Source organism: Klebsiella variicola (assembly GCF_000828055.2).
Taxonomy (GTDB): Bacteria; Pseudomonadota; Gammaproteobacteria; order Enterobacterales; family Enterobacteriaceae; genus Klebsiella; species Klebsiella variicola.
The window spans coordinates 5309398-5367068 of the sequence record NZ_CP010523.2; the positions used below are offsets into that span (position 1 = coordinate 5309398).

General features: G+C 56.6%; 50 protein-coding genes, 8 tRNA genes and 3 rRNA genes (2 of these 61 only partly in view). 15 read left to right on the forward strand and 46 right to left on the reverse strand.

Annotation, left to right across the window (positions count from 1 at the left end; all coding sequences use genetic code 11):
• From uvrD to lptM, 6 genes are all read right to left on the reverse strand, one after another.
• A protein-coding gene (uvrD, locus tag SP68_RS24780) for a DNA helicase II (RefSeq protein ID WP_012543235.1) crosses the window boundary here: on the reverse strand, positions 1-1010 show its 5' end (the start). It extends 1153 nt beyond the left edge of the window; only the first 1010 of its 2163 coding nucleotides appear in the window; it begins with the start codon at positions 1008-1010; its stop codon lies off the left edge, out of view.
• A 63-nt stretch (positions 1011-1073) separates the two neighbouring features.
• Entirely contained in the window at positions 1074-1790 is a 717-nt protein-coding gene (gene yigB / locus SP68_RS24785; RefSeq protein ID WP_012969191.1) for a 5-amino-6-(5-phospho-D-ribitylamino)uracil phosphatase YigB, read from the reverse strand.
• Positions 1790-2692, reverse strand: coding sequence for a tyrosine recombinase XerC (gene xerC / locus SP68_RS24790; RefSeq protein ID WP_040970796.1), 903 nt, complete (start codon positions 2690-2692; stop codon positions 1790-1792). Before xerC ends, yigB begins: the two co-directional genes overlap by 1 nt.
• Positions 2689-3396 (reverse strand): DUF484 domain-containing protein, encoded by a 708-nt coding sequence (locus SP68_RS24795; protein ID WP_008807952.1) that lies wholly within the window; start codon positions 3394-3396, stop codon positions 2689-2691. Before SP68_RS24795 ends, xerC begins: the two co-directional genes overlap by 4 nt.
• Positions 3393-4217: a diaminopimelate epimerase gene (gene dapF / locus SP68_RS24800; RefSeq protein ID WP_040970793.1), complete on the reverse strand. Its 825-nt coding sequence runs from the start codon at positions 4215-4217 to the stop codon at positions 3393-3395. The genes SP68_RS24795 and dapF overlap by 4 nt, the downstream gene beginning before the upstream one ends.
• Before the next feature lie 35 nt (positions 4218-4252).
• Positions 4253-4456 (reverse strand): LPS translocon maturation chaperone LptM, encoded by a 204-nt coding sequence (gene lptM / locus SP68_RS24805; protein ID WP_004886794.1) that lies wholly within the window; start codon positions 4454-4456, stop codon positions 4253-4255.
• 138 nt (positions 4457-4594) lie between these two features.
• Here lptM and cyaY point away from each other — a divergent pair, with 138 nt between their 5' ends.
• On the forward strand, positions 4595-4915 hold the full coding sequence (gene cyaY, locus SP68_RS24810; protein WP_002883389.1) for an iron donor protein CyaY: 321 nt from the start codon (positions 4595-4597) through the stop codon (positions 4913-4915).
• A 133-nt stretch (positions 4916-5048) separates the two neighbouring features.
• Here the strand turns inward: cyaY and cyaA are convergent, their stop codons facing one another.
• Positions 5049-7601, reverse strand: a complete 2553-nt coding sequence (gene cyaA / locus SP68_RS24815) for a class I adenylate cyclase (protein ID WP_002883383.1) — start codon at positions 7599-7601, stop codon at positions 5049-5051.
• A gap of 357 nt (positions 7602-7958) precedes the next feature.
• Between cyaA and hemC the strand changes: the two genes are divergently transcribed.
• Genes hemC through hemY form a run of 4 tightly spaced genes read left to right on the forward strand, consistent with a single transcriptional unit; the run spans position 7959 to position 12040 of the window.
• Positions 7959-8900 (forward strand): hydroxymethylbilane synthase, encoded by a 942-nt coding sequence (gene hemC / locus SP68_RS24820; RefSeq protein WP_008807953.1) that lies wholly within the window; start codon positions 7959-7961, stop codon positions 8898-8900.
• Entirely contained in the window at positions 8897-9637 is a 741-nt protein-coding gene (gene hemD / locus SP68_RS24825; protein WP_022065882.1) for a uroporphyrinogen-III synthase, read from the forward strand. The genes hemC and hemD overlap by 4 nt, the downstream gene beginning before the upstream one ends.
• Positions 9638-9658: 21 nt before the next feature.
• Entirely contained in the window at positions 9659-10840 is a 1182-nt protein-coding gene (hemX, locus tag SP68_RS24830) for a uroporphyrinogen-III C-methyltransferase (protein ID WP_022065883.1), read from the forward strand.
• 3 nt (positions 10841-10843) lie between these two features.
• Positions 10844-12040 (forward strand): protoheme IX biogenesis protein HemY, encoded by a 1197-nt coding sequence (gene hemY, locus SP68_RS24835; protein WP_008807956.1) that lies wholly within the window; start codon positions 10844-10846, stop codon positions 12038-12040.
• Between the two features lie 461 nt (positions 12041-12501).
• On the opposite strand, the gene SP68_RS24840 is transcribed toward hemY, so the two are convergent.
• From SP68_RS24840 to trxA, 20 genes are all read right to left on the reverse strand, one after another.
• A tRNA-Pro gene (locus tag SP68_RS24840) sits at positions 12502-12578 on the reverse strand.
• A gap of 42 nt (positions 12579-12620) precedes the next feature.
• Positions 12621-12707, reverse strand: a tRNA-Leu gene (locus SP68_RS24845).
• Between the two features lie 23 nt (positions 12708-12730).
• Positions 12731-12806, reverse strand: a tRNA-His gene (locus SP68_RS24850).
• A 55-nt stretch (positions 12807-12861) separates the two neighbouring features.
• Positions 12862-12938: transfer RNA gene (locus tag SP68_RS24855), tRNA-Arg, on the reverse strand.
• Between the two features lie 102 nt (positions 12939-13040).
• Positions 13041-14426 carry a bifunctional threonine/serine APC transporter ThrP gene (thrP, locus tag SP68_RS24860; RefSeq protein ID WP_012969196.1) on the reverse strand — a complete coding sequence of 462 codons (1386 nt, stop codon included), beginning with the start codon at positions 14424-14426 and terminating at the stop codon, positions 13041-13043.
• 205 nt (positions 14427-14631) lie between these two features.
• Positions 14632-15372 carry a lipopolysaccharide N-acetylmannosaminouronosyltransferase gene (gene wecG / locus SP68_RS24865; protein ID WP_012969197.1) on the reverse strand — a complete coding sequence of 247 codons (741 nt, stop codon included), beginning with the start codon at positions 15370-15372 and terminating at the stop codon, positions 14632-14634.
• Between the two features lie 11 nt (positions 15373-15383).
• Positions 15384-16730: an ECA oligosaccharide polymerase gene (gene wzyE / locus SP68_RS24870; protein ID WP_004886822.1), complete on the reverse strand. Its 1347-nt coding sequence runs from the start codon at positions 16728-16730 to the stop codon at positions 15384-15386.
• A complete protein-coding gene (locus tag SP68_RS24875; protein ID WP_040970784.1) occupies positions 16727-17803 on the reverse strand; it encodes a TDP-N-acetylfucosamine:lipid II N-acetylfucosaminyltransferase in 1077 nt (358 codons plus the stop codon). The genes wzyE and SP68_RS24875 overlap by 4 nt, the downstream gene beginning before the upstream one ends.
• Positions 17800-19050, reverse strand: coding sequence for a lipid III flippase WzxE (gene wzxE, locus SP68_RS24880; RefSeq protein WP_008807961.1), 1251 nt, complete (start codon positions 19048-19050; stop codon positions 17800-17802). Before wzxE ends, SP68_RS24875 begins: the two co-directional genes overlap by 4 nt.
• Before the next feature lies 1 nt (position 19051).
• Positions 19052-20182, reverse strand: a complete 1131-nt coding sequence (gene rffA, locus SP68_RS24885) for a dTDP-4-amino-4,6-dideoxygalactose transaminase (protein WP_012543244.1) — start codon at positions 20180-20182, stop codon at positions 19052-19054.
• Between the two features lie 4 nt (positions 20183-20186).
• On the reverse strand, positions 20187-20861 hold the full coding sequence (gene rffC / locus SP68_RS24890; RefSeq protein WP_032734011.1) for a dTDP-4-amino-4,6-dideoxy-D-galactose acyltransferase: 675 nt from the start codon (positions 20859-20861) through the stop codon (positions 20187-20189).
• The gene (gene rfbA, locus SP68_RS24895; protein WP_002883307.1) at positions 20839-21720 is read right to left on the reverse strand and encodes a glucose-1-phosphate thymidylyltransferase RfbA; all 882 of its coding nucleotides are present in this window, start codon (positions 21718-21720) and stop codon (positions 20839-20841) included. Before rfbA ends, rffC begins: the two co-directional genes overlap by 23 nt.
• Before the next feature lie 18 nt (positions 21721-21738).
• Entirely contained in the window at positions 21739-22806 is a 1068-nt protein-coding gene (gene rffG / locus SP68_RS24900; RefSeq protein WP_040970780.1) for a dTDP-glucose 4,6-dehydratase, read from the reverse strand.
• Positions 22803-24065, reverse strand: a complete 1263-nt coding sequence (wecC, locus tag SP68_RS24905) for a UDP-N-acetyl-D-mannosamine dehydrogenase (protein WP_008807965.1) — start codon at positions 24063-24065, stop codon at positions 22803-22805. Before wecC ends, rffG begins: the two co-directional genes overlap by 4 nt.
• Positions 24062-25192, reverse strand: a complete 1131-nt coding sequence (gene wecB / locus SP68_RS24910) for a non-hydrolyzing UDP-N-acetylglucosamine 2-epimerase (protein WP_008807966.1) — start codon at positions 25190-25192, stop codon at positions 24062-24064. Before wecB ends, wecC begins: the two co-directional genes overlap by 4 nt.
• A 56-nt stretch (positions 25193-25248) precedes the next feature.
• Complete coding sequence (gene wzzE / locus SP68_RS24915; RefSeq protein ID WP_002883296.1) at positions 25249-26295, reverse strand: ECA polysaccharide chain length modulation protein; 1047 nt, start codon at positions 26293-26295, stop codon at positions 25249-25251.
• Between the two features lie 13 nt (positions 26296-26308).
• Positions 26309-27412 carry a UDP-N-acetylglucosamine--undecaprenyl-phosphate N-acetylglucosaminephosphotransferase gene (gene wecA, locus SP68_RS24920; protein ID WP_004886849.1) on the reverse strand — a complete coding sequence of 368 codons (1104 nt, stop codon included), beginning with the start codon at positions 27410-27412 and terminating at the stop codon, positions 26309-26311.
• A 240-nt stretch (positions 27413-27652) separates the two neighbouring features.
• Positions 27653-28912 (reverse strand): transcription termination factor Rho, encoded by a 1260-nt coding sequence (gene rho / locus SP68_RS24925; RefSeq protein WP_002883293.1) that lies wholly within the window; start codon positions 28910-28912, stop codon positions 27653-27655.
• A gap of 86 nt (positions 28913-28998) precedes the next feature.
• Positions 28999-29100 (reverse strand): rho operon leader peptide, encoded by a 102-nt coding sequence (locus SP68_RS29165; RefSeq protein WP_049245627.1) that lies wholly within the window; start codon positions 29098-29100, stop codon positions 28999-29001.
• Positions 29101-29244: 144 nt separating this feature from the next.
• Complete coding sequence (trxA, locus tag SP68_RS24930) at positions 29245-29574, reverse strand: thioredoxin TrxA (protein ID WP_040970761.1); 330 nt, start codon at positions 29572-29574, stop codon at positions 29245-29247.
• A 341-nt stretch (positions 29575-29915) separates the two neighbouring features.
• Here trxA and rhlB point away from each other — a divergent pair, with 341 nt between their 5' ends.
• The 5 genes from rhlB (at position 29916) to SP68_RS24955 (ending at position 35668) form a co-directional block, all read left to right on the forward strand.
• Complete coding sequence (gene rhlB, locus SP68_RS24935; RefSeq protein ID WP_008807968.1) at positions 29916-31181, forward strand: ATP-dependent RNA helicase RhlB; 1266 nt, start codon at positions 29916-29918, stop codon at positions 31179-31181.
• A gap of 118 nt (positions 31182-31299) precedes the next feature.
• Positions 31300-32808 (forward strand): guanosine-5'-triphosphate,3'-diphosphate diphosphatase, encoded by a 1509-nt coding sequence (gene gppA / locus SP68_RS24940; protein ID WP_162500021.1) that lies wholly within the window; start codon positions 31300-31302, stop codon positions 32806-32808.
• Positions 32809-32827: 19 nt separating this feature from the next.
• Positions 32828-33754, forward strand: coding sequence for a LysR family transcriptional regulator (locus tag SP68_RS24945; protein ID WP_040970757.1), 927 nt, complete (start codon positions 32828-32830; stop codon positions 33752-33754).
• Positions 33755-33884: 130 nt separating this feature from the next.
• Entirely contained in the window at positions 33885-34883 is a 999-nt protein-coding gene (locus SP68_RS24950; protein ID WP_008807971.1) for an amidohydrolase family protein, read from the forward strand.
• A 62-nt stretch (positions 34884-34945) separates the two neighbouring features.
• Positions 34946-35668: a DUF554 domain-containing protein gene (locus SP68_RS24955; RefSeq protein WP_032732167.1), complete on the forward strand. Its 723-nt coding sequence runs from the start codon at positions 34946-34948 to the stop codon at positions 35666-35668.
• Positions 35669-35672: 4 nt separating this feature from the next.
• Here SP68_RS24955 and rep read toward each other — a convergent pair whose 3' ends face one another.
• Positions 35673-37694: a DNA helicase Rep gene (gene rep / locus SP68_RS24960; RefSeq protein ID WP_012543251.1), complete on the reverse strand. Its 2022-nt coding sequence runs from the start codon at positions 37692-37694 to the stop codon at positions 35673-35675.
• A gap of 112 nt (positions 37695-37806) precedes the next feature.
• Here rep and ppiC (SP68_RS24965) point away from each other — a divergent pair, with 112 nt between their 5' ends.
• A complete protein-coding gene (gene ppiC / locus SP68_RS24965; RefSeq protein ID WP_008807974.1) occupies positions 37807-38088 on the forward strand; it encodes a peptidylprolyl isomerase PpiC in 282 nt (93 codons plus the stop codon).
• Between the two features lie 51 nt (positions 38089-38139).
• Positions 38140-38421, forward strand: coding sequence for a peptidylprolyl isomerase PpiC (gene ppiC, locus SP68_RS24970; RefSeq protein ID WP_002883180.1), 282 nt, complete (start codon positions 38140-38142; stop codon positions 38419-38421).
• A 202-nt stretch (positions 38422-38623) separates the two neighbouring features.
• On the opposite strand, the gene ilvC is transcribed toward ppiC (SP68_RS24970), so the two are convergent.
• A complete protein-coding gene (ilvC, locus tag SP68_RS24975) occupies positions 38624-40099 on the reverse strand; it encodes a ketol-acid reductoisomerase (protein WP_008807976.1) in 1476 nt (491 codons plus the stop codon).
• 154 nt (positions 40100-40253) lie between these two features.
• Between ilvC and ilvY the strand changes: the two genes are divergently transcribed.
• Entirely contained in the window at positions 40254-41144 is an 891-nt protein-coding gene (gene ilvY / locus SP68_RS24980) for an HTH-type transcriptional activator IlvY (RefSeq protein ID WP_012543253.1), read from the forward strand.
• Here the strand turns inward: ilvY and ilvA are convergent.
• The 7 genes from ilvA to ilvL all read right to left on the reverse strand — a co-directional run bounded on the left by ilvA (position 41141) and on the right by ilvL (position 47687).
• Entirely contained in the window at positions 41141-42685 is a 1545-nt protein-coding gene (gene ilvA, locus SP68_RS24985) for a threonine ammonia-lyase, biosynthetic (RefSeq protein ID WP_008807978.1), read from the reverse strand. The genes ilvY and ilvA overlap by 4 nt on opposite strands.
• Positions 42686-42687: 2 nt before the next feature.
• Complete coding sequence (ilvD, locus tag SP68_RS24990) at positions 42688-44538, reverse strand: dihydroxy-acid dehydratase (protein WP_008807979.1); 1851 nt, start codon at positions 44536-44538, stop codon at positions 42688-42690.
• Positions 44539-44598: 60 nt separating this feature from the next.
• Positions 44599-45528: a branched-chain amino acid transaminase gene (locus SP68_RS24995; RefSeq protein ID WP_008807980.1), complete on the reverse strand. Its 930-nt coding sequence runs from the start codon at positions 45526-45528 to the stop codon at positions 44599-44601.
• 19 nt (positions 45529-45547) lie between these two features.
• Entirely contained in the window at positions 45548-45805 is a 258-nt protein-coding gene (gene ilvM, locus SP68_RS25000; protein WP_008807981.1) for an acetolactate synthase 2 small subunit, read from the reverse strand.
• Positions 45802-47448 carry an acetolactate synthase 2 catalytic subunit gene (gene ilvG, locus SP68_RS25005; RefSeq protein WP_008807982.1) on the reverse strand — a complete coding sequence of 549 codons (1647 nt, stop codon included), beginning with the start codon at positions 47446-47448 and terminating at the stop codon, positions 45802-45804. The genes ilvM and ilvG overlap by 4 nt, the downstream gene beginning before the upstream one ends.
• Before the next feature lie 2 nt (positions 47449-47450).
• A complete protein-coding gene (gene ilvX, locus SP68_RS29170) occupies positions 47451-47504 on the reverse strand; it encodes a peptide IlvX (protein WP_201281575.1) in 54 nt (17 codons plus the stop codon).
• Positions 47505-47588: 84 nt separating this feature from the next.
• Entirely contained in the window at positions 47589-47687 is a 99-nt protein-coding gene (ilvL, locus tag SP68_RS27140; protein ID WP_001311244.1) for an ilv operon leader peptide, read from the reverse strand.
• Positions 47688-48041: 354 nt separating this feature from the next.
• On the opposite strand from ilvL, the gene SP68_RS25010 reads away from it, so the two are divergent.
• Positions 48042-49562 carry a YifB family Mg chelatase-like AAA ATPase gene (locus tag SP68_RS25010; protein ID WP_040970727.1) on the forward strand — a complete coding sequence of 507 codons (1521 nt, stop codon included), beginning with the start codon at positions 48042-48044 and terminating at the stop codon, positions 49560-49562.
• A 24-nt stretch (positions 49563-49586) separates the two neighbouring features.
• Here the strand turns inward: SP68_RS25010 and SP68_RS25015 are convergent, their stop codons facing one another.
• Entirely contained in the window at positions 49587-49925 is a 339-nt protein-coding gene (locus SP68_RS25015; RefSeq protein ID WP_004886877.1) for a MaoP family protein, read from the reverse strand.
• 118 nt (positions 49926-50043) lie between these two features.
• Between SP68_RS25015 and hdfR the strand changes: the two genes are divergently transcribed.
• On the forward strand, positions 50044-50865 hold the full coding sequence (gene hdfR / locus SP68_RS25020; RefSeq protein WP_012543255.1) for an HTH-type transcriptional regulator HdfR: 822 nt from the start codon (positions 50044-50046) through the stop codon (positions 50863-50865).
• 101 nt (positions 50866-50966) lie between these two features.
• Here hdfR and SP68_RS25025 read toward each other — a convergent pair.
• The 9 genes from SP68_RS25025 to btuB form a co-directional block, all read right to left on the reverse strand.
• Positions 50967-51042, reverse strand: a tRNA-Trp gene (locus SP68_RS25025).
• A 52-nt stretch (positions 51043-51094) separates the two neighbouring features.
• Positions 51095-51171, reverse strand: a tRNA-Asp gene (locus SP68_RS25030).
• 57 nt (positions 51172-51228) lie between these two features.
• A 5S ribosomal RNA gene (gene rrf, locus SP68_RS25035) occupies positions 51229-51344 on the reverse strand.
• Between the two features lie 192 nt (positions 51345-51536).
• Positions 51537-54441: ribosomal RNA gene (locus SP68_RS25040) — 23S ribosomal RNA — on the reverse strand.
• A 169-nt stretch (positions 54442-54610) separates the two neighbouring features.
• A tRNA-Ala gene (locus SP68_RS25045) sits at positions 54611-54686 on the reverse strand.
• Positions 54687-54722: 36 nt separating this feature from the next.
• Positions 54723-54799: transfer RNA gene (locus SP68_RS25050), tRNA-Ile, on the reverse strand.
• A gap of 69 nt (positions 54800-54868) precedes the next feature.
• Positions 54869-56408, reverse strand: a 16S ribosomal RNA gene (locus SP68_RS25055).
• Together the 16S, 23S and 5S rRNA genes with 4 tRNA genes alongside form the textbook arrangement of a ribosomal RNA operon.
• A 396-nt stretch (positions 56409-56804) precedes the next feature.
• On the reverse strand, positions 56805-57656 hold the full coding sequence (murI, locus tag SP68_RS25060; RefSeq protein ID WP_022065003.1) for a glutamate racemase: 852 nt from the start codon (positions 57654-57656) through the stop codon (positions 56805-56807).
• Positions 57601-57671: the 3' end of a TonB-dependent vitamin B12 receptor BtuB gene (gene btuB, locus SP68_RS25065; RefSeq protein WP_040970718.1), read on the reverse strand. It continues 1786 nt past the right edge of the window; only the last 71 of its 1857 coding nucleotides appear in the window; its start codon lies beyond the right edge, outside the window; the stop codon is at positions 57601-57603. The genes murI and btuB overlap by 56 nt, the downstream gene beginning before the upstream one ends.

Genomic DNA, 57671 nt, shown 5'->3' on the forward strand with positions numbered 1-57671 from the left:
ATGCGGTTCACCACGAAGCGCGCTTCGTCGAGATCGTTGAAGGCGCAGTACAGCGAAATCGGCTCGCCGTCGGCACCGTCGGTCCACAGCTTTTTGCCCAGGCGCCCGTTGTTGTTTTCAATCAGGGCGTTGGCAGCGCTAAGAATATTGCTGGTTGAACGATAGTTCTGCTCCAGGCGAATAGTTTCCGCGCCGGGGAAGTCGTTGAGGAAGCGCTGAATGTTCTCAACCTGCGCACCGCGCCAGCCGTAAATCGACTGGTCATCATCGCCGACGATCATCACCTTGCCGGTATCGCCCGCCAGCAGGCGGATCCAGGCGTACTGGATGTTGTTGGTGTCCTGGAATTCATCGACAAGGATATTGGTGAAACGCTCACGATAGTGCTGCAGGATATGCGGCTTGTTCAGCCACAGCTCGTGCGCGCGCAGCAGCAGCTCGGCGAAATCCACCAGCCCGGCGCGGTCGCAGGCCTCCTGGTAGGCCTGATAGACCTTCTGCCAGGTCTGCTCGACCGGGTTGCCGTAGCTCTGAATGTGATGCGGGCGCAGCCCTTCATCTTTCTGGCTGTTGATGTACCACATCGCCTGACGCGGCGGCCATTGCTTCTCATCGAGGTTCATCGCCTTAATCAGACGCTTCAGCAGACGGAGCTGGTCTTCGCTGTCGAGGATTTGGAAATCCTGCGGCAGGTTGGCGTCCAGATGATGCGCACGCAGCAGACGGTGCGCGAGGCCGTGGAAGGTGCCTACCCACATGCCGCCCTGGGTAGTGCCCATCAGCTGGCCGATACGGTGGCGCATCTCCGCCGCCGCTTTGTTGGTAAAGGTCACCGCCATAATCGAGTACGGCGAGCAGTTCTCCACGCTCAGCAGCCAGGCGATACGGTGCACCAGAACGCGCGTCTTACCACTGCCCGCCCCTGCCAGAACCAGCATATTGGTGCGCGAGGCCGCTACGGCTTCACGCTGTTTGTCATTAAGGCTGTCGAGCAGGTAAGAAACGTCCATTGGCACCGCCGGAAGAGAAGGGGTTCCATGAACCCCTGTTAATATATACAGAGTGACTGGTGATTATATCAGCGAGGTCAGAGATGCCAACCGTGAAATTTCAATATGCGGCAGCAGGCGGCTGTCCGCGGTGTGCATCAGGTCCGCGCCTTGCGGTTTGATCCAGCAGGCCTGCATCCCGCAGCGTAGCGAACCGGCGACGTCGGTCGTCAGATCATCGCCGACGTGCAGAATGTGCCCGAGTGGTAAATTCAGACGCGCCGCCGCCAGGTGATACATATCGGCAAACGGCTTGGAACGACCATCCGGACCCGCGCGCAGCACGAAGCGGAAATAGTCGCTCAGGCCGAACAGCTCGGGGCGGGCGTTGCCATTGGTAATGGCCACCAGCGGCCACTTCTGTGCCAGCTTCGCCAGCGTATCGTGGGTCTCCTGCGGAACATCGACCCGGCTGCGCCAGTGGGCGAAGTTTTCCATCGCCGCATCGGCGCCGGCTTTTGCCGCTTCGGCGGAGAGCCCAGCGTTACGCATGCCGAGCTCCAGCGCACGATGGCGCCAGACGGTCACGTCGTGGTAGATCTCCGGCTCAGATGCCAGCAGCGTCTGACGCAGTTGGTTAAGCTCATGGGCATCGAACTGGCTGAGCGACGGATGGTAATTGCGCACAAAGGCCAGCGACTCGTGCATCGTCCGGTCAATCACCGGGCGGTTATCATATAGGGTGTCGTCCAGGTCAAACGTCAGTGCGGAAATCTGGCCCAGAGGTCGGTAAAAACGCATTATTTCCCCCGTTTAGCGCGCGGATGCGCGGCATCGTACACCGAGGCAAGGTGTTGAAAGTCAAGATGGGTATAGATTTGAGTGGTGGAGAGGTTAGCATGGCCCAACAGCTCCTGCACGCCGCGCAGATCGCCGCTCGACTCCAGCATATGGGTAGCAAAGGAGTGGCGCAGCTTGTGCGGGTGCACATGGCTGTTCAGCCCCTGCTTAATCCCCCACTCGGCAAATCGCTTCTGCACGTTGCGCGCCGAAATGCGTTTACCCAGCTTCGACAAAAACAGCGCGTCGTCGTCAGTACCGAACAGGCCGCGCAAATCCAGCCAGTGCTCAATCCACGCCGCCGCGTTACGACCGATCGGCAAACGGCGTTCTTTGCTGCCTTTGCCCATCACCCAAACCTCACCGCTTTCGAGGTCGAGGTGCTTAATATCAAGGTTGACCAGCTCAGACAGACGCAGACCTGCACCGTACATCACTTCCAGCATCGCCCGATCGCGCACCGCCAGCGGATCGTTGAGGTCGATATCCAGCAGCCGATTTACATCATCGACATCGATATTTTTCGGCAAGTGGCGGGGAATTTTCGGCGCCGCAATCCCCTTCGCCGGGTTAGCGGCCAGTTCGCCCTGACTGACCATCCAGTCAAAGAAGCTGCGTAGCGCGGAAAGCCGCAGCGCCAGGCTCGCCGGGCCTAAACCCGCACGGCGGCTGCGTACCGCAAAGCTACGCACCTGAGCGGCATCGCACTGCTGCCAGCTTTTCAGCCCAGCCTCATCCGCCAGGGCGATCAACGCGTCCAGCTGACGCTGGTAGTTAGTCAGCGTAATCGGGCTAAGCTGACGCTCAACGCCGAGATAGCGCAGGAAGCGGTCGACGCAGGCGAAAAGCGGAGAGTCGGTCATGCGCGTTCAATCCAGCGCTCCAGCAGGCCAGGGAGCATCTGCGCAATTTCCTGCAGCAACTGCGTCCCCTGCCCTGACTGATAATGCTGCGCATCGCGGCTGCTAAAGAGCATCACGCCCGGAGCGTTATCGCCGCCCAGCATCGACATCGCCACGGATCCAATGGCCTTCGCTTCCGGTAGCACCACCAGCAGCTCCGGACCGTTCAGCGGCCCAAGATAGTGGCGCGCCTGGCCCAGACGTTGAATACGGATCGGCTCAAACGCCTGCCGGCTTAACGCCAAATGGGTAAACTTCGAGGGCGCGCCGAGGCGCCAGCAGTCAGGGAACAGGCGCACCGTGGCGCCAGCTAACCCCAGCTCGCGAGCCCAGCGATGAAGGCGGTTGAGCATATCGTCGAGGCTCTCCGCGGCCGCCAGCCGCGTTTGCAGCTGTAGCAGGCGCTGGAACAGGCTTTCATTAGCGACCGCCTGCTCCATCAGCAGCGACATATTCTCTTCCAGCACATGAATATGGTTACGCGCCCGCATCATGTGCCACTCCACCAGCGAAATCGAACCGCGGACCGGATGCGGGACACGGATATGTTCAACCTGGGCGGCATTACGAATAAAAAATTCAGGATGTTGCAACAGATAGTCCACCACCGCCCGATCGTTCAACGCGCTGGTAACCTCCTGCTGTTCTTCCCCGATTGGTTTCATAAATGAATAAATCCATCATAGACATGGGCCGCCGGGCCGGTCATAAACAGCGGCTGGCCCGGGCCTTTCCAGGCGATATCAAGACGACCGCCGGGCAACTCCACGCGTACCGTTTCAGCGAGCAGCCCCTGTTGGATCCCTACCGCCACCGCGGCGCAGGCGCCGCTGCCGCAGGCCTGGGTTTCCCCCGCGCCGCGTTCGTAGACGCGCAGACGGATGTGGGACCGGCCGACCACCTGCATAAAGCCGATATTGGCGCGCTCCGGAAAACGCTCGTGGCTTTCCATCACCGGGCCGAGGGTTTCTACGGCCGCCGTATCCACGTCATCCACCTGGATGACGCAGTGCGGATTCCCCATGGACACCACGCCGCACAATACTGTCTGCTCGGCGGCACGCATGATATAGGTCTTTTCCGCTTTGTTGGCGCGGAACGGCACCTGGGACGGCTCAAAGTTAGGCTCGCCCATATTCACCCGCACCAGATCGTCTTCCGTTACGCTTAATACCATACGCCCGTTGGCCGTACTCACGCGAATATCACGTTTATTGGTCAGGCCTTTCAGCCGGACAAAGCGGGCAAAACAGCGCGCGCCGTTGCCGCACTGCGACACTTCGCTGCCGTCGGCGTTAAAGATCCGGTAATGAAAATCCAGATCGGGATCGTAGGGCGGCTCGATGACCAACAGCTGATCGAACCCGACGCCAAGATGGCGATCTGCCAGGCGGCGAATCAACTCCGGCGAGAAAAAAACATTCTGCGTTACCGCGTCAACGACCATAAAATCGTTGCCAAGGCCATGCATTTTAGAGAACTGCATCATCTACTCCAGTTGCGCGGAACAGAACGTTATCGTTAGTAATTGACCTGGCTCGGACCACCGGTATCGCCACGATCGTTACGATCCGGCGTTGAGCTCTGAATGCCAGGGTTAACCGGTTTGGTCGGCGGCGGCGCGGTTTTGTCCGCCGGCGGGAAATAGAGAGGCCCTTTCAGACCGCAGCCGGTCAGGCTGAAGATCGCAAACAAAACGGCAAGCGTAGGAAAAACGTTTTTCATTGATAGTTGCCCGTGATTCATTCTTTCTGCTTTCTATCATCGCAGGAGAAGACGTAAAAGCAAGCGTTTAGCATCCGACTGCGCGCGCTTTTGTTTCGCGCTATACTGCCGCCATCTTCAAAAAAGCAGGATAGAACCATGAACGACAGTGAATTCCATCGCCTGGCGGATAGCCTGTGGATGACCATCGAAGAACGCCTGGACGACTGGGACGGCGATAGCGACATCGACTGTGAAATCAACGGCGGCGTGCTGACCATCAGCTTTGAAAACGGCAGCAAAATCATTATCAACCGTCAGGAGCCGCTGCACCAGGTGTGGCTGGCCACCAAACAGGGCGGCTACCATTTTGATCTCAAAGGCGACGAGTGGATCTGCGATCGCAGCGGCGAGACCTTCTGGGATTTGCTGGAGCAGGCGGCGAGCCAGCAGGCCGGTGAGACGGTGAAATTCCGTTAATGACGTGTTTCCCGGATGGCGGCGCATCGCGCCTTATCCGGGCTACCCGACGACTTAGAACCGTAGCCCTGCTAAGCGCAGCGCCAGCAGGGAATATCTCCGGATAGCGGCTCACGCCTTATCCGGGCCAAATCTACGAGTAGCGCTGCTGCAGCACCGGCGAAGCGGTAACGTCCTGGCTGGTGGGTATCGCGGCGGCAATCGCCTGGGTACGGAAGGGGATCACCTGGGTGCGCCCGTCTACCTCGACAATCTGATAGAACTGCGGCAGGTTGAAGTTGATAAAGCTGGAGCCGTAGGTGAAACGATCGTGCGATGACGAATAGAAGCGGCTGACGTCGCGCACCAGTTCCTCTTTACTGCCCTCGCAGTGATGATAGACCTCGGCGCGGTTGCTCTCATCAAGAATATAGATGTTAAAGCCGCTGTCGTTGTTATCCGCGTCTTCAAAGAAGAACTGAATAATCCCTTCGCTGGCGAAGCCATCCACCACCGCCGGCAGCTTAACGTGATTGGTTTCCACCTGCACCGACAACCCGTGAAGCTTGTTGTGCGAGATAGCGCCGTAGAACTCAATGGCGTTTTCCAGCTTCTGCACCGAAACGTTAAGACGCTCGAAGAACAGCCCCCACGTCTGGCCGGAGACGCGCAGCGCTTTGAAGCGCCCGGTATCCTGGCGGGTACTGGAGAGACGCAGTTCGATGCATTCGGAGATCATCTGCTGCACGCGGGTGCGGATCAGGCCGCGCAGGTGCTGGCTATAGCAGAACACCTCCACGCTGTCCGGCGGCGCGGCGTCCTGATGCATTTTGCCGAGGATCGTCTTCAGCGCTTCGATCATCGCCTGCTCGCCGTTAAAGTGCAGCGTACGCACTTCGTTCCACGAGTTGCGATACAGCAGGTCGACGCTGCCGATCAGACATTTTTGCTCTTCACCGAAGCTGAAAACATCCAGTTTACGGAAGTCGAAGTGCACCACCTGATTGCGGAAGGCCGCGGTCGGGTCATATTCGAGGTTGACGATAATCGCCAGATGGCGGATTTCGCACGGGCTGTACAGTGCTTTTGGCGTCGGCGCCGGCAGGCGCAGCGGGAAGTGGTGCGACACGTCGGCCACCATCTCCTGCAGCTTCGCCAGATCGACGATGCCGTTGCCCTTAATAAACAGGCGGGTGCGTGAGGTCAGCAGGCCGTTAAACCAGGCCCAGGCCACCAGCTTATTAAGATAACGGTTATATTCCAGCGGCTGATGGCTGATGATCGATTCCATATCCGGCGCGCGGTTATACAGATACCAACCGGTACGGTTGGCACGGCCCGGCGGCACGTGGATAAAGGTCAGGTTCGGTTCCGACAGATCCGGCGAAATTTGCGGGTTCACCAGCGTCACTTTCCCCGGTAGCGCTTCAAAGGCCGCATACAGCTTACGGGTCAGCACGCCAATATCCTGAGGGCTGGCGGAGACGCTAAGGTTATTGCGCCGCGCGAAGCGGATCAGATTACGATAGCTCTGCATCATGGCGTCGAGCAGTTCGTTGTGCGCCTTGCGCACCTCATCAATTTTCCAGTTGGCGCGGTTGTCGAGCATCATCAGACGCTTTTCGTCCCAGCCCCAGGCATTCACCAACTGGCTGACGACTTCGCGACGCCAGCCGACGCAGGCGCGTTCGCGGCTGAGTTTTTCACAAACTTTCAGGTAGAAGCAGCGGCGCACCAGGTCGAGGCGGGTTTCATCTTCGATGGCCTGTAGATAGGTGGTCACGCGCTCCAGCATCATGCAGTACGGGTCGAGGCCGAAGGAGACAATCTCGCCGTCGTGTAGACGCTGTTTGATATCTTTCGCTAACAGGCGGTTATTGGGGTATTCCCAGGAGTAGGCTTCCAGCAACAGCGTTTTCAGCACCGCTTTATAGGGGGAGTCGATACTTTTATACAGCTGCCACAGGCTGGCGCCGAAGTACTCTTCCGCCGACAGCGAACTGAGGCCGCCGAGATCGAGCCATTCGTTAGGCGTCAGCACGCCCTGGGCATACAGCCCCATGACGTAATCATCGTAATGCTCTTCTTCATCGCACGGCACCATATTCCACAGAATACGCTTGCCGGCGAGGCGCACCGCGGTGCGATAGAACTCATCGAGCAACAGGATATGCTGAGTCGAACCGCAGTCTTCGCCGCCGAGACTGCCGCTTTCATTATGACGAAAGCGGTTTTCGTCGATCAGGAAGAAGCTGACTTCCACGCCGAGCGAGGCCGCCCAGCTCTCAAGCAGGCTGCATTTTCGCTGCAGCAGCTGGCGCTCTTCGCTATCCAGCCAGGCCTGGTGACATACCCAGATATCCAGATCGGAAGAACAGCTCTGACCAACAGAGGAAGTACTGCCCATCGAGTAGACGCCGGTGATCGGCAGCTCGCCTTTCGGCGGCTCCTGGGTCTGCATGCCGCGATGCAGCTCCAGTTCTTCAAGATAGTGGCGTTGGGTTTCATCAGGCGTGTAGAGGCAAATGCCACGGGGAACGTTACCGTCAAGGTAACCCGGCATCAGCGGGTGATGATAATGTAGTAACGTTGGCAGTAGACTGTAAACCTGCTGGAAAGCGGGTCCCATGGCAGCAAGCGCGCGATCCACGCGCAATTGGTTGATGGCATCCAGTCTCTGTTTCAGTGTCTCAATATAGAGGTACAAGACATATCGCCTGATGTTCAAAAACCCGAAGTACAATAGTACGGAGGATTTCAGTATTTCAACAAAAACCGTCACCATTCGTCGTCGGTGTGGTTGTGATGAGCAGCGGACGGACAAATGGTTTAAAACGTGATCAATTTAACACCTTGCTCATTGACCGTAAAGAAAGATGCGCTACATACAAGTGTAGCACCGTTTATTACCTGTAAATTCCTCACTACGCCTCCGGCAACCGCCACGCGCATGAAAGGTTAAAAAAGAGAAGGCCGGAGCCATCTCCCACATAAACCGTGAAAACTAACATCCGTAAGACAACAATGTTAGGATGGATAGTGGTCGACAATGACGGTAACAAGCATGTTAGACAAAGTTTTGAAAATTGCCACACGGCAAAGCCCGCTTGCGCTATGGCAGGCGCAGTATGTTAAAGCGCGCCTGGAACAAGCGCATCCAGGACTGAACGTCGAGCTGGTGCCGATGGTTACGCGCGGTGATGTCATCCTTGATACGCCCCTGGCAAAGGTGGGCGGCAAGGGCTTATTTGTGAAAGAGTTAGAGCTCGCCATGCTCGAAGGGCGGGCCGATATCGCCGTCCATTCGATGAAAGATGTCCCGGTGGAATTCCCGGAGGGCCTGGGGTTGGTCACCATCTGCGAGCGCGACGATCCGCGCGACGCGTTTGTTTCCAATCACTATGCCTCAATTGACGAACTGCCGGCCGGCAGCGTCGTTGGCACGTCAAGTTTACGCCGTCAGTGCCAGCTGGCCGCCACCCGTCCAGACCTGGTGATCCGCTCTCTGCGCGGTAACGTCGGTACCCGGCTGAGTAAACTGGATAACGGTGAGTATGACGCCATTATCCTTGCCGCCGCCGGGTTGAAGCGCCTGAAACTGGAAGCGCGTATTCGCCAGCCGCTGTCGCCGGAGCAATCCCTGCCGGCCGTCGGCCAGGGCGCGGTGGGTATCGAATGCCGTCTTGACGATGCATGGACCCAGGCGCTGTTAGCGCCCCTCAACCATGCGGAAACCGCGGTACGCGTGCGCGCCGAACGGGCGATGAACACCCGCCTCGAAGGCGGTTGTCAGGTGCCAATTGGCAGCTATGCGGAACTCGTCAACGGCGAACTGTGGCTGCGGGCGCTGGTTGGCGCCCCGGATGGTTCGCAGATGGTACGCGGCGAACGGCGCGGGCCAGCAGAGCAGGCCGAAGCGCTCGGCATCTCGCTGGCGGAAGAGCTCCTGGATAACGGCGCCCGCGACATTCTCGCGGCAGTTTATGATGGAGAAGCCCCACGATGAGCATCCTGGTCACTCGTCCACTCCCGCAAGGGGAAGCGCTGGTCAGCCGTCTGCGGGCCATGGGACGCGTGGCCTGGAGCTTTCCGCTGATAGAATTTACGCCTGGCCGGGAGCTTCCCGTGCTGGGCGACCATCTTGCCCATCTGGGGTCCGACGACCTGCTGTTTGCGCTATCCCAGCATGCGGTGGAATTCGCCCATGCCCGTCTGCAGCAGCAAGGCCTGCCCTGGCCCACTTCTCCGCACTATTTTGCCATTGGTCGAACGACGGCGCTGGCCCTGCATACGGTCAGCGGGCAGCACATCCGTTACCCGTTAGATCGGGAAATTAGCGAAGTCTTGCTACAATTACCTGAATTACAAAACATTGCCGGGAGAAATGCGCTGATCCTACGCGGCAATGGTGGGCGGGAACTCTTAGGCGCCACGCTGGCTGAACGCGGCGCCAGGGTCACATTTTGTGAATGTTATCAACGTAGTGCAAAACATTACGATGGCGCAGAAGAAGCGATGCGCTGGCAGTCTCGCGGGGTCACCACGCTGGTGGTCACCAGCGGTGAGATGCTGCAGCAGCTGTGGTCGCTCATACCGCAATGGTATCGCGAACAGTGGCTCCTGCACTGCCGCCTTGTCGTTGTCAGCGAACGTCTGGCCCTTCAGGCCCGGGAACTGGGCTGGCAGGAGATTCAGGTTGCCGATAACGCTGACAACGATGCGCTGCTACGCGCATTACAATAACTCTCAACATTGGAAGCCATAATGACGGAACAACAAAATCAATCCGCCGTGGTTGAAGAGACCAGGGAGGCCGTGGAAACCACACCACAGCCAGAGAACAACGATAAGAAGAAGGCGGGTAACAAAACCAGCCTGGCGCTCAGCGCGATCGCTATCGCCATTGCGATAGCCGCTGGCATCGGCCTGTATGGCCTGAACAAACAGCAGGCCACGCGGCAAAACGCAACCACCGCTGAATTATCAGGCCAGCTTGCGGCACTGCAAAAAGCGCAGGAGAGCCAAAAGAGCGAACTGGAAGGCATTATCAAACAGCAGGCCGACCAGCTGAGTCAGGCCAAACACGAGCAGGAAACCCTGACCAAACAGCTTGATGAGTTGCAGCAGAAAGTCGCCGTGATTTCGGGCAGCGATGCCAAAACCTGGCTGCTGGCCCAGGCCGATTTCCTCGTCAAGCTGGCGGGACGTAAGCTGTGGAGCGATCAGGATGTCACCACCGCCGCCGCGCTGCTAAAAAGCGCCGACGCCAGCCTCGCCGACATGAATGACCCCAGCCTGATCGGCGCCCGCCGGGCCATCACCGACGACATCGCCACCCTATCCGCGGTAAGCCAGGTGGACTACGACGGTATGATCCTCAAGGTGAATCAGTTGGCGAACCAAATCGACAACCTGCGGCTGGCCGATAATAACGATGACGATTCGCCGATGGACTCTGATAGCGACGAGCTTTCCAGCTCTATCAGCGAATGGCGCGTCAATCTGCAGAAAAGCTGGCAGAACTTTATGGACAGCTTTATCACCGTGCGCCGCCGCGATGAAACCGCGGTCCCGCTGCTGGCGCCGAATCAGGATATCTATCTGCGGGAAAATATTCGCTCTCGCCTGCTGGTCGCCGCGCAGGCAGTGCCGCGCCATCAGGAAGAGACCTGGAAACAGTCGCTGGATAACGTCTCGACCTGGGTACGCGCCTATTACGATACTGATGACGCCACCACCAAAGCCTTCCTCGACGAGGTGGATAAGCTCAGTCAGCAAAGCATTACCATGACGGTGCCGGAAACGCTGCAGAGCCAGGCGTTGCTGGAAAAACTGATGCAGACTCGGGTGCGCAACCTGATGGCGCAGCCTGCCGTTACCGCGGGCGGCGCGCCCTCACCAGCCCCTGCTGCACCGGCCGCCCCTGCTGCGCCGCAAGGAGAGTAACGCATGCTGAAAATTCTTCTACTCTTCGCGCTGTTGATCGCCGGGATCGTGCTTGGCCCGATGATCGCCGGGCATCAGGGCTACGTCCTGATCCAGACCGATAATTACAATATCGAGACCAGCGTCACCGGGCTGGTGATCATTCTGATCCTCGCCATGGTGGTGCTGTTCGCCATCGAATGGCTGCTGCGCCGCATTTTCCGCACCGGGGCGCATACGCGCGGCTGGTTTGTCGGCCGTAAACGCCGTCGCGCGCGTAAGCAAACCGAGCAGGCGCTTCTCAAGCTGGCGGAAGGTGATTACCAGCAGGTTGAGAAGCTGATGGCGAAAAATGCCGATCACGCCGAACAACCGGTGGTGAACTATCTGCTGGCGGCGGAAGCGGCCCAGCAGCGCGGCGATGAAGCGCGGGCCAACCAGCATCTGGAGCGCGCCACCGAGCTAGCGGGCGATGACCTGATCCCGGTGGAAATCACCCGCGTTCGCCTGCAGCTGGCGCGTAATGAAAATCACGCCGCGCGCCATGGCATCGATAAGCTGCTGGAAATTACTCCGCGTCATCCTGAAGTGCTGCGCCTCGCCGAACAGGCATACACCCGCACCGGCGCCTGGCAGTCGCTGCTGGACATCATTCCGTCGATGGCGAAAGCTAACGTCGGCGATGAAGAGCACCGCGCTGCGCTGGAACAGCTGGCCTGGGTTGGCCTGATGGATAAAGCGCTGGCCGACGGCGGCAGCGAAGGGTTGCGCGAATGGTGGCGCAACCAGAGCCGTAAAACACGGGCGCTGGTGCCGCTGCAGGTGGCAATGGCCGAGCGCCTCATCGAGAGCGACGATCACGATACCGCGCAGCAAATTATCATTGATGGTCTGAAGAAACAGTATGATGACCGTCTGGTGATGCCGATCCCGCGTCTGAAGACCAATAACCCGGAACAGCTGGAGAAAGTGCTGCGCCAGCAGATCAAAGCCGTTGGCGACCGTCCGCTGCTGTGGAGTACCCTGGGCCAGTCGCTGATGCGGCACGGCGAATGGCAGGAGGCCAGCATCGCCTTCCGCGCCGCGCTTAAGCAGCGTCCGGATGCCTTTGATTACGCCTGGCTGGCGGATGCCCTGGATCGCCTGCATCAGCCGGAAGAAGCCGCCGCTATGCGCCGCGATGGGCTGCTGCTGACGCTGCAGAATAATCCTCAGCCGTAACCTGCCATGGCTATCGCCTCCTGCGGGGCGATAGCCCTTCTCCCCCGCCTTCGCGTTGACGGATCCCTGAAAGAAAAAAACGCCTGCGCTGAAATCAGGGCAGGCGTTAAAACAGGTCTGTTTGACAACAAATTGGGTGCTTCACTCAACGTAATGTCCATGGTGTTTGATGAGGCATAAATGCGACATCTGTCAGTGGACGATAAGCACCGTAAGAACGGCTCTGCATCATTCCGGAGTTTATGAGGCACGAAGGCGAACATAAGAGATGGAATGAGCATCTACCCGGTTATTATCGCACAGGATCCGGGGAAATTGCATCTACCACAGTGATGAATTGAGAGTTTTCCTGACGCGTATTCTCAAGCAGAGAGGCGTTTTTTTATCAGCAAGATCAGGGGAATAAATAATGGCGGGCAGCGACAGAAAACAAAAAACCCCGCCGAAGCGGGGTTCAAAATTGGTCGGCGAGAGAGGATTCGAACCTCCGACCCACTGGTCCCAAACCAGTTGCGCTACCAAGCTGCGCTACTCGCCGAAATACTGCTTTTTGAATTTTTAGTTCAATTCGTTAAAGTCGTGGTGCGAGGGGGGGGACTTGAACCCCCACGTCCGTAAGAACACTAACACCTGAAGCTAGCGCGTCTACCAATTCCGCCACCTTCGCAAATTCACAACTCTATCAAATAATGGGGTGGCTAATGGGATTCGAACCCACGACAACTGGAATCACAATCCAGGGCTCTACCAACTGAGCTATAGCCACCACTGCAAACCTTTTACGCGGTATTAAAACCACCGCAGCTCCAGCACCGGGTTAATGGTGCGCCCGACAGGATTCGAACCTGAGACCTCTGCCTCCGGAGGGCAGCGCTCTATCCAGCTGAGCTACGGGCGCTTAGCGCCGTTGCGGGGTCGGATAATACGGACTTCCTACCCCGCTGTCTAGTGCCTTTTAAAAGAAAATTATCGTTTGCTCATGCTTTGTTCGTTTTGACGGTTATTCAGCCGTATTATTGACTTGCCCCTGTCTTCCGAGGCCAAACACCTTATAAATCAGGGTGACGGCGGCCAGGAAAATAATGCCGACAAACAGCGACATCCGGGTTTCATCATTCAGACCCATCCCTACCAGCACACAGATCAGGAAGGCCATGGTGAAATAGTTGGCCCACGGAAACAGCAGCGAACGGAACGGATGGCTGGCGATTGCCGCCCGATGCACGCGACGGAAACGCAGCTGGCTGATCAGGATCACAAACCATGGCACCATCCCTGGCAACACGCTGGCGCTGTAGACATAGACAAACACCCGCTGCGGATTAGGAATGATGTAATTCAGGCAGGAGCCCACCAGCAGGATCAGAATCGACAGCGCCACGCCGACGGCCGGAACGCCGTTGCGCGATACCTTACCGATCGCCGCCGGCAGTTGGCGGTTCTTCGCCAGGGCGTACAGCATACGTCCACAGCTGTACATTCCGCTGTTGCAGCCGGAAAGCGCCGCCGTCAGCACCACGAAGTTGATAATTCCCGCCGCCGCGGTAATCCCGATTTTGGCAAACGTCAGTACGAACGGGCTGCCGTTGGAGCCGATTTGATCCCACGGGAAGATGGTGACGATAACGAAAATCGCGCCCACGTAGAAAATCAGGATCCGCCACAGCACTTTGCCCACCGCGCTGCGCAGGGTCACCTGCGGATTTTTCGCTTCACCTGCGGTAATGCCGATGAGCTCCACCCCCTGATAGGACGCGACCACGATACACAGCGCCGTCAGGAAGCCCTTCCAGCCGCCGGCGAAGAAACCGCCATGTTCGGTGAGATTACCAAAACCAATGGAGTGGCCGCCGTTGCCAAAGCCGAAGAAAATGACGCCCAGCCCGACGACGATCATCACGATAATGGTGGTGACTTTAATCATGGCGAACCAGAACTCGATTTCACCGTACAGCCGGACCGCCGCGAGGTTCGCCAGCGCCACCAGCCCCACGGCAATTAACGCCGGGATCCACTGCGCCATCTCCGGGAACCAGAACTGCACATAGACCCCGATGGCGGTAATCTCCGAGATCCCCACCGCCATCCACATAAACCAGTAGGACCACGCGGTCAGGTAGCCGAAGAAGGGGCTCATATAGCGATGCGCATACACCGCGAAGGAGCCAGTGACAGGCTCAAGGAACAGCATTTCGCCCATTGAGCGCATAATGAAAAAGACGAACAGGCCAGCGATAATGTACGCCAGCAGCACGGAAGGCCCGGCCCATTTCAACGTACTGGCCGCCCCCATAAACAACCCCACGCCAATCGTCCCGCCAAGGGCGATCAGTTCAATATGCCGGGCCTCCAGTCCACGCTGGAGTTCCGCTTTTTTCTCAGTCATATATCCTCTTGTGTTTGCCGTATTCCGGGTACTCCCGGTTATTGTTATTAACTGAAACCATAGCCTTGCCGACGCGCAGGTCTCCCCCGCGCGTATGAAGCCTGCGAATGGTTAATTAATTTTGCGGAAATGGCAAATAAAGTATCAGGCGAGTGAAGAGATTACACAGAATATGTATGCAAACTCGCCTGGTTGCAGTGGAATATCAGAGCTTGCCGGTATAATGCCAACGTAAATAGCGCAGCAGACGGAACTGTCTCTTGATGCGGCTCGGCTGCAAAAGCAGGCGATAGAACCACTCCAGCCCCAGATCCTGCCAGAACTTCGGCGCCCGATGGACGTGCCCAGTGAAGACATCGTAAGTGCCGCCGACGCCCATATACAGCGCGTGCGGATACAGGCGCCGGCAGTCGCGCATGAAGATCTCCTGGCGCGGCGACCCCATCGCGACGGTGACGATTTTCGCCCCGCTGTCGCGAATGCGTTCGAACAATGCCTGGCGCTGCTCAGGGGTAAAATAACCGTCCTGGCTGCCGACGATGTTCACCTGCCAGCGCTGACGCAGCCTGGACTCCGTTTGCGTCAGGACCTCAGGTTTACCACCAACCAAAAACACCGGTGTCCCTTCAGCGCCAGCGCGCTGCATTAACGCTTCCCAGAGATCGGCCCCGGCGACGCGGGATACCTGGGCCTGCGGGTATTTTTTGCGCAGCGAACGCACCACGCTGATGCCATCCGCATATTTAAACTCCGCCGCCTCAATCAGCGCCCGTACCTCCGGGTTATCTTCTACGGCCAGCATTTTCTCAGCATTAATGGCCACCAGCGTCCCCTCCCGGAGCGCGCCGTCGGCATACAAATAATCCAGAGCGTGCTGCATATCGCGCCAGCCTATGAGCTGCAGCCCTCTTAACAGGTACAACGGCGCGGAAATGGTCCCAGTCATGTCTATCCTTCTCAGACTTGCGGTTGCGAAAGCGGTTTTACGCGCTTATGAATCAGTCCCACGCTATCCAGGAACCAGTACAGCAATTTCGCCGCCAGCAAGCAGATACCAAAGATCACGAGGAAAAACACCACGCGGGAGCCGAACGAGTCCAGACCCTCGCGCGCCAGCACTATCATGTTGAAGATAGCGCCGAAACAGAAACTGTGCAGGATAGCCGCTTTGTAACGATTGCTCTCCCGGTTGCCCAGCTCATACAGCCAGTCGAACCATTTAATAATCAACCCTACCGCCACTGCGCCCAGCGGCACAAACCAGACGCCGCCCATCACCACCAGCGAGCCAATCAGCGTCGGCGAAATCGCCAGCCCCGAATGGTTGTTTAACACCTCCCAGGTGAAGTAGTTGGCGGTATTGAGCACCATCGTCGGACGACCGTGCCACATCCAGCTGGGGATGAAGACGTAGAAATCGCGGATCATCGGCGCCAGCCCCTGGAAATCGATCTTGTCGTAGTTCTGCAGCAGCAGCGCCAGGTTTTCCCACGGTGAGAAGGTGTCGCGCGTGAGATACAGGAAGGTATAAAACGCTTCATCGCCGCTGACGTTCATCCCGTAGCGCTTCAGCGCCAGCCAGAACATGCCGACAATACCCAGCACGCCCGCCGCCGCCAGCATCCACAAGCTGATCCAGCCGCGAATAATACCGATGAACAGAAAGATGGCGAAGGCGATGATGATATTGGCGCGGGTCCCGCCGACAATGGCGTAGGTCAGCAAACCAAAGGCCACGGTGCTGACGAGGAAGAAGATCCACGCCTTATAATCCTGGCGCAGAAAATAAACCACCAGCATCGCCGGAATAAAGAAGTAAAAGAAGCGCTTCAACGCCACGCCGGACACTTCAGCAGAAAAAATCTGGCTGTAGGAGTTGAGCTTAAACAGCAGAAAGCCGTTGTGAGCGAAGAAGATGCCGACGCACAGCAGCGCCAGCCCCATCAGTATGCCCCACGCCAGATGGGTTTCCACCCGGTTCATGGTAAACAGCGGGCGATGCGCAACCTCGCGCGAGGCCGGGCGCAACCGCGTTTTATAGGTCACGTAGTAGATCGCGTAGAAGCATACCGCGATCAGCAGCGTCTGCAGCAAAATCTCCGGCGGCGCTACGCTGACGTCAAAGCGGAACACCAGAATACTGGTCAGCGGGAAGCCGAAGAAAAAGGTCAGCAGAAACAACAACGAGAAAAAGACGTTGAAGTTGAAGCGTACCCGGCGGAACTCAAACCAGGTGGCGGTGGCGATAAACAGGGTCGACAACAGCCAGACCACCAGCAGCCCGCTAAATTGCATTAACGTCATGCCTGCCCCTCCGCCGCTAACCGTAGCGCCCGCTGCCAGCCCGTCATATAGTTCGGCCGGAAGAAGGCGATAGTAGATTTATCCACGCTCGCCAGCTGACGCTGCGCTTCACGCACCACGCTGACGTCCAGCGCGTCGCTGGTGAACAGCACCGGCACATGCTGCTCGGTCATATCCTGCCAGAACGGGTTTTCCCGATTGAGCACGCAGGGGATGCCCGCCTGAATCAGCAGACACAGGGTGCCGATCCCCTGCTGGCGGGCAAACAGAAAATAGCCCAGATCGCAGCGGCGCAGCAGCGCCAGATAATCATTAAATTCAAGCTTCTCGCTGAGGATCTGCAGATGCGCACGGCTAAACAGCGCCGCCCCCGCCTCGCGCACCTCGTTGATATAGGCGTCGTTATTCGCCGGATAACCCATCGGCACGATGACATTCACCGTATCGCCAAACTGCTGATGGATAGCCTTCAGCGCGGCAATATGTTCATTGCTGCGATCCCCGGAGTTGCCGACCAGAATAGTCAGGGTATCACCGCGCGGGGCGTTATCGGCCAGGGTATTCAGCGCCGGATCCATACGGGTCGGGAAGTAGAGCAGCTCGCCCGGCACACGCGGATGGCGGTTAGCGAACCAGCTGAGATCGCCGCGGGTGGCGAAAACGCGCCCTACTCGCCCCTGCGCCATGCGGCGTAGCGGATAGAACAGGCGAAACTTCAGGCTGGCAGAGTTTTCATACAGATCTGCCCCCCAGATATGCCAGTTAAACTGTGACGGGCGGATGCCGCCACTCAACAGCGCCAGCCACAGCCCGGTATTAAACTGGCCGTGGAAGAAAAAGCGCTGCTGGCGGTTGGCTTTCGCGGTGGCAATCACTGCCTGCGCCAGCGCTTTTTTTCCTGGATAGCAGGTGATGTCCAGTGCCGGATATCCATCACGCACGCTGGCCTCATCACCGACGACCAAAAATCTCCGGGCCTGCGGGTCGGCGGCCAGTTCGTCGTTAAAGAACCGCAGTACGGTCTGGTTATGGTGCGGGATATCCGATCCCAGTACATGTATCAGTGCTGTCATGCCCGTTTACGCCAGAGTAAAAACACGCCACTACAGAGGGCGAAATAAACAATATACGTGGCCATATACGCCTGCGCCGCGCCAATTGCGCCGTGCGCCGGAATAAGCCAGTGTGAGAATGCGGTCAGCAGCGTGAACTGGCTGATTTCCGTCAGAATATAAAAACGTAGCGACGCTTTGGCGATCACCAGATAGCCGTAGACATAGGCGCCGACTTTTAAGACGTCGCCCACCAGCTGCCAGGCGAACAGGTCACGCATCGCGGTAAAGCGATCGGAAAACAGCAGCCAGATGGCAAAATCGCGCAGTAGCCAGACCGTCAGGCTTGCCGCCGCCACCGCCGGCAGAACGAATTTCAGCGATTTGGCAATCTCGCGGGTGATATCCGTTTTGGCGCTCAGCCGCGACAGCGTCGGCAGCAGATAGACGCTAAACGAGGCGGTAATAAACTGCAGGTAGGCATCGGAAATGCTGCTCACCCCCTGCCAAATCCCGACCGCCTCCCAGCCGTAATGCGCCGCCAGCAGATTACGCATCATCACATAGGCCACCGGCAGCGTCACCGAGGTTATGAGCGCCATCAGGGTAAATTTCGATAGCTGTCCCGCCAGACTGTTATCCCAGCGCGGGCGCAGGGCGCTCAGCGGTATATTACCCCGCCGCCAGAGCATGATGCCCGCCGGGATCACCACCAGCGCCGGCACTAACGCCAACCCCAACAGCGCCCCCTGGTAACCCCCGAAGTAGTAACAGGCATAATAGGCCGCGACGCCAATCAGGCTCCCGGCAATCAGCGAGAAGGCGTTACCCGCCGCATCGCGAAAGCCTTTCATCAGCGCCAGCAGGAAGTTCGCCCAGGCGATCCCCATCTGCACCAGCGCCACCAGGCGTACCAGCCCCTGATAGTGCGTATGGCCGAACAGCCCCTGGCTTATCGGCGCCGCCGCCAGTAAAAACACCAGCGCCAGCAGCGTGGAAAAACCAAGCACCATAGCCGACGAGGTACCCACCACCTGTTTCAGACGTGGGGGATCGTCGTGATGCTGAGCCACCAGCTTCGTGACGCCGTTAAATATCCCGGCACCCGCCAGCACGCCGAGCACGGTGACCAGCTGCCGGAAGTTACCGGCCTGGCCAACGCCCGCCGGCCCAAACGAGACGGCCAGCAGCTTGACGACCAGCAGACCGGCGCCGATTTTGACCAGCGTCGATGCCGCCGTCCACAGTGAGGCTTTTGCTAACGACATATCAGGAGAAATAGCTCAGCAGCGAGTTAATCACCGTCCGCTGGTTCACCAGAGAGAGATTGTAAAACAGCGGCAGGCGTACCAGGCGCTCGCTCTCCTGGGTGGTGTAGCGGTCTTCACCGTGGAACTCGCCGAAGTGTTCTCCGGCCGGGCAGCTGTGCAACGGAATATAATGGAATACCGCGAGGATCTCCGCCTCTTTCAGCCAGGCGATCAGCCTGCTGCGATCCTCGATATCACGCAGCTTAATGTAGAACATGTGCGCATTTTGCCCACAGTCGGCCGGAACCGTCGGCAGTTCGATACGCCCCGCGCGCGCCAGCGGCAGCAGCGCATCGTGATAGTTCTGCCACAGCGCCAGGCGCTGCTGGTTGATCCGCTCCGCCGCTTCCAGCTGCGCCCACAGATAGGCGGCCTGCAGGTCGGACATCAGATAGCTGGAGCCAATATCGCGCCAGGTATATTTATCCACCAGACCGCGAAAGAACTGGCTGCGGTTGGTACCTTTTTCACGAATGATCTCCGCGCGTTCCACCAGTGTGCGATCGTTGATAAGCGTCGCCCCGCCCTCACCGCCGGCGGTGTAGTTTTTGGTTTCATGGAAGCTGAAGCAGCCGATATGGCCGATGGTGCCCAGCGCACGCCCCTTATAGGTAGACATCACCCCCTGCGCGGCGTCTTCCACCACAAACAGGTTGTATTTGTCGGCAATGGCCATGATGGTGTCCATCTCGCAGGCTACGCCGGCATAGTGCACCGGGACAATCGCCCGGGTTTTATCGGTGATGGCGGCTTCGATAAGCGTTTCATCGATATTCATCGTATCGCGGCGGATATCAACGAAGACGATTTTCGCCCCACGCAGCACAAAGGCGTTGGCGGTAGAGACAAAGGTATAGCTGGGCATAATCACTTCGTCGCCCGGCTGGATATCCAGCAGCAGCGCGGCCATCTCCAGCGAAGCCGTGCAGGAAGGCGTCAGCAGCGCTTTTGCCGTGCCAAATCGCTGCTCCATCCACTGCTGGCAGCGGCGCGTAAAACCGCCGTCGCCGCACAGCTTGCCGCTGTTCATCGCAGACTGCATGTAATCAAGCTCGGTTCCAACCACCGGCGGCGCGTTAAATGGGATCATGGGGTCACCTGTATAGCCAGTAGGCGGTGCTTTCCACGTTAGCACCGCTGAGAATATAACGTTTAAGCGCGGCGGTGTTGCCCATCTGGGTCGCCACCCGCAGTGTAGAAAGTCCGCGCGAGGCAGCCCAGTGCTGCGCCGCCTGCATCAGTTGCGCCCCCGCGCCGCGCCCGGCCAGCAGGCCGATACGCGCTTCGGTCGCAGTGATCTGCCGCAGGGAGACAAAGGCGCGGATATCCCCCTCAGGATGGCGGTAAATCAGACATTGATGATCGAAGGTGCCACGCACCGCATTTTCAATCCACTGGGCATAGAAGCGGCCGCTGGCATCGGCGGCGTACCAGGGCGCGCGAAAGCGGCTCATGGCAAAGGCCTGCGCCGCCAGCTCGCGCAGCGGCGCAATATCCGCTTCCACGGCAACGTCGGCGCCCGCATCAGCAGGGTTGCCCACCGGTAGCGCCAGATCGACTTCGCCTTCCACCAGCTGAAAACCCAGCTGCTGTAGCGCGTCCAGCCGGACGGTGTCGCTGGCGGCCACCTTCGCCTGCACCCGCGACCACCCCGCCAGCGCCTCAGGCGTCAGCCGCGGCGCACGTTCATCAAAGTGAACGATGGCGCTGTTAACAGCAAAGAAGCGGTTCTCCCACTCCAGGGGATCAATACTGGCGCGGACGGGCACGGAGCAGATCCAGCAGGTATTGGCCGTAGCCGGTTTTTTCCAGCCGCTTCGCGGCGCGTTTGACGCCATCATCGTCCAGCCAGCCGTTACGCCAGCCGATCTCTTCCAGACAGGCGATTTTAAAGCCCTGGCGCTTCTCGACGGTCTGCACGAACATGCTGGCCTCGATCAGGCTATCGTGCGTGCCGGTGTCCAGCCAGGCAAAACCGCGCCCGAGGAGCTCGACGGTCAATGCGCCATCCTCAAGGTACATCTGGTTGATGGAGGTGATTTCCAGCTCGCCGCGCTCGGACGGCTTGACCCGTTTGGCATACTCCGTCACCTTGCCATCGTAGAAATAGAGACCGGTGACCGCCCAGTTCGACTTCGGCTGCTTCGGCTTCTCTTCCAGCGACAGCGCGCGGAAGTTGTCATCAAACTCCACCACGCCAAAGCGCTCAGGATCCATCACCTGATAGCCAAAAATCGTCGCCCCTTCCGTGCGGGCAGCCACGCTGCGCAGCTTCGGGCTAAAGCTCTGGCCGAAGAAAATATTGTCGCCTAGCACCAGACATGCCGGTTCGCCGTTAAGAAAGGCTTCGCCGATGATAAACGCCTGGGCTAAACCATCCGGCGTCGGCTGTACGGCATAGTGCAGCGCAATGCCAAACTCTGAGCCATCGCCGAGCAGGCGCTGGAAATCACGTAGGTCGTCCGGCGTGGTGATGATCAGGATCTCACGTATCCCGGCCAGCATTAATACCGACAGCGGGTAGTAGATCATCGGCTTGTCGTAGATCGGCAACAACTGCTTCGATACGCCGCGGGTGATGGGATGCAGTCGCGTTCCGGAACCGCCCGCCAGAATAATACCTTTCATCATTCCCCCCAGAGATGATTAGCCTTGCAGCCCAAGACGCTCGCCCTGATAGCTTCCATCCTGAACCTGGCGCCACCAGCTCTCGTTCGCCAGATACCACGCCACGGTCTTACGCATACCGGAAGTAAAGGTCTCTGCCGGCGTCCAGCCCAGCTCGCGGGCAATCTTCGAGGCATCAATGGCATAGCGCAGATCGTGGCCAGGACGATCGGCTACGAAGGTGATCAGATCGCGATAGTGCGCCACGCTTTGCGGTTTATGCGGCGCCAGCTCTTCCAGCAGCTGACAAATGGTTTCCACCACCTCGATATTTTTACGTTCGTTATGACCGCCGATATTGTAAGTTTCGCCCGGTTCGCCGCGGGTCGCCACCAGATACAGCGCTCTGGCGTGATCTTCCACGTACAGCCAGTCGCGGATCTGCTGCCCATTGCCATACACCGGCAGCGGCTTGCCCGCCAGCGCATTGAGGATCGTCAGCGGGATCAGCTTCTCGGGGAAGTGATACGGGCCGTAGTTATTGGAGCAATTGGTGATAAGCGTCGGCAGGCCATAGGTCCGCAGCCAGGCGCGCACCAGGTGGTCGCTGCTGGCTTTCGAGGCCGAATAGGGGCTGCTTGGCGCATAGGGCGTGGTCTCGGTAAAGAAATCCTCGCTGCCGTGCAGATCGCCATACACTTCGTCGGTCGAGATATGGTGAAAACGGAACGCCGATTTTTTCTCCGTGGCCAGGGTATTCCACCAGCTGCGGGCCGCCTCCAGTAGCGTATAGGTGCCTACGATATTGGTTTCGATAAACGCCGCCGGGCCGTCAATCGAACGATCGACGTGGCTTTCCGCCGCCAGGTGCATCACCGTATCGGGTTGATGCTGACGGAAAATACGGTCCAGCTCGCCGCGGTCGCAGATATCCACCTGTTCAAAGGCGAAACGCGCATCCTGCGCCACTGGCGCCAGCGACATTAAATTGCCGGCATAGGTCAGTTTATCCACCACCACTACGCGATCGGCGGTGTGCTGGATAATCTCCCGCACCACCGCCGAACCAATAAAGCCCGCGCCGCCGGTGACCAGAATGGTTCTCACCGCCACACTCCTTTGGTGTCGATGATATACGCCTGGGTGACGCTATCGCCGCTAACGGCTTTAAATTCATTATGATCGACCAGCATCACCAGCACATCGGCGCTGGCCAGCGCCGCATCGAGGGTCGCCAGCGTACACAGTCCATCGAGTTTCTTCGGCAGCGCGTGAATGTTGGGCTCAACCACCTGCGTCGTGCCGCTGTGCCAGCGGGCAATCTGCGCGGCAATTTCCATCGCCGGGCTTTCGCGCAGGTCGTCAATATTCGGTTTAAAAGCGAGGCCAAAACAGGCGATCGTCAGTTCGCTGGCCCGTTTGTTGGTGGCATTCAGGCAGTCCGCGACCTGCGCTTTCACCTGTTCGATAACCCATTCCGGCTTATGGTCGTTGACCTCGCGAGCGGTGCGGATCAGACGCGCCTGCTGCGGGTTTTGCGCCACGATAAACCACGGGTCGACGGCGATGCAGTGGCCGCCGACGCCCGGGCCCGGCTGCAGGATATTGACGCGCGGATGGCGGTTTGCCAGGCGGATCAGCTCCCAGACGTTAATGCCCTGGTCGGCGCAAATCAGCGACAGTTCGTTGGCAAAGGCGATGTTGACGTCGCGGAAGCTGTTTTCCGTCAGCTTACACATCTCGGCGGTGCGCGAGTTGGTCACCACGCATTCGCCTTCGAGGAAGATTTTATACAGCTCGCTGGCGCGCGCCGAGCAGACCGGCGACATGCCGCCGATAACGCGATCGTTTTTAATCAGCTCGACCATCACCTGACCGGGCAATACCCGCTCCGGGCAGTAGGCGATATTCACGTCAGCGGCGTCGCCCGCCTGCTGAGGGAAGCTGAGATCCGGGCGCATCTCCGCCAGCCAGCCGGCCATCTGCTCAGTCGAACCCACCGGCGAGGTGGACTCCAGGATCACCAGTGACCCTTTCTTTAACGTCGGCGCAATGGATTTAGCGGCCGACTCGACAAACACCATATCCGGCTCGTGGCGATCTTTAAACGGCGTCGGCACGGCAATCAGGTAGGCATCCGCCTCCACCGGGGTGGTGGTGGCGCTTAAATAACCCTGTTCGACCGCGGTCTTCACCACGCTCGCCAGATCCGGCTCCACGATATGAATCTCTCCACGGTTAATGGTCTCCACGGCATGTTGATTAACATCAACGCCGACCACCCGCTTCTGCCGGGAGGCGAACGCGGCAGCGGTTGGCAGCCCGATATAGCCAAGGCCAATCACTGAAATGGTAGAAAAACTCATAACGTTACCTGATTATTTTTAAGTGCAGACAAAATTCGACGACATGCTTCACCATCGCCATAGGGATTATGCGCGCGGCTCATCGCCTGGTATGCGGCATCATCCTGCAGCAGTCGCGTGACTTCCGCCACGATGCGCTGGCTGTCGGTGCCGACCAGGCACACGGTGCCAGCGGCCACCGCTTCCGGACGTTCGGTCATATCGCGCATGACCAGTACCGGTTTCCCGAGAGAAGGGGCCTCTTCCTGAATGCCGCCGGAATCGGTCAGGATCAGCCAGGCCCGATCCATCAGCCAGACGAACGGCAGGTAGTCCTGCGGTTCAATCAACATCACATTGTCAATATGACCTAGAATACGATTCACCGGCTCGCTGACGTTAGGATTCAGGTGAACCGGATAGACAATCTGCACCTCAGGGTGGGTATGGGCTATCTCCGCCAGCGCCTGGCAGATCTGTTCAAAGCCGAGCCCAAAGCTTTCCCGCCGGTGGCCGGTAACCAGAATCATCTTTTTACCGTGGCTAATGAAAGGATAGCGCTGCAGCAGGGTCTCCCGTAGCGCTTCATCACCCAGAACCCGATCCCGCACCCAGAACAGGGCGTCAATGACCGTATTCCCGGTGACCGTGATGCGACTGTCGGCAATATTTTCCCGTAGCAGGTTCTGCCGCGAGGTTTCCGTGGGGGCGAAATGGTATGTCGCCAGATGGCCGGTCAACGTACGGTTGCCTTCTTCCGGCCACGGCGAACTTAAATCGCCAGTGCGCAGGCCGGCCTCTACGTGGCCCACCGGTATCCGCTGATAAAACGCCGCCAGGCTCGCCGCCATGGTGGTCGTGGTATCGCCATGCACCAGCACCACGTCGGGTTTAAACGACTCCAGCACCGGCTTCAGCCCCTCAAGGATGCGACAGGTGATCTCGGTCAGCCCCTGCCCCGGCTTCATGATGTTGAGATCGTAGTCCGGGACAATAGAGAAAAGTTTCAACACCTGATCGAGCATCTCCCGATGCTGCGCGGTCACGCATACTTTCGCCTCAAAATGAGGATCCTTTGCCAGCGCATGGACCAGAGGCGCCATCTTGATGGCTTCCGGCCTCGTGCCAAATACAGTTAGTACTTTCACATCGATTCTCTTCGATTAGGCGATGAAGGTCATCTGCCCTTCACCACAGGCCGCAATCACAGGACACGACGACGTGATAACGCCACGCCTGCGCCGATGAGCGCACCCACAATCCCCCACATCACCATCAGAAATACACGGCGCGGGCTATCGCGTTTTACAGGTTCTTCCGGCGTCCGCAAATACCGGTAAGTCTGAAAACGCGGATCTAACGTTGGACCGACGTTCAACGTGCTCAGCATGGCGCGGTTCTGGTCGTAATCGAGGTCATATTCCGGCCCGACGGCCTGCAGGTTTTCCAGCCTGGCCTGCAGCATCGGCCTGCCCAATAAAAATAGCTCTGAATCCGGCAACTGATCGGCAGGAACATCCGTTTCGCTGCGTGAAATATTGTGCTGCTGGGCCACCTTCAGCGCCTGCTCCACACTATGCGTCCGACGGTTGAAGATGGCCTCGGCCACCTCTTCCTGGCGCTTCACCTGCGCTTTCATTTGCACGGTCCGCGCCGCCCAGGCGCCTTTGAGTTCGTCATTAAGATGGCCTGCCGCCCGCTGGCTGGCGAAAGCCACATACTGACGCAACAGATTATTGGCATCCTGCCCGGTCTCGGCGGTCAGTTTGACGCTGTCGTTAATGCTCTTGGCCGCATCGCCTGGCATAAACTGGATATTGTTAATCAGGTCATCCAGCATCGCCGCATCCGCGCGGGCATTACCCGACTGACGCTGCTTGTAGTAGTCCGTTTGTAGCCAGAAATCGCGCCGGGTATCCCAGGAGGCCAGCTGCATGATGAACTCTTTATACGCTTCATCCATGGCGGAAGGCTGATCGACCGAGGCAAGGTCGGCTTTAATGTCCAGATTGCGTAAGAACTGCTGCTGGGAATAGTACCCCCCCAACATATTGACAGTAGGCCGATCGGTGATCGCCGTGGCGCTCCACTCCTGGCGAGCAAAAAAGGTATATACCAGCACGATGGCGGCGAAGAGTACGGCGCCGCCGACTATCCAGCCTTTTCCTGCCCATAAAGCGCGAAACAGCCCGCGAATATCCAGCTCGTTCTCAACGTTCACTGCTTGTGCTCCCGGTAATGGTTGAGTCATCACATCCCCAGCTTTACTTGGTTAGTTTCGGATTATTGCCGCTGTGTCGCCGAATTCTGCGTCTGATGCGCTTAACCAGGCGCGCCACTTTCCAGGCGCGCTTAATACAGTAGCCATAAAGGAAGAAGGCTACCAAAAAGAGAATTAACATCACCCATTCCGGCACAATGCGGGTGTATTCCGCCGCGACGCCAACCAGCGCCAGCAGGGCGGCGGCCAGGGTAATCAGGACGAACGCCTGACGGGAAGTAAAGCCGGCGCGCATGATCAAATGATGAATATGCTGACGGTCCGGAGAGAAAGGACTCATGCCTTTGCGCAGGCGGCGATACATAATCGCCACCATGTCCATCAACGGGATAGCGATAATCCACAGCGCGGTCACCGGGCTAATGGGATGTGTTTTACCTTGCGTGGTTTCCAGCAGGATCCAGATAATGGTGAAGCCAATCATCGTGCTGCCGGCGTCACCCATAAAGACTTTATAGCGGCGGCCGAGGGCGCCAAGATTGAGAAGAATATAGGGCAGAATGGCGGCGATCATCGCGAAACACCACATCGCCAGGCTGTACTGACCATCAAACCAGAGGATGATCCCAGTCGCCGCAAAGGAGACCGATGACAGACCGCCGAGCAGGCCGTCGATCCCGTCGACCATGTTAAACGCATTGATGGCGGCCCACACGGCAAACAGCGTCAGGAAGAAGCCGAAAGGCCCCAGCACCAGCTCCCACGAGCCAAAAATAAAGCCGAGACTACTCAGATGCAGATTCCCTGCCATCATCATAATCACGGCGATCGCAGCCTGTATGACTGCGCGAATTTTCACGCTGATATCGAAGCGATCGTCAAGCGCGCCAACCAGCACCAATACCCCCGCGCAGGCCAGATACAGCGAGGCGTGAGGAATATAATAATCGGCGATGGCGAAAGTAAAACAGATGCCTGCATAAACTGAGATACCACCGACCAACGGAATCAACCCCTGATGCCGTTTGCGATAGTTTGGTTTATCCACCAACCCGATCTTTTTTGCCACTTTCCGCGCGACAAAAATAAAGAGGGTCGTGAATAAGAAAATACTGATTAATTCAGTAATAGCAGTGAGTAAATTCACAACGCATGTGCTCTCAGCATAGTTAATCCGGGAAGTATAGCGATGATGCCCCAACTCCAGAAGGGGAAAAGCAGAACATTACAAATTTATTGTATAGATTTTAGTCTGTTAAAGCTGTCTCCGCCTGCTATCCGGCGCCATTATACGACAACTTTCGTCCCGCTTTCTCTGTCTCTGGATCATACAAACCCAAAAATGAAAACGCCACGCAAAGGCGTGGCGTTTTTGGCTTTTTTTACCTTACGAGCGCTTCATCATATCGAAGAAGTCATCATTCGTCTTGGTCATCGCCAGCTTGTTAATGAGGAATTCCATTGCATCGATCTCACCCATCGGATGAATAATTTTGCGCAGGATCCACATTTTCTGCAGCTCTTCCTGAGTGGTGAGCAGTTCTTCTTTACGGGTACCGGAACGGTTGTAATCGATAGCCGGGAAGACGCGTTTTTCGGCAATCTTACGAGAGAGGTGCAGCTCCATGTTACCGGTGCCTTTAAACTCTTCGTAGATCACTTCGTCCATTTTGGAGCCGGTGTCAATCAGCGCCGTGGCGATGATGGTCAGGCTGCCGCCCTCTTCGACGTTACGTGCCGCACCGAAGAAACGCTTCGGACGGTGCAGGGCGTTGGCGTCCACACCACCTGTCAGGACTTTACCAGAAGCCGGTACCACGGTGTTGTAGGCTCGCGCCAGACGAGTAATGGAGTCGAGCAGGATGATAACGTCTTTCTTGTGTTCAACCAGACGTTTTGCTTTCTCGATAACCATCTCGGCAACCTGCACGTGGCGGGATGCCGGCTCGTCAAAGGTGGAAGCAACCACTTCACCTTTCACCAGACGCTGCATCTCGGTCACTTCTTCTGGACGTTCGTCGATCAGCAGCACCATCAGCACGCAGTCCGGGTGGTTGTAAGCGATGCTCTGCGCGATGTTCTGCAGCAGCATCGTTTTACCGGCTTTCGGCGGCGCGACAATCAGACCACGCTGGCCGCGGCCAATCGGGGAGGCCAGATCCAGTACGCGAGCGGTTAAGTCTTCGGTAGAACCGTTACCACGTTCCATACGCAGGCGAGAATTCGCGTGCAGCGGCGTTAAGTTCTCGAACAGGATCTTGTTACGCGCGTTTTCCGGCTTGTCGTAGTTAACTTCGTTAACTTTCAACAGTGCAAAGTAACGCTCACCCTCTTTCGGAGGACGAATCTTACCGGAAATGGTGTCACCAGTGCGAAGGTTGAAACGGCGGATTTGGCTGGGGGATACGTAGATGTCGTCAGGGCCGGCGAGGTAGGAGCTGTCTGCGGAGCGGAGGAATCCAAATCCATCCTGCAGTATCTCCAGTACGCCGTCGCCAAAGATATCTTCGCCACTCTTCGAATGCTGCTTGAGGATGGCAAAAATAATATCCTGCTTACGCATACGAGCCAGGTTTTCCAGCCCCATATTTTCGCCGAGAGTAATCAGCTCAGAAACCGGCGTATTCTTTAATTCGGTAAGATTCATAGTGGTGTGGGTTCTTAAACTCGGGGTAAATCTCGAACTTAATGTTGTGAATGGTATGGCAGGAACATCCATGCCTGTTAGCGGCTTCATCTCGTGTCTGTACGTTGCCTGGTCACAGGAAAGAACGCAGAACTGAAACGACAAGACGGAATGAGTGATAAGCCCGGAATTATTAGCCTCACGCGCATCGTCTGCGGGACGCTTTGGGTAAAACAAGATTCAAACAATAGGTATGTTTAAAACGAAGTCTGTGGATTAACTTAGCACGACTCCTGCCGGGCGTCCAGAGTTCCGCAAAAAATAGGAATCTGGACGCCGGACCAGCAATTCGCTTACGCCAGGTTGGCGTCGAGGAACTCTTTCAGCTGACCCTTGGACAGTGCGCCAACTTTAGTGGCCGCCACTTCGCCGTTTTTGAACAGCAGCAGGGTTGGGATACCGCGAATGCCGTATTTCGGCGCGGTGCCCGGGTTCTGGTCGATGTTCAGCTTAGCTACGGTCAGTTTGCCCTGATACTCTTCAGCGATCTCATCCAGAATCGGGGCGATCATTTTGCACGGACCACACCACTCTGCCCAGAAATCGACGAGGGTCAGCCCGTCAGCCTTGAGTACGTCCGAGTCAAAACTGTCGTCAGTCAGGTGAATAATTTTATCGCTCATATTTAACTCCACAGGAATAAGCCTGGTGTGTTGGTGTCGTAGCCATCAACGACGTGCTGCGGCTACGTTATGCACGCTATTCTTCAGGATACCTCAATTCTCTGGGCTGCCAACTGGCGCAATCCATCATGGACTCGCCTGTTGACGCCAGGGTGCCCGAACGCGAACTGCATGCTGCAGATTTATCGCTCCCGACTCGCTTAGTAGTCTAAGCTATCCTGGATTCGTTCAGTTACCGTAGACGTACCTTGAATAATTTCGTACACCGCCAACGAAAGGTTGACGTTATTTCACCGGATACGCTTTCTTAATGCAATAGTTAGCTGATATTCTACCACACTATGAGCAAAACACATTTAACAGAACAGAAGTTTTCCGACTTCGCCCTGCACCCGGCAGTCATTGAAGCCCTTGAAAAGAAAGGGTTTCATAATTGCACACCCATTCAGGCCCTCGCCCTTCCGCTGACGCTGGAAGGCCGCGATGTCGCCGGGCAGGCGCAAACCGGTACCGGTAAAACGATGGCGTTCCTGACGTCAACGTTTCATTATCTTCTCTCTCACCCGGCTATCGCCGATCGCCAGGTTAACCAACCGCGCGCGCTAATTATGGCACCAACGCGTGAACTGGCGGTACAGATCCACGCGGATGCTGAACCGCTGGCGCAGGCCACCGGTCTGAAGCTGGGTCTGGCTTACGGCGGCGACGGCTACGACAAGCAGCTGAAAGTGCTGGAAAGCGGTGTCGATATTCTTATCGGTACCACTGGTCGTCTGATCGATTACGCGAAACAGAACCACATTAACCTCGGCGCCATTCAGGTCGTCGTACTGGACGAAGCCGATCGCATGTACGATCTCGGCTTTATTAAAGATATCCGTTGGCTGTTCCGCCGCATGCCGCCGGCGACGCAGCGCCTGAACATGCTGTTCTCCGCGACTCTTTCTTATCGCGTTCGCGAACTGGCGTTCGAGCAGATGAACAACGCCGAATATGTCGAAGTGGAACCGGAACAGAAAACGGGCCACCGTATTAAAGAAGAGCTGTTCTACCCTTCCAACGAAGAAAAAATGCGCCTGCTGCAGACGCTGCTGGAAGAAGAGTGGCCCGATCGCGCCATCATCTTCGCCAACACCAAGCACCGTTGTGAAGATATCTGGGGTCATCTCGCCGCTGACGGCCATCGTGTAGGTCTGCTGACCGGCGACGTGGCGCAGAAAAAGCGTCTGCGTATTCTCGACGAATTTACTCGTGGCGATCTCGATATTCTGGTCGCAACTGACGTTGCTGCGCGCGGCTTACATATTCCGGCCGTGACCCACGTCTTTAACTACGATCTGCCGGACGACTGCGAAGATTACGTTCACCGCATCGGCCGCACCGGCCGCGCTGGCGCCAGCGGCAACTCTATCAGCCTCGCCTGCGAAGAGTACGCGCTGAACCTGCCGGCAATCGAAACCTATATTGGTCACTCGATCCCGGTCAGTAAGTACAACCCGGACGCGCTGATGACCGACCTGCCTAAGCCGCTGCGTCTGACCCGTGCGCGCCCAGGCAACGGCCCGCGCCGCAACGGTCCACCGCGCAATCGTCGTCGTTCAGGTTAAGAAATCTATGCCATACGCTCAATCATTCAGAATCAGCCAGGGCGACCTTCCTCTGGCAACCCGCTCAGTGATGTGGACCGGGCCTAAACGCTCCGCCAACCAGGGAGCCTTCTGAACGATGAAGAGTATGAGCTCCACCTCGCTGTATGCCGCCATTGATTTGGGTTCCAACAGTTTCCATATGTTGGTGGTGCGCGAGGTGGCGGGCAGCATCCAGACGCTGAGCCGTATTAAGCGTAAGGTTCGTCTGGCCGCCGGTCTGAATAGCGACAACACGCTCTCCGCGGAAGCGATGGAGCGCGGCTGGCAGTGCTTACGCCTGTTTGCCGAACGCCTGCAGGATATTCCACCGACGCAAATCCGCGTCGTGGCCACCGCCACGCTACGTCTTGCCGTCAATGCAGAGGAGTTTCTGGCGAAAGCGCAAGAGATCCTCGGCACACCAGTGCAGGTGATCAGCGGCGAAGAAGAAGCGCGCCTGATTTACCAGGGTGTCGCCCACACCACCGGCGGCGCCGATCAGCGTCTGGTGGTCGATATCGGCGGCGCCAGCACCGAGCTGGTGACCGGCACCGGTGCGCAAACGACCTCGCTGTTCAGTCTGTCGATGGGCTGTGTGACCTGGCTTGAACGCTATTTTGCCGACCGTAGCCTGACGAAAGAGAATTTCGATCTCGCCGAAGCGGCCGCGCGCGAGGTGTTATTACCCATCGCCGATGTGCTGCGCTATCACGGATGGAAAGTGTGCGTCGGCGCTTCCGGCACCGTTCAGGCGCTGCAGGAAATTATGATGGCGCAGGGGATGGATGAACGCATCACCCTCGCCAAACTCCAGCAGCTTAAACAGCGCGCCATCCAGTGCGGACGTCTGGAAGAGCTGGAGATCGAAGGCTTAACCCTTGAGCGGGCGCTGGTGTTCCCGAGCGGGCTGGCGATCCTGATCGCTATCTTCAGCGAACTGAATATTCAGTGTATGACCCTGGCAGGCGGCGCGTTACGCGAAGGTCTGGTATACGGCATGCTGCATCTCTCTGTCGAACAGGACATCCGCAGCCGCACCCTGCGCAATATTCAGCGCCGTTTTATGATCGACACCGAGCAGGCCCAGCGCGTCGCCAGTCTGGCCAGCCATCTGCTCAGTCAGCTGGATGGCAGCTGGGAGCTGGACCCGCTGAGCCGCGATTTACTCCTCAGCGCCTGCTCGCTGCATGAAATTGGGCTGAGTGTGGATTTCAAGCGCGCGCCGCAGCACGCGGCTTATCTGGTCAATAACCTCGACCTGCCCGGCTTTACCCCGGCGCAGAAGAAGTTGATTGCCACGCTGCTCCTGAATCAGACCAACGCCATCGACCTGTCTTCGCTTCATCAGCAGAATGCGGTCCCGCCGCGAGTGGCCGAACATCTGTGTCGCCTGCTGCGACTGGCGATCCTGTTTGCCAGCCGGCGGCGCGACGATTTGTTGCCGGCCATTCAGTTGGCCGCTCACGACGACCAGTTAACGCTGACGCTGCCGGAGAACTGGCTGGCTGAACATCCGCTTGGCCGGGAAATGGTCGATCAGGAGTGTCAATGGCAAAGCTACGTCCACTGGACGCTACGGGTCATCAGCGGCGATACGCCAAGATAATATCCAGCCAGGAGGGCGGATGCGGGAAGAACTGGATTTCAAATCGCTACGCTTTTTCTCCGCGCTCTACCGGCTAGGCAATGTCTCCCCGGCGGCTGACGCGCTGAATATCAGCCAACCCACCGGCAGCCTTTTGCTGAAAAAACTACGGGATCATTTTGCTGACCCGTTGTTTGTCCGGGTGGGACAGCGGATGATGCCGACGCCGCGAGCGGACGCGATCGCCCCGACTGTATTTACCCTTCTCCAGCTTGCCGATAACGATTTAGCCGTCAAACCTGAATTTCTTCCCCAGCAGAGCCAGCGTAACTTCACGATCGGAATGACCGATATCAGTCAAATGACGCTGTTGCCTTTGCTGCAAATTGCGCTCCAGCAGCAGGCGGCAGACGGGATCACCTTTACGGTACAAAATCTGGATGAGCAGACCCTCAACGCCCTCGAATCCGGGAAGTGTGATCTCGCGATCGGCTACCTGACGCAGCTTCCGGATAGCGTCTACCAGCAGCATCTCTTCGATCAATCGTATGTCTGCCTGGCGGCGGAAAATCACCCACGTATTCGAACCCAGCTTCGTGCCGAAGACTGGCGGCAGGAAAAGCATCTGGCGATCCGCGTGGAGGGGACTGCCCACGGCGATATGGATAAGCGGCTTGATGAGCACAGTATGCCCCGGCGGATCGCGCTGACATTACCGAGCTTTTTAGGTACCGGCGAGCTGGTGGCCGAAAGCGATATGATTGCCGTCGTCCCGGAACAGGTGGCGCGGCATATCACCCACCGCTATCCCTGCCGCAGCTGGCCGCTACCTTTTCCTCTTGCCAGGATCGCCATTCGTCAGGTCTGGCATCAGCGGCTGCATCGCGATCCCGGGCATATCTGGCTACGTTCGCTGATCGCCGCACTTGCCGATCCCGCTCAGCAGAGCGGATCTATTACGATCTAAACCGCGAAATATACCGCTGTATTAGTTTTACTGATAATCCCTATTACGTTTGGTTTATTGCTGGCAATACGTGAAAGCTTTTATTCTCCTTGCATCAAGCCATACTAACAAATATCGCAAGGAATATATCATGCGCGGAAAAATCGCTTTAGAAGAACACGTCTCCACTCCTGAAAATAACCGTCTGTGGGATTCAACCGGTGAAGCCGGCCGTAACGGTACAGAATATATGAAAGACGTTGAACGTCGCCTGCTGGATCGCAGTATTCAGCTGGAAGAAATGGCGCAGCGTCATATTGACCACGTCATTCTTTCTCTAACTTCACCTGGCGCGCAATCTATTTTAGATAAAGCCAAAGCGGTCTCTTTTGCTCGTGATACTAACGATTTTATCGTCGAGAATTATGTGAAGCCAAATCCGGATAAATTTAGCGCTTTCGCCACCCTGGCCTTGCAAAACCCGGAAGCCGCGGCGGAAGAGCTGGAGCGCGCCGTGAAGAAACTAGGCATGAAAGGCGCGCTGATCAACGGCTATACCAACGTTAAAGATAGCGAGCATGGCCTGTATCTTGATGACGAATCGATGCTGGTTTTCTGGGATAAGGTCAACGAGCTGAACGTACCGGTGTACCTGCATCCTCGCGAACCGCTGGAAGGGCCTGCGCGCGGCATCTACACCGGTTACGAAAGCCTGATCGGCTCCGCGTGGGGCTTTGCGCAGGAAACGGCAGTGCATGCTATCCGTCTGATGATGAGTGGTTTGTTCGATCGTTATCCTAACCTCAATCTGGTACTGGGTCACCTCGGCGAAGGGCTGGTTCATATGCTGCCGCGCACTCAGCACCGCCTCTATCGTCAGCGTTTCGGCTGCGGTCTGGGTAAAGCGGAAAAACCGTTAATGCACTACCTGCAGAATAACTTCATTGTTACCACCAGCGGCCATTTTAATACCCATTCGCTGAATAATGCCATTGAAGTCATGGGCGCCGATCGTGTGATGTTCTCTGTCGATTATCCGTATGAAGATATTCATCAGGCTTGTGACTGGTTTGATCCGTTAGAACTTGAAGCGGGCCTGAAAGATAAAATTGCCTGGGGCAATGCCAGCCGCGTCTTTAACATTCAATAATATTAAAGACAGACTTCAGGGCCTGAATATTCAGGCCCTGTTTTTATTAGGGAGAATAAATGATGGCAATAGGTATATTTGTCTGTAGCGGCTCGCTTCTCGTCGGTGCGCTGGCCGGCGCCTCGCTGAATCGCTTTATTCCGGAACACTTCAAGAAAACCTTGCCGCTAATTGCCGGTCTGATCTCCATCAGCATGGGCATCCACTTTGTCAATAAATTGCATAATCTGCCGCCCATTGCCCTGGCCATTATTGTCGGCACGATTATCGGCGGTCTGCTGAATATTGAAAAATGGATTGAGCGGGCCGGAACAACGCTACGCACGCCCATTGAGCGCATTTTCCCGGCGCAGGCCAGCGCCAGCGTGAGTGCGGAAGATTTTATGAATCAGTTTATCGCCGTGCTGATCCTGTTCTGCGCCAGCGGCACCGGCATCTTCGGTGCTTTAACCGAAGGGATGACCGGCGACCCAACCATTCTGCTGACCAAGTCGATACTCGACTTTTTCACTGCCGCGATTTTCGCGTCCACGCTGGGCTACATCATCACTACGATTTTTATTCCTCAGCTGATCATCTTCGTGATTCTGTTCTTCGCCGCCACGTTTATTATGACGTTGATAAACCCATCGATGATTGCTGATTTCACTGCCTGCGGCGGCATCATTATGCTGGCGACCGGTTTTCGGCTTTGTGGTATTCGCCATTTCCCCACCGCCAACATGCTGCCCTCACTGCTGCTGGTAATGCCCTTCTCCGCCGCCTGGCAGCAGTTTGTCGCCTGAGGCGTTAGCCTTTTTTCGCCTTCGCCAGCATCGCTTTAATATTCGCGACGTTGGCCTGGCCTTTATGCATACGTTCTTCCGCAGAGATAACTTTTCGCTCCTGCTCCCATATCAGATCGTCCTGCGGGAGCTCGAGCAGGAAACGGCTTGGCTCCGGGCGCACCAGCTCACCATACTGTCGGCGTTCCTTACAGAGCGTAAAGGTCAGCTCTTTTTGCGCACGGGTGATGCCGACGTAGGCTAACCGGCGCTCTTCATCGACGTTATCTTCATCGATGCTGCTCTGGTGCGGCAGCAATCCCTCTTCCATTCCCACCAGGTAAACATACGGGAACTCCAGCCCTTTTGAGGCATGGAGGGTCATAAGCTGCACCTGATCGAGCTCTTCATCCGATTCGCCGCGCTCCATCATGTCCCGCAGGGTAAAGCGGGTGACCACCTGCGTTAGGGTCATCGGCTCATCGATTTCGCTGCCTTCCAGCATCTCGGTCATCCAGGTAAACAGCTGGTTGACGTTTTTCATTCGCATTTCCGCGGCTTTCGGGCTCGGCGAGGTTTCATACAGCCAGGATTCGTAGTCGATCCCGCGAATCAAATCGCGCACGGCGGCAACGGGCTCGCGTTCGGTCAGCTGCTGAATTTCCCGCAGCCAGTGGGTAAAGCGCGTGAGGGATTCGTAGCCGCGCCCGGTCAGCGTCTGGCTTAACCCCATGTCAAAGCTGGCGGTGAATAAGCCTTTATTGCGGCTCATCGCCCACTCACCCAGCTTTTGCAGCGTCGCCGGGCCGATCTCGCGTTTCGGCGTGTTGACGATACGCAGGAAGGCGCTATCGTCATCCGGGTTGGTCAGCACGCGCAGATAGGCCAGCAGGTCTTTAATTTCCGGACGCGAGAAGAACGACGTGCCGCCGGAGATTTTGTACGGGATGCGGTTCTGCATCAGCATCTTTTCAAAGACCCGCGACTGGTGGTTGCCGCGGTAAAGGATCGCGTAGTCTTTGTAGTTGGTTTTATTAATAAAGTGGTGGGCGATCAGTTCCCCGGCCACGCGCTCCGCTTCATGATCTTCATTGTTGGCGGAGAGTACTTTCAGCTCGGTACCGTAGCCAAGTTCTGAGAACAGCCGCTTTTCAAAGACGTGCGGGTTATTAGCGATCAAAATGTTAGCGGCTTTCAGAATACGCCCGGAGGAGCGGTAGTTCTGTTCAAGCTTGATCACCTGCAACGCCGGGAAGTCCTGGCTGAGCAGCACCAGGTTCTGCGGCCGCGCGCCACGCCACGAGTAGATCGACTGGTCATCGTCCCCCACCACGGTAAAACGCGCGCGCTGCCCCACCAGTAATTTCACCAGTTCATACTGGCTGGTGTTGGTATCCTGATACTCATCCACCAGCAGGTAACGGATCTTGTTCTGCCAGCGTTCGCGCACCTCTTCATTACGCTGCAGCAGCAGCGTCGGCAACAGGATCAGATCGTCAAAATCGAGGACGTTGCAGGCCTTCATGTGCGCATCGTACAGCCCATAGCAGTGGGCGAAAATGCGGTCCCGTTCGCCTTTCGCGCCAGCCGCCGCCTGCGCCGGGGTTTTCAGATCGTTTTTCCAGTTGGAGATCGTCGAGATCAGCTGCTGCAACACCACTTTGTCATCTTCGATCAACCCTTCGGTGAGCTCTTTCAGCAGCGCGACCTGGTCAGTATCATCGAACAAGGAAAAGTTAGACTTCATTCCCAGCGCGGCGTATTCACGTTTGATGATATCCAGGCCCAGGGTGTGGAAGGTGGAGATCATCAGCCCGCGCGCCTCTTTGCGCCCCAGCGTTTGCCCGACGCGCTCTTTCATTTCGCGCGCGGCCTTGTTGGTGAAGGTGACGGCCGCGATATGGCGCGCCTGATAGCCGCAGCCGCGGATCAGGTGGGCGATTTTATTCGTAATAACGCGGGTCTTACCGGAACCGGCGCCCGCCAGCACCAGGCACGGTCCGGTAACGAATTCGACGGCTTGTTGTTGGCCAGGGTTTAAACGCATGGGAATATTGCTCAATCTTCGAACGGGGTGTGGATTGTAGCAGAAAGCGAGGCCGAGATTTACCGGCTGATGGTAAAGTGTCAGCCACGCAATTCATCCTGAGGATCTGGTAATGGCAAAAAGCGCAGCGGCCCTGCATATTCTGGTTAAAGAAGAGAAACTGGCGCACGAGATCCTCGCCAAACTGGAACGGGGCATCAGCTTCGATCATCTGGCGAAGCGTTACTCAAAGTGTCCGTCCGGACGTCATGGCGGTGATTTAGGCGAATTCCCGCAGGGGACGATGGTCGGCCCGTTTGATCAAGCTGTCTTCAGCTGTCCGCTGCTCAAACCCTATGGCCCGGTGAAAACCAAATTTGGCTACCATATCATCAAGGTGCTGTATCGCCGGTAACGCGTGCTACTATGGCGCCCTGATTTATCCCAACTCAATCAAGGCGCAATCATGGCTAAAACCGCGGCAGCACTGCACATCCTGGTAAAAGAAGAGAAACTGGCGCTCGATCTGCTCGAGCAGCTCAAAAACGGCGCCGATTTCGGCAAGCTGGCAAAGAAACACTCCATTTGTCCGTCAGGCAAACGCGGCGGCGATCTGGGTGAGTTCCGCCAGGGCCAGATGGTACCGGCCTTCGATAAAGTGGTCTTCTCCTGCCCGGAACTGGAGCCAACCGGCCCGCTGCATACCCAGTTCGGCTACCACATCATCAAAGTGCTATACCGGAAATAATAAAAAACCCGGGGATCTTAATCTCCGGGTTTCTGCCTGATGGCGCTTCGCTTATCAGGCCGACTAAACAAATCCATTCCTCTATGGATTTCGGCTTGCCGGAAGGCGGCAAGGAAGTACATCCCCAGGAACATAGATTACTATGTGACTGGGGTGTACGTACCGTAGCCAACGCATCGGCAAGTCGAAAGACGACGAGGAATTAGCCGGCTACCGCGATACGTTTCATATCAGTCATATAACCGCGCAGTTTCTTACCTACCTGCTCGATAGCGTGGCTGCGAATCGCTTCGTTCACATCGCGCAGCTGAGCGTTATCTACCGCGCCTTCAGCAATCGCTTTGCCCAGGTCGCCGGTCTGCAGAGTGGTCATGAACTCTTTCAGCAGCGGTACGCAAGCGTAAGAGAACAGGTAGTTACCGTACTCTGCGGTATCAGAGATAACCACGTTCATTTCATACAGACGCTTACGGGCGATAGTGTTCGCGATCAGCGGCAACTCGTGCAGTGATTCATAGTAAGCGGACTCTTCGATGATGCCGGAATCAACCATGGTTTCGAACGCCAGCTCAACGCCCGCTTTCACCATCGCGATCATCAGCACGCCTTTATCGAAGTACTCCTGCTCGCCGATTTTGCCTTCATACTGCGGGGCGGTTTCGAACGCGGTTTTGCCGGTCTCTTCGCGCCAGGTCAGCAGTTTCTTATCATCGTTCGCCCAGTCTGCCATCATACCGGAGGAGAATTCGCCGGAGATGATGTCGTCCATGTGTTTCTGGAACAGCGGTGCCATGATCTCTTTCAGCTGTTCGGACAGCGCATAAGCGCGCAGTTTCGCCGGGTTAGAGAGGCGATCCATCATCAGGGTAATACCGCCCTGCTTCAGCGCTTCGGTGATGGTTTCCCAGCCGAACTGAATCAGTTTTTCCGCATACGCCGGATCGGTACCTTCCGCCACCAGCTTGTCGAAGCACAGCAGAGAACCCGCCTGCAGCATGCCGCAGAGGATGGTCTGCTCGCCCATCAGGTCAGATTTCACTTCCGCCACGAAGGAGGATTCCAGAACGCCCGCACGATGGCCGCCGGTCGCCGCTGCCCAGGCTTTGGCAATAGCCATGCCTTCGCCTTTCGGATCGTTTTCCGGGTGGACGGCGATAAGCGTCGGCACGCCGAAACCGCGTTTGTACTCTTCACGAACTTCGGTACCCGGGCACTTCGGCGCCACCATCACCACGGTGATGTCTTTGCGGATCTGCTCGCCCACTTCAACGATGTTGAAGCCGTGGGAGTAACCCAGCGCCGCGCCGTCTTTCATCAGCGGCTGTACGGAACGCACAACGTCAGAGTGCTGTTTGTCCGGCGTCAGGTTAACCACCAGGTCGGCCTGCGGGATCAGCTCTTCATAGGTACCGACTTTGAAGCCGTTTTCGGTCGCTTTACGCCAGGAAGCGCGCTTCTCGGCAATCGCTTCTTTACGCAACGCATAGGAGATATCCAGGCCGGAATCACGCATGTTCAGACCCTGGTTCAGGCCCTGCGCGCCACAGCCGACGATGACTACTTTTTTACCCTGAAGATAGCTTGCGCCATCGGCAAATTCATCGCGCCCCATAAAGCGGCATTTGCCCAGCTGTGCCAGCTGCTGGCGCAGATTCAGTGTGTTGAAGTAGTTAGCCATGGTGATACCTCGTGATGTTGTGTTGTCGTGCTTATTGTTCGGTTCGCTTTTGCGAGAATGAACTTACTATATGACAGGAATTTTATTGCGGAAATTGATATATTCACAACGTCACGTTGCAATTTATGAAATACAAAATCGGGGAGTACGCGCCGTGGATTTACGCGATCTGAAAACCTTTCTGCATCTGGCGGAAAGCCGCCATTTTGGCCGCAGCGCGCGGGCCATGCACGTCAGTCCTTCGACCCTTTCGCGGCAGATCCAACGCCTGGAAGAGGACCTCGGCCAGCCGCTGTTCGTGCGTGATAATCGCACGGTGACGCTCACCGAAGCCGGGGAAGAGTTACGCACCTTTGCCCAGCAGACCTTACTGCAGTATCAGCAGCTTCGCCACGCCATCGATCAGCAGGGACCGTCGCTCTCCGGCGAGCTGCATATCTTCTGCTCTGTCACCGCCGCTTATAGCCATCTGCCGCCGATCCTCGACCGCTTTCGCGCCGCGCATCCTTCGGTTGAGATAAAATTATCGACCGGCGATGCCGCTGACGCCATGGAGAAGGTCGTCACCGGCGAAGCCGACCTGGCGATTGCCGGTAAACCAGAGACCCTGCCGGGATCGGTGGCGTTTTCGATGCTGGAGAACCTCGCCGTGGTGTTAATTGCCCCGGCGCTTCCCTGCCCGGTGCGTAACCAGGTGACCGTCGAGCGTCCGGACTGGTCGACAGTGCCGTTTATCATGGCTGACCAGGGGCCGGTACGTCGGCGCATCGAGCTGTGGTTTCGACGCCATAAAATCAGCAACCCGTCGATCTATGCCACCGTCGGGGGACACGAAGCGATGGTGTCGATGGTCGCCCTCGGCTGCGGCGTGGCGCTGCTACCGGAGGTGGTACTGGAAAACAGCCCGGAACCGGTACGCAACCGGGTGATGATTCTGGAGCGCAGTGATGAGCAAACCCCGTTTGAGCTGGGCGTTTGCGCACAAAAAAAGCGGCTGCATGAGCCGCTTATTGATGCTTTCTGGAAAATCCTGCCTAACCACTAGCCCGCGAGGAAAAAGCGGAACGCCGGGTTATGCGTTTCATCGTGGCACTCATAGCCCAGTTCATTAAGGCGGGTTTCAAAGTCCGGCTCGTGCTCGCCCAGCTCAAAGGCCGCTAACACCCGACCATAGTCGGTGCCGTGGCTACGGTAGTGGAACAGCGAAATATTCCAGTGGGTGCCAAGGGTGTGCAGGAACTTCAGCAGCGCCCCCGGCGATTCAGGGAACTCGAAGCTGAACAGCCGCTCCTGCAGCGCTTTGGACGGCCGACCGCCGACCATATAGCGCACATGGAGCTTGGCCATTTCGTCATCGGAAAGGTCAACGACGCTGTAGCCGCCATCGTTCAGTAACTGAAGGATCTCTTTCCGCTCCTCCAGCCCGCGACTCAGGCGTACCCCGACAAAAATGCAGGCGTCTTTAGCATCAGCAAAGCGGTAGTTGAACTCCGTCACCGAGCGCCCGCCCAGCAGCTGGCAAAACTTCAGAAAGCTGCCCTTCTCTTCCGGGATCGTCACCGCCAGCAGCGCTTCGCGCTGTTCCCCGAGCTCGCAGCGCTCAGACACGTAGCGCAGGCCGTGGAAGTTAACGTTGGCCCCGGACAGAATATGAGCCAGTCGCTCGCCGCGAATATTGTGCTGGGCGACATATTTCTTCATCCCCGCCAGCGCCAGCGCGCCGGAAGGCTCCGCCACCGCCCGCACATCTTCGAACAGATCTTTCATCGCCGCGCAAATAGCGTCGCTGTCGACAGTGATGATGTCGTCCAGATACTCCTGGCACAAACGGAAGGTTTCATCGCCGATGCGCTTCACCGCCACGCCTTCAGCAAACAAACCGACGCGCGGCAGATCCACCGGATGGCCGGCATCCAGCGCCGCTTTCAGACACGCCGAATCTTCCGCTTCCACCGCTATCACTTTAATCTGCGGCATCAGCTGCTTGATCAGCACCGCCACGCCCGCCGCCAGACCGCCGCCGCCCACCGGGACGAATACACGGTCGATGTGGGCATCCTGCTGCAGCAGCTCCAGCGCCAAGGTTCCCTGACCGGCGATCACCATCGGGTGATCAAACGGCGGCACCCAGGTAAAGCCCTGCTGCTGCGCCAGCTCAATCGCTCTCGCCTTCGCTTCGTCAAAGTTGGCGCCATGCAGCAGCACTTCGCCGCCAAAACCGCGAACGGCATCGACTTTGATATCGGCGGTCGCTACCGGCATCACGATCAGCGCTTTAACCCCAAGCCGGGAGGCTGAGAAAGCCACTCCCTGCGCATGGTTGCCTGCCGATGCCGTGATCACCCCATTCGATTTCTGTTCCGCCGTCAGGCTGGACATCATCGCGTAGGCGCCGCGCAGCTTAAAGCTGTGTACCGGCTGGCGATCTTCGCGTTTGACCAGAATAACGTTATCCAGCCGCGAAGAGAGCTTCTCCATTTTTTGCAGCGGCGTTTTCTGCACCGCTTCATAAACTGGCGCGCGCAGCACTGCTCTCAGGTATTCGGCGCCCTCAGGGGCACCGGACAGGGGTTGTGAGTCCGCCATAATTAGCCACCCAGTTTTGATTTATCGCGCACCGCGCCCTTGTCGGCGCTGGTCGCGAGGCTGGCATAAGCGCGCAGTGCAAAGGAGACCTGGCGCTCGCGGTCTTTCGGCGTCCACGCCTTATCGCCACGCGCTTCCTGCGCTTCGCGACGGGCGGCGATTTCTGCATCGCTGAGCTGCAGCTGAATACCGCGGTTCGGAATATCGATAGCAATCATGTCGCCATCTTCGATGATCGCGATGTTGCCGCCGCTCGCCGCTTCCGGCGATACGTGGCCGATGGAAAGCCCGGAGGTGCCGCCGGAGAAACGGCCATCGGTGATCAGCGCGCACGCTTTGCCAAGACCCATGGACTTCAGGAAGGTGGTCGGATAGAGCATTTCCTGCATCCCCGGCCCGCCTTTCGGCCCTTCATAGCGAATAACCACGACGTCGCCTTCCACGACTTTGCCGCCGAGGATGGCATCAACCGCTTCGTCCTGGCTTTCATAAACTTTCGCCGGGCCGGTAAATTTCAGGATGCTATCGTCCACACCAGCGGTTTTGACGATACAGCCGTTTTCGGCAAAGTTACCGTACAGGACCGCCAGGCCACCGTCTTTACTGTAGGCATGTTCCAGAGAACGGATACATCCCTCGGCGCGATCGTCATCCAGCGTATCCCAGCGGCAATCCTGCGAGAACGCCTGGGTGGTACGGATCCCGGCCGGGCCGGCGCGGAACATTTTTTTCACCGCGTCGTCCTGGGTCACCATTACATCGTACTGTTCCAGGGTCTGCGGCAGCGTCAGGCCAAGGACGTTTTTCACATCGCGGTTGAGTAACCCCGCGCGGTCCAGCTCGCCCAGAATGCCCAGAACGCCACCAGCCCGGTGCACGTCTTCCATATGGTATTTCTGCGTACTCGGCGCCACTTTACACAGCTGCGGGACCTTGCGGGACAGTTTGTCGATATCGCTCATGGTGAAGTCGATTTCGGCTTCCTGCGCCGCCGCCAGCAGGTGCAGTACGGTATTGGTTGAACCGCCCATCGCGATATCGAGGGTCATGGCGTTTTCAAATGCCGCCTTGCTGGCGATATTGCGCGGCAGGGCGGAAGCGTCATCCTGCTCGTAGTAGCGTTTGGTCAGCTCCACGATACGTTTACCGGCGTTCAGGAACAGCTCCTTACGATCGGCGTGGGTCGCCAGCAGCGAGCCGTTACCCGGCTGTGACAGGCCCAGCGCTTCGGTCAGGCAGTTCATGGAGTTCGCGGTGAACATCCCGGAACAGGAACCACAGGTCGGACAAGCGGAACGTTCCACCTGGTTACTCTGTTCGTCGGACACTTTCGGATCCGCCCCCTGGATCATCGCATCCACCAGGTCGAGCTTGATGATTTTATCTGACAGCTTGGTCTTCCCGGCTTCCATTGGGCCGCCGGAAACAAAGATCACCGGAATGTTCAGGCGCAGAGAGGCCATCAGCATCCCCGGAGTGATTTTGTCGCAGTTGGAGATACAGACCATGGCATCGGCGCAGTGGGCGTTAACCATGTACTCGACCGAGTCAGCGATCAGCTCGCGGGATGGCAGTGAATAGAGCATACCCCCGTGGCCCATGGCGATCCCATCATCCACCGCGATGGTGTTAAATTCTTTGGCGACACCGCCTGCCGCTTCAATCTGCTCGGCAACCAGTTTGCCGAGATCGCGCAGGTGCACGTGCCCGGGGACAAACTGGGTAAAGGAGTTGACGACGGCGATAATCGGTTTGCCGAAATCGGCATCGGTCATTCCGGTTGCGCGCCACAACGCGCGGGCGCCCGCCATGTTGCGGCCATGTGTGGTGGTGGCGGAACGGTACTTAGGCATGCTCTTTTTACTCCCATCTCTGTTTATTAAATGGGACGGTGCGTGCCGTCCCATTTTTAATTACTTACTTACCGGATCCAACCAGCCCCATTTATCTTCTGTTTCACCGGTGAAGAGGCCAAAGAAGGCTTCCTGAATGCGTTTGGTCACCGGACCGCGGCGGCCTGCGCCGACCTGGATACCGTCAACGCTGCGTACCGGCGTGATTTCCGCAGCGGTACCGGACATGAACACTTCATCCGCCAGGTACAGAGATTCGCGGGACAGCACCTGCTCGCGGACTTCGATACCGAGATCTTTCGCCAGCTTGATGATGGCGTCGCGGGTGATACCCGGCAGCGCGGAAGAGGTAAACGGCGGAGTAAACAGCACGCCATCTTTCACCTCAAACAGGTTTTCGCCTGCGCCTTCGGAGATATAGCCGTTAACGTCCAGCGCGATACCTTCCTGATAACCGTGACGACGCGCTTCGCTGCCGACCAGCAGAGAGGAGAGATAGTTGCCGCCCGCTTTCGCTGCGGTTGGGATGGTGTTAGGCGCCGCGCGGTTCCAGGAAGAAACCATCGCATCGATCCCCTGCTCCAGCGCTTCTGCGCCAAGGTATGCACCCCACGGGAACGCCGCGATGATAACGTCGGTTTTGTAACCGTCCGGCGGGTTAACGCCCATGCCAACATCGCCAACAAACACCAGCGGACGGATATAAGCGCTGGTCAGTTTATTGGTACGGATAACTTCGCGGCAGGCTTCCATCAGCTCATCAACGCTCTGCGAGACCGGGAAACGATAAATTTTGGCTGAGTCATGCAGACGCTGCATATGTTCGCGATGACGGAACACCACCGGGCCCTTGTGCGAGTCGTAGCAGCGGATGCCTTCGAATACCGAAGTCCCGTAGTGCAACGCATGGGACATGACGTGCACTTTCGCCTCGCCCCATGGGGTCATCTCGCCATTGAACCAAATGTAATCAGCTTTCTTCGTCGTCATTTTTTTTATTCCTCTGCGCTCAGGCGCGGATTTGTTGTGATGTGGGTTGCTGGATCTCGACGCAGGCGACGTCGACCAGTTTACTTAATTGACTAAACAGTAATTCGACGGGCCGCGGGCTGGCAACGGTCAATTCGATATTTATATTTTGCGCATCCGACGCGGTTTCCATATTCATTGCGCAGATTTGAAAACCACGGTGGCGGACCACGCGCAGCACGCGCTCTAAGGTTTCCGGATTGAAACGCGCCTGCAAAGCGACCTGATGTTGCTTCATGATAATTTCTCCAGCATTTCTGCATTACTGGCGCCGGGCGGCACCAACGGCCAGACATTCTCAAGTTCGTCGATTGAGACATGAAGCAGGTATGGCCCCTGGCTCGAAAGCATGGTGTCGAGTGCCGCTTCAACCTGGTCTTTACGGGTGATGTGTTGGCCAGGAATACCGAAGGCGCTGGCCAGCGTGAGGAAATCAGGGTTATCAGTCAGAGTGGTTTCGCTATAACGTTCCTGGAAAAACAGCTGCTGCCATTGTCGAACCATCCCTAACCGCTGGTTGTCGAGTAACACGATCTTTAACGGTAATTGTTTGCGCTTGACGGTGCCCAGCTCCTGCACGTTCATCATGAAGGAACCGTCACCGGAGATACAGATCACCGTATCGTCCGGGCGCGCCACCTGGGCACCAACGGCGGCTGGCAGGCCAAAGCCCATCGTGCCTAAGCCGCTGGAGGTGATAAAGTTTTCCGGGCGGGTATAGGTCATATGTTGAGCCGACCACATCTGGTGCTGGCCAACGTCGGTTGTCACGACGCTATCCGCCGGCTTACGGTCGGAAAGCTGCTTCAGCAGCAGCGGCGCGTAGATCGCCTCGCCGGGATGATCGTAACGCCAGGCGTGCTCGGTGCGCAGTGCGGCATTATGCTCGCGCCAGGCATCGATAGCTAACGGCTGCTGCAGCGCCGGCAGCAAGCGGTTCAGATCGCCGGTCAGACCGATGTGCGCCTGACGCAGCTTGTTCAGCTCCGCCGGATCGATGTCCATGTGGATCACTTTGGCATGCGGAGCGAAGGTATTGAGCTTACCGGTCACACGATCGTCAAAGCGCGCGCCGACAGCGATCAGCAGATCGCACTCCTGTACCGCCAGGTTGGCCGCCTTAGTGCCGTGCATGCCCAGCATACCGAGATAATACGGATAATCTGCGGCCACCACGCCCAGCCCTTTCAGCGTGCAGGTTGCCGGCATTCGGGTTACCGCCAGGAATTCACGCAAAGCCGGTACCGCCTGCGCCATACCTACCCCGCCGCCAACATACAGCATCGGCTTCTGTGACTGAGCCAGCATCTGCAGAGCCTGAGCAACCTCCGCCTGCGGGAACGCCATCTCATCGTCGACGGTAGAGAAATGAGGATCAAGCTCGCCCTGGGCCATCTGAATATCCTTAGGGATATCAACCAGCACCGGGCCCGGACGGCCTGAGTTTGCCACCTGGAAAGCTTCAGCGATAACCCGCGGCAGCTCATCCAGAGACTGCACGAGGAAACTGTGCTTAGTACAGGCCAGTGACAAACCAAGAACGTCTACTTCCTGGAACGCATCCGTGCCGATGAAGGGAGCGGCCACCTGGCCGGTGATAGCGACAATGGGAATGGAATCAAGCAGGGCGTCCGCCAGGCCAGTGATCAGGTTGGTCGCGCCCGGGCCGGACGTCGCTATGCACACCCCGGTTTTCCCGGTTGCTCGCGCATAACCAATAGCCGCCATGGCTGCCCCTTGCTCATGCCGACACAGCAGGTGCTCCACGCCGCCGTCATACAGTGCATCGTAAACCGGCATAATTGCGCCACCCGGATAGCCAAAAACTGTGTCGACTCCCTGTGTCCGCAAAGCATGTACCACCCACTGCGCGCCATTCATAGTTAGTTCCCCGTCATAAATCGGGAGAAACAGAATTTTATGCTAAAAGTCATCATCTGCTCCTCGCTTAGGTTATTTCAGTTATAAAAAAACCCCCGGACCTTTCGGTGCGGGGGTCTTAGTTCGTTAAGGCTTGATTCTTAAGCCTTTCCTCGTCCAAGTGCAGCCCCGCACGGTGGGATAATAATCACCACCACGCTAATCACGACCAGGCTAATCACTCGTAGAAGGGCTGTCATTTTCTGTACTTTCTGGCTTCTTGTTCGAAGGAATACCTAAAGAGGTACCACAGACATCACATAAAACACAAGATTTTTTTATATCCTGGTTTCTGAGCAGCCTAACAGTTTCAGGAAAAATAATTGTTTTATATGAAGAAAATCAGAAATGAAAAAAATTCAGTTTTCTTTCACGCTGTACGCTCAGCGCCCATCTCTGTTTCGGATGCACCACCTTTTTCGATCACGCTTCCATTTTCGGCTAAATGTAACGAGATGGCGTGAAAATAATGGATTTATGCTTCTAACTTCGTGTTATTGCCGCTGCCGTTTCACGGCAGGCTCGTCATAATCCTTCTCTGTCCAGGAGGTTTTATGTCGCTCGCCATCGTTTACACACGCGCGGCGCTCGGTATCGAAGCGCCATTGATTACTATCGAGGTTCATCTCAGCAGCGGTCTGCCTGGCTTGACCATGGTCGGGCTACCGGAGACCACCGTGAAAGAGGCCCGCGACCGGGTACGCAGCGCCTTGATCAACAGCGGCTACGCTTTCCCTGCGAAGAAAATAACCATTAACCTGGCACCCGCGGATCTGCCCAAAGAGGGCGGGCGATATGACCTTCCCATCGCTCTCGCGCTTCTCGTCGCCTCAGAGCAGCTCAACACTACCCGATTGAATCAATATGAGTTTGTGGGCGAACTCGCCCTTACAGGCGGCTTACGCGGCGTTCCAGGGGCGATCCCCTGCGCAATGGAAGCCATCAAAGCCGGCCGGCGCATTGTCGTCTCCTCTGACAATGCGGCTGAGGTGGGTCTGATCGGCGGCAGCGATTGCCTGGTCGCCGACCATCTGCAACAGGTGTGCGCGTTTCTCGCAGGGCAAGCATCGCTCTCGCCGCCTCTCGCCGACGTGCCCGCCGTTGATGAACGCTGTGAAGATCTACGTGATGTTATCGGCCAACAACAAGGCAAGCGAGCGCTGGAGATTGTGGCGGCCGGTGGCCACAACCTGCTGCTGATTGGCCCGCCCGGTACCGGCAAAACAATGCTTGCCTGCCGGCTCCCCGGCCTTTTGCCGCCATTAAGCAACCAGGAAGCGCTGGAGAGCACGGCCATTCAAAGTCTGGTCAACCTCCAGACTGCGAAGACCCGGTGGCGTCAGAGGCCGTTTCGCGCCCCTCACCATAGCGCCTCGCTGGCAGCGATGGTAGGCGGAGGCTCAATACCTGTCCCCGGCGAGATTTCACTGGCCCATGATGGCGTGCTGTTTCTTGATGAACTGCCAGAGTTTGAACGACGGGTGCTGGACGCGCTGCGTGAACCCATTGAGTCAGGCAAGATCCACATATCACGATCGCGCGCCAAGATTGACTATCCGGCGCGTTTTCAGCTTATCGCGGCAATGAACCCAAGCCCTACCGGGCATTATCAGGGCAAACATAATCGCGCGTCGCCTGAGCAGACATTGCGCTACCTTGGGCGCCTGTCCGGCCCTTTTCTCGACCGCTTCGATCTTTCTTTAGAGATCCCGCTCCCGCCGCCGGGGATACTGAGCCAGGGCACGCAGGGCGAAGAATCGAGTGCGACGGTCCGTCAGCGTGTGCTGGCGGCACGTGAACGTCAAATGCTCAGGCAAAATAAGCTGAATGCGCATCTTGAGAATCGTGAAATGAAGAGCTGCTGTCACTTGCGCCAGGAGGATGCGCTTTGGCTGGAACAGACGTTAACGCAGCTGGGGCTTTCTATACGGGCCTGGCAGCGTCTGTTAAAGGTGGCAAGAACCATTGCCGATCTGGCAGAAGCTGAAGAGATTGAACGCCGCCATTTGCAGGAGGCGCTCAGCTATCGGGCAATAGACCGGATGCTAAACCATCTGCAGAAAATGATGGCGTAAAAAAAGGGCTTACGCCCTTTTTTCTTAGTCATCGCTTTCGGTGTAATCGTCAGCGCCTTCCATCTGCGGTTTGCCGCCGGAAAGAGTATGGAAACGCTTCGGCCGCTTAATGCGTGCCATATACTTAATCCATACGCGTTCTGCTTCCGTTACCGGCTCACGTTCACCACGGCACACCGAGACAAATTGTTTTTCATCATCGGTAACAGGTTCGCGTTTACCCAGTTCCAGTTCGTTAAAGGCATAACCATGACGTTCCAGCAGTTGCGCCTCTTTGATGGTGAAATCACCATGACGGGAGAACCCGCGTGGATAATTTTTATTGTCGAAAAAACGATTAGTCGTCGTAAAGCTTTCCGCCATCCTACACGCTCCTGATTCTTTGGCCGAGCTATTTATGGCGCGGAGTATTAGTTACGCTTGACAGAGCGTCAAACAAAACATTTAAATCATGACGACAAATAATTTTGTGGAGAACGGTGTGGATACGGAATTGCTCAAGACTTTCCTGGAAGTGAGCAGAACTCGTCACTTTGGGCGGGCAGCAGAGGCACTTTACCTGACGCAGTCAGCGGTCAGCTTTCGTATTCGTCAGCTGGAGAATCAACTTGGTGTGAACCTGTTCACCCGCCATCGTAATAACATTCGTCTGACGACCGCCGGAGAAAAGCTCCTGCCCTACGCCGAAACGTTGATGAACACCTGGCAGGCCGCGCGCAAGGAGGTCGCTCACTCTTCGCGACATAACGAATTCTCCATCGGGGCCAGCGCGTCGCTGTGGGAATGTCTACTGAACGGCTGGCTGGGGACTCTCTACAAAGATCCCTATAACCTGCAATTCGAGGCGCGGATCGCCCAACGTCAGTCATTAGTTAAACAGTTGCATGAACGCCAGCTCGATCTCCTGATCACAACTGAATCACCGAAGATGGATGAATTAAGCTGCCAGTTGCTGGGTAATTTCACCCTGGCGCTCTATTGTGCCGCCCCAGGGAAAAATAAGAATGATTTGAACTACCTGCGTCTGGAATGGGGGCCGGATTTCCAGCAAAACGAAGTGGGGCTGATTGGTAGCGATGATGTGCCACTGTTAACGACGAGCTCCGCAGAACTGGCTTATCAGCAACTCAGTACCTTGAATGGCTGTACCTGGTTACCCGTCAGTTGGGCGCAGCAGAAAAGTGGTCTGCATACGGTGACCGATAGCGTAACGCTCTCACGTCCTCTGTATGCCATTTGGCTACAAAATAGTGATAAACAAGCGCATATTCGCGAGATCCTGAAAAGCAGCATACTGGAATAAAGATCTGACTCCATGGATGGAGTGCTCAGAAAGCAAGGAAGAGAGAGGAATGGAAAAATTACAAGCAAAAAAAATCCTTTGCCTAAGCAAAGGATTATATATGGCAGGGGCGGAGAGACTCGAACTCGCGACACCCGGTTTTGGAGACCGGTGCTCTACCAACTGAGCTACGCCCCTAAATCTTTCTCGCTATTAAGCCCGCTAATATAGCAGGCTTAATTTTAATAAGTGGCGGAACGGACGGGACTCGAACCCGCGACCCCCTGCGTGACAGGCAGGTATTCTAACCGACTGAACTACCGCTCCACCGAATTTCTTCGCTTTATTACCACCGGTTGTCACCCCGGCTTACTGCAATTTGATGCCTGGCAGTTCCCTACTCTCACATGGGGAGACCCCACACTACCATCGGCGCTACGGCGTTTCACTTCTGAGTTCGGCATGGGGTCAGGTGGGACCACCGCGCTAGTGCCGCCAGGCAAATTCTTTGTGCTCGTCCTGTGTCTTTTGCGCTCATACTGCGTTGGCTGCTCTCGCGAGTGTCAGTCACATACTTATGTATGCTCCTTCCATCGCCTCGTTTGCCGCCTTGTCTCAGCGCAAAATCCTTCGGACTCTGAATCAGAGCTGAAAATCTTCTCTCAAATCCGCCAAAACATCTTCGGCGTTGTAAGGTTAAGCCTCACGGTTCATTAGTACCGGTTAGCTCAACGCATCGCTGCGCTTACACACCCGGCCTATCAACGTCATCGTCTTTAACGTTCCTTCAGGAGACTTAAAGTCTCAGGGAGAACTCATCTCGGGGCAAGTTTCGTGCTTAGATGCTTTCAGCACTTATCTCTTCCGCATTTAGCTACCGGGCAGTGCCATTGGCATGACAACCCGAACACCAGTGATGCGTCCACTCCGGTCCTCTCGTACTAGGAGCAGCCCCCCTCAATTCTCCAGCGCCCACGGCAGATAGGGACCGAACTGTCTCACGACGTTCTAAACCCAGCTCGCGTACCACTTTAAATGGCGAACAGCCATACCCTTGGGACCTACTTCAGCCCCAGGATGTGATGAGCCGACATCGAGGTGCCAAACACCGCCGTCGATATGAACTCTTGGGCGGTATCAGCCTGTTATCCCCGGAGTACCTTTTATCCGTTGAGCGATGGCCCTTCCATTCAGAACCACCGGATCACTATGACCTGCTTTCGCACCTGCTCGCGCCGTCACGCTCGCAGTCAAGCTAGCTTATGCCATTGCACTAACCTCCTGATGTCCGACCAGGATTAGCTAACCTTCGTGCTCCTCCGTTACTCTTTGGGAGGAGACCGCCCCAGTCAAACTACCCACCAGACACTGTCCGCAACCCCGATAAGGGGCCTACGTTAGAACATCAAACATTAAAGGGTGGTATTTCAAGGTTGGCTCCACGCAGACTGGCGTCCACGCTTCAAAGCCTCCCACCTATCCTACACATCAAGGCTCAATGTTCAGTGTCAAGCTATAGTAAAGGTTCACGGGGTCTTTCCGTCTTGCCGCGGGTACACTGCATCTTCACAGCGAGTTCAATTTCACTGAGTCTCGGGTGGAGACAGCCTGGCCATCATTACGCCATTCGTGCAGGTCGGAACTTACCCGACAAGGAATTTCGCTACCTTAGGACCGTTATAGTTACGGCCGCCGTTTACCGGGGCTTCGATCAAGAGCTTCTCCTTACGGATAACCCCATCAATTAACCTTCCGGCACCGGGCAGGCGTCACACCGTATACGTCCACTTTCGTGTTTGCACAGTGCTGTGTTTTTAATAAACAGTTGCAGCCAGCTGGTATCTTCGACTGGTCTCAGCTCCATCCGCAGGGACTTCACCTACACACCAGCGTGCCTTCTCCCGAAGTTACGGCACCATTTTGCCTAGTTCCTTCACCCGAGTTCTCTCAAGCGCCTTGGTATTCTCTACCTGACCACCTGTGTCGGTTTGGGGTACGATTCAATGTTACCTGATGCTTAGAGGCTTTTCCTGGAAGCAGGGCATTTGTTACTTCAGCACCGTAGTGCCTCGTCATCACACCTCAGCGTTAAAAGGTACCGGATTTACCTGGAACCTCCGCCTACATGCTTAAACCGGGACAACCGTCGCCCGGCTAACATAGCCTTCTCCGTCCCCCCTTCGCAGTAACACCAAGTACAGGAATATTAACCTGTTTCCCATCGACTACGCCTTTCGGCCTCGCCTTAGGGGTCGACTCACCCTGCCCCGATTAACGTTGGACAGGAACCCTTGGTCTTCCGGCGAGCGGGCTTTTCACCCGCTTTATCGTTACTTATGTCAGCATTCGCACTTCTGATACCTCCAGCAACCCTCACAGGCCACCTTCGCAGGCTTACAGAACGCTCCCCTACCCAACAACACATAGTGTCGCTGCCGCAGCTTCGGTGCATGGTTTAGCCCCGTTACATCTTCCGCGCAGGCCGACTCGACCAGTGAGCTATTACGCTTTCTTTAAATGATGGCTGCTTCTAAGCCAACATCCTGGCTGTCTGTGCCTTCCCACATCGTTTCCCACTTAACCATGACTTTGGGACCTTAGCTGGCGGTCTGGGTTGTTTCCCTCTTCACGACGGACGTTAGCACCCGCCGTGTGTCTCCCGTGATAACATTCTTCGGTATTCGTAGTTTGCATCGGGTTGGTAAGTCGGGATGACCCCCTAGCCGAAACAGTGCTCTACCCCCGAAGATGAGTTCACGAGGCGCTACCTAAATAGCTTTCGGGGAGAACCAGCTATCTCCCGGTTTGATTGGCCTTTCACCCCCAGCCACAAGTCATCCGCTAATTTTTCAACATTAGTCGGTTCGGTCCTCCAGTTAGTGTTACCCAACCTTCAACCTGCCCATGGCTAGATCACCGGGTTTCGGGTCTATACCCTGCAACTTAACGCCCAGTTAAGACTCGGTTTCCCTGCGGCTCCCCTATACGGTTAACCTTGCTACAGAATATAAGTCGCTGACCCATTATACAAAAGGTACGCAGTCACACCATAAAGGTGCTCCCACTGCTTGTACGTACACGGTTTCAGGTTCTTTTTCACTCCCCTCGCCGGGGTTCTTTTCGCCTTTCCCTCACGGTACTGGTTCACTATCGGTCAGTCAGGAGTATTTAGCCTTGGAGGATGGTCCCCCCATATTCAGACAGGATACCACGTGTCCCGCCCTACTCTTCGAGTTCACAACCTGTGCATTTTGGTGTACGGGACTATCACCCTGTACCGTCGGACTTTCCAGACCGTTCCACTAACACACAAGCTGATTCAGACTCTGGGCTGCTCCCCGTTCGCTCGCCGCTACTGGGGGAATCTCGGTTGATTTCTTTTCCTCGGGGTACTTAGATGTTTCAGTTCCCCCGGTTCGCCTCGTTAACCTATGTATTCAGTTAACGATAGTGTGACGAATCACACTGGGTTTCCCCATTCGGACATCGCCGGTTATAACGGTTCATATCACCTTACCGACGCTTTTCGCAGATTAGCACGTCCTTCATCGCCTCTGACTGCCAGGGCATCCACCGTGTACGCTTAGTCGCTTAACCTCACAACCCGAAGATGTTTCACTTCTGATTGCGAAAATTTGAGAGACTCGAACACACATTAGCTGTGTGTCGTTTCAATTTTCAGCTTGATCCAGATTTTTAAAGAGCAAAACTTCGCAGTGCACCTTTTCAGGTTCACTCTGAAGTTTTCTTGTGTTTGCAGTAAAGATGGTGGAGCTATGCGGGATCGAACCGCAGACCTCCTGCGTGCAAAGCAGGCGCTCTCCCAGCTGAGCTATAGCCCCATCGTTTGCAACCTCTTCAAATTTGCTTCGCAAATTTGGTAGGCCTGAGTGGACTTGAACCACCGACCTCACCCTTATCAGGGGTGCGCTCTAACCACCTGAGCTACAAGCCTGTAGAGGTTTTTACTGCTGTTTTTCATCAGACAATCTGTGTGGACACTACAAAGGCAGGTTCTTTAAGGTAAGGAGGTGATCCAACCGCAGGTTCCCCTACGGTTACCTTGTTACGACTTCACCCCAGTCATGAATCACAAAGTGGTAAGCGCCCTCCCGAAGGTTAAGCTACCTACTTCTTTTGCAACCCACTCCCATGGTGTGACGGGCGGTGTGTACAAGGCCCGGGAACGTATTCACCGTAGCATTCTGATCTACGATTACTAGCGATTCCGACTTCATGGAGTCGAGTTGCAGACTCCAATCCGGACTACGACATACTTTATGAGGTCCGCTTGCTCTCGCGAGGTCGCTTCTCTTTGTATATGCCATTGTAGCACGTGTGTAGCCCTGGTCGTAAGGGCCATGATGACTTGACGTCATCCCCACCTTCCTCCAGTTTATCACTGGCAGTCTCCTTTGAGTTCCCGGCCTAACCGCTGGCAACAAAGGATAAGGGTTGCGCTCGTTGCGGGACTTAACCCAACATTTCACAACACGAGCTGACGACAGCCATGCAGCACCTGTCTCACAGTTCCCGAAGGCACCAATCCATCTCTGGAAAGTTCTGTGGATGTCAAGACCAGGTAAGGTTCTTCGCGTTGCATCGAATTAAACCACATGCTCCACCGCTTGTGCGGGCCCCCGTCAATTCATTTGAGTTTTAACCTTGCGGCCGTACTCCCCAGGCGGTCGATTTAACGCGTTAGCTCCGGAAGCCACGCCTCAAGGGCACAACCTCCAAATCGACATCGTTTACAGCGTGGACTACCAGGGTATCTAATCCTGTTTGCTCCCCACGCTTTCGCACCTGAGCGTCAGTCTTTGTCCAGGGGGCCGCCTTCGCCACCGGTATTCCTCCAGATCTCTACGCATTTCACCGCTACACCTGGAATTCTACCCCCCTCTACAAGACTCTAGCCTGCCAGTTTCGAATGCAGTTCCCAGGTTGAGCCCGGGGATTTCACATCCGACTTGACAGACCGCCTGCGTGCGCTTTACGCCCAGTAATTCCGATTAACGCTTGCACCCTCCGTATTACCGCGGCTGCTGGCACGGAGTTAGCCGGTGCTTCTTCTGCGGGTAACGTCAATCGGTGAGGTTATTAACCTCACCGCCTTCCTCCCCGCTGAAAGTGCTTTACAACCCGAAGGCCTTCTTCACACACGCGGCATGGCTGCATCAGGCTTGCGCCCATTGTGCAATATTCCCCACTGCTGCCTCCCGTAGGAGTCTGGACCGTGTCTCAGTTCCAGTGTGGCTGGTCATCCTCTCAGACCAGCTAGGGATCGTCGCCTAGGTGAGCCGTTACCCCACCTACTAGCTAATCCCATCTGGGCACATCTGATGGCATGAGGCCCGAAGGTCCCCCACTTTGGTCTTGCGACGTTATGCGGTATTAGCTACCGTTTCCAGTAGTTATCCCCCTCCATCAGGCAGTTTCCCAGACATTACTCACCCGTCCGCCGCTCGTCACCCGAGAGCAAGCTCTCTGTGCTACCGCTCGACTTGCATGTGTTAGGCCTGCCGCCAGCGTTCAATCTGAGCCATGATCAAACTCTTCAATTTAAGTTTGATGCTCGTGAATTAAACTTCGTAATGAATTACGCATGTTCACTCAGAGACTTGGTATTCATTTTTTGTCCGAAGACATTAAGAATCCATGTCACTTTGAGTGCCCACACAGATTGTCTGATAAATTGTTAAAGAGCAGTTGCAACGCGGCTTTCAGCTCACCGTTGCGAGGTCCCGTATAATACGTTTTCCTCATGCAGAGTCAAGCGCTTATTTTGCTTTTCTCTGTCGGTTTTCAGCGTTGAACTTCATCGCCGAAACCCTGCTGACCCGGCGGCTTGCTTGCCGTTGTTCCGTGTCAGTGGAGGCGCATTATAGGGAGTTCTGAGACGTTGACAAGCCCTGTTTTCAAAAAATTATTCAACCGTCTCTTTTTTGTGCAAAACGCCCTTAAAGCGGTAATTTTTCCAGCGTTGGGAAACCATAGCGATGCAGAACGGGTAAAAGTTGTTCTGTTTCTGCCGTCAGCGCCATGCAGAATGCTTTATTCTCGTCACTGGACTTCGCATCCGGCGCTTCATGCTCTAACAGCCAGGCGGTGCGGCGGGCAATCGCCGCGCCAGAATCGATAAGCCGCGTGCCCTCCGGCAGAACGCGCTGCAGCTCCTCCTGTAAAAGAGGAAAGTGGGTGCAGCCCAGCACCACCGTATCCGGCGGCTCCTGCATCCGCAGCCACGGGCGCAGGATACGGCGCAGCTCTTCTAACGGCACAGGCTCGCCATGCAGCTTCGCTTCCGCCAGCTCCACCAGCTCCGCCGACCCCAGCATCTCAATCCGACATTCATTGGCAAAGCGGTCAATCAGCTCACGGGTATAAGGACGCTTAACGGTACCGCGCGTCGCCAGCAGGCCAACAATACCGTTCGCCGTTAAGCGGGCGGCGGGCTTGATCGCCGGCACCACGCCAACGACGGGGAAAGCGAACTTTTCACGCAGGGCAGGCAGTGAGACGGTACTGGCGGTGTTACAGGCGATGACCGCCAGCGCCAGTGGATAGCGTTGCTGAACGGCAGTCACGATTTCCACAACGCGCTCAACGATAAACTCCTCGCTCTTCTCACCGTACGGGAAAGCGACGTTATCAAAAGCATAGATGTAATGCAGATTCGGCAGCAGCTGCCGAATCTCATTATAAACCGACAACCCACCGACGCCGGAATCAAACACCAGCACGGTGGGACGTGGATCAGAAGGTGTAGCTGCCAGACAAGGTGAATTCCCGTCCTGCAGATTGGTAGCCATAAACTGTCTCGTAAT

What these genes read in the sequence shown, in the direction of transcription:
- xerC (WP_040970796.1), bottom strand. Translation starts at nt 2,692, where the DNA reads ATGACCGACTCTCCGCTTTTCGCCTGCGTCGACCGCTTCCTGCGCTAT.
- SP68_RS24995 (WP_008807980.1), bottom strand. Translation starts at nt 45,528, where the DNA reads ATGACGACGAAGAAAGCTGATTACATTTGGTTCAATGGCGAGATGACC.
- SP68_RS25010 (WP_040970727.1), top strand. Translation starts at nt 48,042, where the DNA reads ATGTCGCTCGCCATCGTTTACACACGCGCGGCGCTCGGTATCGAAGCG.
- rep (WP_012543251.1), bottom strand. Translation starts at nt 37,694, where the DNA reads ATGCGTTTAAACCCTGGCCAACAACAAGCCGTCGAATTCGTTACCGGA.
- rffA (WP_012543244.1), bottom strand. Translation starts at nt 20,182, where the DNA reads ATGATCCCATTTAACGCGCCGCCGGTGGTTGGAACCGAGCTTGATTAC.
- ppiC (WP_008807974.1), top strand. Translation starts at nt 37,807, where the DNA reads ATGGCAAAAAGCGCAGCGGCCCTGCATATTCTGGTTAAAGAAGAGAAA.
- rfbA (WP_002883307.1), bottom strand. Translation starts at nt 21,720, where the DNA reads ATGAAAGGTATTATTCTGGCGGGCGGTTCCGGAACGCGACTGCATCCC.
- yigB (WP_012969191.1), bottom strand. Translation starts at nt 1,790, where the DNA reads ATGCGTTTTTACCGACCTCTGGGCCAGATTTCCGCACTGACGTTTGAC.
- hemY (WP_008807956.1), top strand. Translation starts at nt 10,844, where the DNA reads ATGCTGAAAATTCTTCTACTCTTCGCGCTGTTGATCGCCGGGATCGTG.
- wzxE (WP_008807961.1), bottom strand. Translation starts at nt 19,050, where the DNA reads ATGTCGTTAGCAAAAGCCTCACTGTGGACGGCGGCATCGACGCTGGTC.
- ilvG (WP_008807982.1), bottom strand. Translation starts at nt 47,448, where the DNA reads ATGAATGGCGCGCAGTGGGTGGTACATGCTTTGCGGACACAGGGAGTC.
- thrP (WP_012969196.1), bottom strand. Translation starts at nt 14,426, where the DNA reads ATGACTGAGAAAAAAGCGGAACTCCAGCGTGGACTGGAGGCCCGGCAT.
- trxA (WP_040970761.1), bottom strand. Translation starts at nt 29,574, where the DNA reads ATGAGCGATAAAATTATTCACCTGACTGACGACAGTTTTGACTCGGAC.
- rho (WP_002883293.1), bottom strand. Translation starts at nt 28,912, where the DNA reads ATGAATCTTACCGAATTAAAGAATACGCCGGTTTCTGAGCTGATTACT.
- gppA (WP_162500021.1), top strand. Translation starts at nt 31,300, where the DNA reads ATGAAGAGTATGAGCTCCACCTCGCTGTATGCCGCCATTGATTTGGGT.
- ilvA (WP_008807978.1), bottom strand. Translation starts at nt 42,685, where the DNA reads ATGGCGGACTCACAACCCCTGTCCGGTGCCCCTGAGGGCGCCGAATAC.
- ppiC (WP_002883180.1), top strand. Translation starts at nt 38,140, where the DNA reads ATGGCTAAAACCGCGGCAGCACTGCACATCCTGGTAAAAGAAGAGAAA.
- cyaY (WP_002883389.1), top strand. Translation starts at nt 4,595, where the DNA reads ATGAACGACAGTGAATTCCATCGCCTGGCGGATAGCCTGTGGATGACC.
- wecC (WP_008807965.1), bottom strand. Translation starts at nt 24,065, where the DNA reads ATGAGTTTTTCTACCATTTCAGTGATTGGCCTTGGCTATATCGGGCTG.
- lptM (WP_004886794.1), bottom strand. Translation starts at nt 4,456, where the DNA reads ATGAAAAACGTTTTTCCTACGCTTGCCGTTTTGTTTGCGATCTTCAGC.
- ilvL (WP_001311244.1), bottom strand. Translation starts at nt 47,687, where the DNA reads ATGACAGCCCTTCTACGAGTGATTAGCCTGGTCGTGATTAGCGTGGTG.
- SP68_RS24795 (WP_008807952.1), bottom strand. Translation starts at nt 3,396, where the DNA reads ATGAAACCAATCGGGGAAGAACAGCAGGAGGTTACCAGCGCGTTGAAC.
- murI (WP_022065003.1), bottom strand. Translation starts at nt 57,656, where the DNA reads ATGGCTACCAATCTGCAGGACGGGAATTCACCTTGTCTGGCAGCTACA.
- SP68_RS24875 (WP_040970784.1), bottom strand. Translation starts at nt 17,803, where the DNA reads ATGACAGCACTGATACATGTACTGGGATCGGATATCCCGCACCATAAC.
- ilvD (WP_008807979.1), bottom strand. Translation starts at nt 44,538, where the DNA reads ATGCCTAAGTACCGTTCCGCCACCACCACACATGGCCGCAACATGGCG.
- hemC (WP_008807953.1), top strand. Translation starts at nt 7,959, where the DNA reads ATGTTAGACAAAGTTTTGAAAATTGCCACACGGCAAAGCCCGCTTGCG.
- ilvM (WP_008807981.1), bottom strand. Translation starts at nt 45,805, where the DNA reads ATGAAGCAACATCAGGTCGCTTTGCAGGCGCGTTTCAATCCGGAAACC.
- SP68_RS25015 (WP_004886877.1), bottom strand. Translation starts at nt 49,925, where the DNA reads ATGGCGGAAAGCTTTACGACGACTAATCGTTTTTTCGACAATAAAAAT.
- SP68_RS24945 (WP_040970757.1), top strand. Translation starts at nt 32,828, where the DNA reads ATGCGGGAAGAACTGGATTTCAAATCGCTACGCTTTTTCTCCGCGCTC.
- SP68_RS24955 (WP_032732167.1), top strand. Translation starts at nt 34,946, where the DNA reads ATGGCAATAGGTATATTTGTCTGTAGCGGCTCGCTTCTCGTCGGTGCG.
- ilvC (WP_008807976.1), bottom strand. Translation starts at nt 40,099, where the DNA reads ATGGCTAACTACTTCAACACACTGAATCTGCGCCAGCAGCTGGCACAG.
- wecG (WP_012969197.1), bottom strand. Translation starts at nt 15,372, where the DNA reads ATGACTGGGACCATTTCCGCGCCGTTGTACCTGTTAAGAGGGCTGCAG.
- rhlB (WP_008807968.1), top strand. Translation starts at nt 29,916, where the DNA reads ATGAGCAAAACACATTTAACAGAACAGAAGTTTTCCGACTTCGCCCTG.
- dapF (WP_040970793.1), bottom strand. Translation starts at nt 4,217, where the DNA reads ATGCAGTTCTCTAAAATGCATGGCCTTGGCAACGATTTTATGGTCGTT.
- hemD (WP_022065882.1), top strand. Translation starts at nt 8,897, where the DNA reads ATGAGCATCCTGGTCACTCGTCCACTCCCGCAAGGGGAAGCGCTGGTC.
- wzyE (WP_004886822.1), bottom strand. Translation starts at nt 16,730, where the DNA reads ATGACGTTAATGCAATTTAGCGGGCTGCTGGTGGTCTGGCTGTTGTCG.
- hemX (WP_022065883.1), top strand. Translation starts at nt 9,659, where the DNA reads ATGACGGAACAACAAAATCAATCCGCCGTGGTTGAAGAGACCAGGGAG.
- wzzE (WP_002883296.1), bottom strand. Translation starts at nt 26,295, where the DNA reads ATGACTCAACCATTACCGGGAGCACAAGCAGTGAACGTTGAGAACGAG.
- SP68_RS24950 (WP_008807971.1), top strand. Translation starts at nt 33,885, where the DNA reads ATGCGCGGAAAAATCGCTTTAGAAGAACACGTCTCCACTCCTGAAAAT.
- SP68_RS29165 (WP_049245627.1), bottom strand. Translation starts at nt 29,100, where the DNA reads ATGCGCGTGAGGCTAATAATTCCGGGCTTATCACTCATTCCGTCTTGT.